Below are 49,487 nucleotides of genomic sequence, written 5' to 3'. Positions count from 1 at the left end.
TCGCTCGACTTGCATGTATTAGGCACGCCGCCAGCGTTCATCCTGAGCCAGGATCAAACTCTCCAATAAAGTTAGTTTGTCTAGCATCTAAAATAAAAATTGACGTTTCACGTTGTTTGTTTCGTTCAGTTTTCAAAGAACTACTTAGTCGCTCATTTGCGACTTCCTTATGTTAACATCTTCATTTTTCAATGTCAACTAAGTTTTTTAATTTCTTTTTTGTCGTTTTCTGCGTTTCCGCATCAGCGACGGTTATTAATATATCATGCAGTATATACAGGGTCAATACTTTTTATAAAAAAATTTCACATCCCGTTAAAAACTTAAAAACCGCTGTAAAAATCATTATAGCATCCATTCATTCTTGGCTTTCCTCCTATTCATTTCATATCTTACCTCTTTATCAATTTACACGAGAGTGAAAATTCTAAATTTTATGTTATATTATTAGTATAGGAGCGTGGTGAGAATGAGCATTAAGTATTCAAACAAAATCAATAAAATCCGGACCTTTGCATTAAGTTTAGTATTTATCGGCCTCTTCATTGCATACTTAGGTGTCTTTTTCCGCGAAAACATTATTATTATGACAACGTTTATGATGGTTGGCTTTTTAGCTGTTATCGCTAGCACTGTCGTTTACTTTTGGATTGGTATGTTATCTACTAAGACTATCCAAATTATTTGTCCAAGCTGTGATAAGCCAACCAAAATGCTCGGCCGTGTCGATGCATGTATGCACTGCAATCAACCTTTAACACTAGATCGAGATCTAGAAGGAAAAGAATTTGATGAAAAGTATAATAAGAAGAGTTATAAATCATAAGTATCAAGGGAAATACGAATTTGCAAAACTACAAACGTTTCAACTCATTAAAAAGTTGATTTCTTAAAAAATCAACTTTTTAATTGTTTTATTAAATTTATTACACCTATTTTTTCGAAATAACAGTAAACATCCCTGTCATATTAGGCGAATAATCTTTAAAATCATATTTTTCGTAGAATGATGTTTTACCTTGCGACGCAAACAAACCAATGAATGCTTTATCTGGAGTATTCCCATTTAAGTATTCTACTAAAGTATTCATTATTTTCTTTCCAATACCATTCTTTTGATAATCTGGATGAACCACTATATCTTGAATATAGAAATAGATAGCCCCATCACCAACAATTCTCCCCATGCCGATGATTTGATTATTATCCTTGACTGTTATACAGTAAATCGAATTTTGAAGTGATATTTCCGCCACCTCAAAGTTCATATAGTTAGTCCATCCCACAGAATCACATAAATATTTATATTCTTCCAATGTTGGAATGTTATTTTTAATCTCATATTTCTTCAAAATGTCCCCTCCAAGAATTCATTTCCACCAATACAAAGTAAATTCGACAAACTTTTATCTAACCCTTCTTACTAACTTAGCACTGTAAATCCCGATTAACCTCACGCTAATCCTTATATAAGAAAGAAAGAGGCTGACGTATAGCCGTCAGCCTCTTTCTTTCTTATATATTACGCCTTATGACACTCTGGACAAACGCCATAAATTTCTAAGCGATGACTATTGATAACGAAGCCTGTCGTTTTCGCAGCTTCCTCTTCCAGCTTTTCCAAGCCTCCATAAGGAAAATCAACAATCTTACCACATTTTTCGCAAATCACATGATAATGTTGACTTGTAACATAATCAAATCTACTTGAAGCGTCTCCATAAGTTAATTCCTTTACAAGTCCAACCTCTTTAAACACACGTAAGTTATTATAGACAGTTGCAACACTCATATTTGGAAACTTACCTTCTAATGCTTTATAAATATCATCCGCTGTTGGGTGCGTCATTGATTCCACAAGGTACTCTAAAATAGCATGACGCTGTGGAGTAATGCGTACACCCGTATTTTTCAGCATTTCTAGCGCTTCTTTTAATTCTTCTTTGACCACCGTCATGCACCCCGATTCTATACGGATTATTATTTTATAATTCTTATAAAGAGTGTACTCCTTTTCTTATAAATCGTCAATATTTCTACTATAAGTATGTAGTTTATTTTTATATTCAGGACTTGTTTTTATGTATCTTTCCCTTTTTTCTTCATATATTCCATAGAAAAAAGTGCGACATAATCGCACTTGGAATACTATCATCTGAGGAGGTATGCCCTACACTTCCACTTTATGTAAGGCAGTAAAATATGTATAGACACTTGCCTTGTTTCTGCATATTTTATCTCCAATGTAGATTTATTTTATATAAGAAAGAACATCCTCAATATGTCCTTTCACTTTCACTTTACGCCACTCTTTTACAAGTTCACCGTCTTTATTAATAAGGAATGTAGAACGCTCGATTCCCATATACTCTTTCCCAAAGTTCTTTTTTAACTTCCAAACATCGTATAACTCTGCTACTTTATGATCTTCATCTACTAAAAGTGTAAATGGCAATTCATGTTTCTCAATGAATTTCAAATGTCTATTCGCTGAATCAGGACTTACTCCAAGAATAACCGTATCCTTCTCTTGAAATACTCCATACGCATCACGAAAATCACATGCTTCAGTTGTACATCCTGGCGTCATATCTTTCGGATAAAAATAGAGAACTACATTTTTACCGCGGAAATCAGCTAGGCGAACTTCTTCTCCGTTACTTCCCTCTAATGTGAATTCTGGTGCCATTTCTCCTACTGTAATCATAGTTATCACTCCTACTCTTTTCCTTTACTATAACAAATGCTTCCTTATTTTTCATTGTCTATTACAGACCTCATCACAAAAGCAAAAGGGAGTGTATATCCAATTAGCGCTTCTGCGATTGCAATCCATCGCCCAATTCCAATCGGAGATATGTCACCATATCCAACAGACAATAAAGTAACTGCGCTAAAATATAAACAAACTTCGACGAGTTGAAAAGAATGAGCGTTCAAACTTTCTCCGTCCTCTTTCAAAACTGCAAAACCCATTTCCTCTAATACAACGTAACTTAATCCAAATGCGATTAGTACTGTTGTATAGATTAAAAATAATGTGGCCAAATTATAGAGCGAAAAAAAACGCGTTGAATCCGAATAGGAACTCCATAATAATTGGACACTTTTCAAAATAGCGATTGCTGCAATTAATAGAATAAATCCCCATAACATGTCCTCCACCTCATTTTATATGTATGAGGTGGAGAACTGATTTATCCCTTAGCAACGAACAAGCTTCTATAATTAATTACCCGCGCCACGATACCTTTTTACCCCTTGGTTCCAGAGGGTGATTGCAATCGTAAAACAGATAACACCAACAATTGGCGTCGCAAATGCATAACTATTCCATTCTGTTTTTCTTAAAAAGTATGCCGCTGGATATACTCCAACAAACGCAAACGGTAAAACAAACGTTAAAATGAAACGAATTACACGATTATAAATATTAACAGGATAGCGCCCGTAATTACCTATGTTATACATAAGAGGCATAATTGAACTTTTCGCATCCGACCAAAAACCAAGGCTCGCCAGCGTAACAAATATCCCTCCATATACAAGTGCTCCTCCTCCTACCATCAATATAAATAAGAAGAAATCATACCAGTAAAAAGATAATTGTAACTCCACAGCTGCATATCCCATTACAACAATCCCTGTAATAGCTCCAATTAAAGATTCAAGTTCCATTCTTTCTAATATAATTTGAAATAGGCTATGGATCGGCCGCGTTAATACACGATCCATCTCCCCTTTAATAATGTATCGATCATTAAAATCCCATATATTAAAGAAAGCTGAAAAGATGGCAAATGGTACTAAAAAGAAACCATAAATAAAGATTACTTCTTCTCGACTCCATCCCTTCAATGCTTGTGTATGCCCAAATACAACGAGAATAAATATTAAATTAACTGCTTGAAGCGATAAATCAGAAAGTAAACCAACGATAAAATCGCCTCGATACTCCAATTTTGTTTTTATATATTGACTTGCATATTGTAAAAATAAGTTTATATATAGCATCTCATCATCCCCCTTGTACAATTAGACGTTTTCTCGCCGTTCTCCACATGAGTACAATTGGAATAATAAGTACAATCGCCCAAATCACTTGAAATACTAAAGCCTCATACAACTTACTCCCCTGTATACCTTCAGAAAAAATCATACTTGGAATATAACTAATAGCCTGAAACGGTAAAAACATCATTGCTTTTTGGGCCCATAGCGGATAAAAACTAATTGGTAATAATAGACCTGAAAATAAATCAATAACAACGCGTTTTGCATACATAATCCCACTATTATTAAATAGGAAAAACGTAAGCATTCCCGTCATTAAATTAATTTGTGTATTAATAATAAAACTAAATATTAAAGATAAGAAGAAATATAACCAAGTTTGAAAATTTGTTGTAATTTGCAACGAAAATAATAACGTAACGATAACCATGCCTGGAATGGAAAAGAAGGCAAAACGGAATATTCCCTCGCCAAGACCTTGCATAACTTTCATTCCCAAATAGTTATACGGACGAATTAATTCTACAGCCACACGTCCTTCTTGAATCTCCATCGCAATTTCCCTATCTATATTATTAAAATAGAAGGCACGTGCCATCCACGCGATTGCGATATACGTGGTCATTTGCGAAATAGATAAACTTTCAATATTCTCTTTTCCGCTATAAATTGCTTGCCATAAAAAATAGTAAGCACCGATATTAATCGTATAAATTAAAATCCCGCTATAGTAATTTGTACGATACGCAAGCATCATTAAAAAGCGAATTCGAATCATTTCAATATACTTACCCATGCGTAATACCCTCTTCATAAATGTTACGAATAATTTCCTCTGTAGACACTTCGTTAATTTTTAAATCTTTAATTTGAAAGGCTTGTACTACTTTAGAAATAAGCATTGAAATAATAACTTCTTCATTCGGAATTTTTGCAACCCATGCATTTTCCTCTTTTGCTTTCGACCAAACGACATGATTATCTGGCATAACCATTGATAAAGCCTGATAGGAAACTGGTGCAACAAACTGAAAGTGAATTTCCTTCTCCGCTCCCCACTGCGTACGAAGATTATTTAAAGAACCGTCATACATAATATTTCCTTCATCCAGCATGATAACGCGCTCACATAAAGCTTCAATATCAGTAATATCGTGTGTTGTTAATAAAATTGTTGTTTTATAACGTTCATTCATTTCTTTTAAAAATTCACGTATTTTCAATTTCACAAGTACATCTAACCCAATTGTTGGCTCATCTAAAAATAATAACGGTGGATTATGAATTAAGGCTGCCGCTAATTCACAACGCATCCTTTGACCAAGAGATAATTTTCGAACTGGTTTATCTAATAAGGGCCCTATATCTAACGTTTCAATTACGTGCTCCATATGCTCCTTATACTGAGCGTCTGATACACCATACACTTTCTTTAATAAACGAAACGATTCTTGTACTGCAATATCCCACCAAAGTTGCGAACGCTGTCCAAAAACAACACCAATTGTTCTTACAAATTCTTCTCTTTGTTTATGTGGGTTCATTCCATTTACTGTGATTTGCCCTGATGTCGGAGTTAAAATCCCCGTAAGCATTTTAATTGTTGTTGATTTACCAGCACCGTTCTCACCGATATAACCAACCATTTCACCTTGCTTTACAGTAAAAGATACATCATTTACTGCTGGTACTATTTTATAATTACGATTTAATAAATCGCGAAATGCACCCTTTAAGCCCGGACGACTTGAATAGGCTGTAAACTCTTTACGTAACCCTTGTACCTCAATTACCGATTTCATAATCGGACCCCCCTCCTAAATGTCACAACGAATAGTTTACCCAACTGCCTTCGCTATCACAAACAATACGTCTTTTCGAAAAACATGTTAGAATAATACATAGATTTTTGTAAGGAGATGAATTGTAGTGAATTTCACAAAGTCAGAAGCATTACATAAAGAAGCTTTAGAGCATATCGTTGGCGGTGTTAACAGTCCTTCTCGTTCTTTTAAAGCAGTTGGCGGCGGCGCTCCTGTTGCTATGGAACGTGGGAAAGGCGCTTATTTCTGGGATGTAGACGGAAATAAATATATCGATTATTTAGCAGCATACGGTCCTATTATTACTGGACATGCTCATCCGCATATAACAAAAGCAATTACAACAGCTGCTGAAAATGGGGTACTTTATGGAACACCAACAGCGCTAGAGGTAAAATTCGCAAAAATGTTAAAAGAAGCAATGCCTGCATTAGATAAAGTCCGTTTCGTAAACTCTGGTACAGAAGCAGTGATGACAACGATTCGTGTTGCTCGTGCTTATACAGGTCGCACAAAAATCATGAAATTTGCTGGTTGTTACCACGGTCATTCTGATTTAGTACTTGTGGCAGCTGGATCTGGCCCTTCTACTTTAGGAACTCCTGACTCAGCTGGCGTACCACAAAGTATTGCACAAGAAGTTATTACCGTTCCATTTAACAATGTAGAAACTTTGAAAGAAGCTTTAGATAAATGGGGTCATGAAGTAGCAGCTATCCTTGTAGAACCGATCGTTGGAAACTTCGGTATTGTAGAGCCTAAACCTGGATTCCTTGAAAAAGTGAATGAACTTGTTCACGAAGCTGGCGCACTAGTAATTTATGATGAAGTTATTACTGCTTTCCGCTTTATGTACGGCGGTGCTCAAGACTTACTTGGTGTTACACCTGACTTAACAGCGCTTGGTAAAGTTATTGGCGGTGGCTTACCAATCGGTGCTTACGGTGGTAAGAAAGAAATTATGGAACAAGTTGCTCCGCTTGGACCTGCATACCAAGCTGGTACAATGGCAGGAAACCCTGCTTCTATGGCATCAGGTATCGCTTGTCTAGAAGTACTTCAACAAGAAGGGCTTTATGAGAAATTAGATGAACTTGGTGCAATGCTTGAAAAAGGAATTTTAGAGCAAGCAGCGAAACATAATATCGACATTACATTAAATCGTCTAAAAGGGGCTTTAACTGTATACTTCACAACTAATACAATTGAAGATTACGATGCCGCACAAGATACAGACGGTGAAATGTTCGGTAAATTCTTCAAGCTTATGCTTCAAGAAGGAGTTAACTTAGCACCTTCTAAATACGAGGCATGGTTCTTAACTACAGAACATACAAAAGAAGATATTGAATATACAATTGAAGCTGTCGGCAGAGCATTTGCTGCCCTAGCAGACAATAAATAATCCCGTCATTAAAAGGAAAATAGAAAGCTCACCTTTCTTTTTTCCTTTTTTCTATTTCATAAATTACGTATTAATAGTATAATTATTCATAATTATCTGTTTTATATTCTTTTACAGCATTACTATCTCTGTGTACAAGGTGATTTGCGCCTTAAATAGTAAGATTATTCTAACTTTTACAAGAGGGGGGATTGACGGATGCTCAATAAAAAAAATACATGGACACCGTCTTTATTTCGAGATTATAGAAATGCAGAACATGATGCGTGTGGAATCGTTTCCGTTATGGAGAAACGAAAAATTGCTACAAAAGAAAACATTGACCTTTGCATACAATCACTCGTCAAAATGAATCATAGGGCTGGTTTCATTAATGGCGAGGGCGATGGCATCGGCATTCACATTGATATACCAAAAACACTTTGGAATGAAAAACTAAAAAGTAGCGGATATAATCCAACGATTGTGGATCATCCCCACTTTATCGTTGGACATTTTTTTCTAAATAAAAAAGAAAACATTACTGCCTTAAAAGATTATATTCGTACGCAATTAAACAACAAAAACTTTACTATTATTTTCGAAAGTGACGATGCAACAAACTCAGATGCGCTCGGTCCACTTGGTAAACAAGAAGAACCTTTATTTTGGCAAGTTGCCCTTATCGCAGAAAACGAAATTATAGATATTGAGCAAACATTATTTTCTGTCACAATAAAAATAGAGGAAAACGAAGCAATTCATGTTGCTTCATTAAGTCATGATCATGTTGTATATAAAGTTCTAGGTGCTGGTGATACGCTTGTTGCCTACTATAATGATTTACAACATCCGCTTATCGCTTCAACTATGACATTAGGACATAACCGCTACTCTACTAATACATTATCTAATTTTTTTCGTGTACAACCATTTAGCATTCTCGGACATAATGGTGAAATTAACACAATTGCGAAATTACGCGATCAAGCTGAAATGATTGATGTACCACTTACTGCAGGAGGCAGTGACTCTCAAGATTTAAACCGCACCTTAGAAACCCTACTTGTTCAATACGGCTACAGCTTATTTGAAGCAATGGAAATTCTATTCCCACCAATTATTAATGAAATTAAACTTTATGAAACACCTTTACAAGATTTATATACGTATATACGTGAAGCATGGGGACATTTTGCACAAGGACCAGCTGGCATCATTTCCCGTTTTAAAGATGAAGCTGTTTTCAGCGTTGATTCCCTTGGATTACGCCCAGTATGGAAAGTAGAGACAGAGAGCTCTTATATTTTCTCTTCTGAACCTGGAGTTGTATCACCAACTAAATATGTAGCAGAACCAAAACCACTCGCTCCTGGAGAAAAAGTCGGATTAAAATGGAATGAACAAGATGAACTTGTTCTTTATGAATATGACAAATATCAAATCCAAGTATATAACCGTTTTAAAAAGCGAATTGATACTACCAATTACCATTTAAATTTATCTATCCCTGAAACGAAAAAAATCCAAGGGCTATGTGATTCTGTTCAAGTTGAAACGAAAGAATACGTCGCTTTCGGATGGGACCGAGAACATATTCAACTTCTTGAACAGATGGCAACAAAAGGCGTTGAGCCAATACGCTCACTTGGGCATGACTCACCACTTGCCGCACTCGATACTGATAGACGAAATATCGCTGACTTTATTAAAGAAAGTGTAGCTGTTGTTACAAACCCTGCAATTGACCGTGACCGTGAAATTGAACACTTCTCTACACGTACTGTACTTGGAGAGCGTCCAAGTTTATTAAGCGGCGCAAAACGGCCATTTGTAGTTGAAATGCTTTCACCAATTATTTTAGAAGGCAGCGTGGCACAACCTATTGCAGAGGAATTACACACAATTACGTACGAACAACTCATAGAGCTATTTAAGACTCATAACTCTATCGCCACAATCTCTGCTACATTCAGCTCGTCAGAAACTCTGCAATGCGCATTAAGCCGCATTAGTTCTGAAGCGATAGCTGCTGTTAACAATGGCGCTTCCCTACTAGTATTAGATGACGCAAAAGCCCATCTAAATGAACGATTGTGGATTGATCCACATTTAGTTACCGCTAAAGTACATCAAGCATTAAGTGAAAATAAATTACGCCGCAATTGTTCTCTCGTTATACGTTCTGGTGCTCTTCGCTCCTTACATGACATTGTCACGCTATATGGATTAGGAGCAGATGGTATTAATCCATATTTATTATTCGCGACTGTAAATGATGGAACAAAAACACCAATTACGAATCTATATACTGCACTTAATAAAGGATTAGAAAAAGTCATTTCAACAATTGGAATTCATGAGTTACGTGGTTACGGACGTCTCTATTCATCTATTGGATTACATGAAGAAATCGCAAATATATTACAGATTACAAATTTCTTCGGTTCAAATGATTTAGCCTTTTCACTTGAATCACTTGTTGAAGATGCAAAAATACGAGCAGAGGATTATAACAATCCTAAAATTAGAATGCGAAAATCATTTCATATATTCCCGCGAATTTGGAAAGCAATCGGCGATGTTGCAAAAGGAAATTCTTATGATGATTACCGTGACAAGTTAAGTGAACTAGAAGAGAATAATCCAATCGCAATCAGACACCTTGTTCAAACGAAACAAACAAAACATGTCGTTCCAACTGAAGAAGTATCTATCGGCATCAAAAATCATAATTTACCATTTATTATTAGTTCTATGTCATTTGGTTCTCAAAACGAAATTGCCTTTCGCGCATATGCAGAAGCAGCCGATCAGCTAAATATGATTAGCTTGAACGGTGAAGGCGGCGAAATTAAAGATATGATTGGAAAATATCCACATACACGTGGACAACAAGTAGCATCTGGGCGATTTGGAGTAAATGCCGAACTACTAAACTCATCAAACTTAATTGAAATCAAAATCGGTCAAGGCGCAAAGCCTGGGGAAGGTGGGCATTTACCTGGTTCAAAAGTGACAGCCAAAATCGCTGAAGCACGTAATGCGACAATTGGCTCAGATTTAATTTCGCCTTCTAATAACCATGATATTTATTCAATTGAAGATTTAGCTCAAATGATTACAGAAATTAAAACAGCTAATCAACTTGCCAAAGTAGCCGTGAAAGTCCCTGTTGTTCCTAATATCGGAACAATTGCTGTCGGTATCGCTAAAGCTGGCGCTGATTTTATTAACATTAGCGGATTCGATGGCGGAACAGGCGCTGCACGTATTCACGCATTGCAGCATGTAGGTCTCCCTGTAGAAATTGGTGTTAAAGCCGCTCACAATGCTTTATTAGAAGCAAGCATGAGACATAAAGTAGAGATTTGGGCAGATGGTGGTATTCGAAGTGTAAATGATGCCTTGAAAATCATGCTCCTCGGAGCAAACCGTATTGGATTTGGCACACTATCAATGATTGCAATCGGCTGTACTACTTGCCGTGGGTGCCATCTAGATACTTGCCATGTTGGAATTGCGACACAAATCGAGTCTGAAGCACAAGCAAAAGAACACGGGTTACGCCGCTTCGTCCCACGCGAATTAGAAAGCGCAGTTGCTGGCCTGCTAAATTTATTCACCTCTTTCGGTGTAGAACTAAAACGATTAACAGGACAGCTTGGTTATACAAATTTACAAGCAATTGTTGGGCGTTCTGATTTATTAGAGCAAGTTCGAGGCGAAAATTTATTAAACTTACGTAATTTACTACAAATAATAGAACATCCATCTGTTACAACAACAGAAGGCGTATCGGAAAAACAATTTAAGACAGTTCATTCCGCTGACTCAAAAGAATTGGTAGGCGTTGGTGTAGAGCAACGCGTTATGGGTGGTCTAGAATCATGTTATCGCGTTCGCAGTAAACTATATGAAGCTACTCAACTTGAACCACTTACATTAAAGTATACGAATGGTTCTATTCCCGGAAATGGGTTAGGTGCTTACAATAGTGAAAATTTATTTATACACGTAAATGGCGGCGCACAAGATGGCATTGGTAAAACTTCCTTTGGTGGTGGGATTTATATAACGAAATCAAAAGGGAAAGACGGAGTATATTATAACGGTTCTGTCGGAAAAGGATTTGGATATGGTGCACAAAAAGGGGCACTATACGTACAAGGGAACGCTGATGCTCGCGCTGGCATTCGCCTTTCTGGGGCAGACATGATAATTGGAGGTAGAATAACAAAACCACTCCGTGAAAAAGAGCAAGGAAATATAGGTGCATACTCCAATATTAAAGGTTTTGCTTTTGAATATATGACAAACGGGCGAGCGCTTGTTTTAGGTGACCCTGGTCCATGGATTTGCGCTGGCATGACTGGCGGTGTTGTTTATTTGCGTCGTGATTCAAACTTAGGCTTAACAGAACAGGCCTTAAAAAGAAGAATCGCAAAAGGCGCAAATGTTACATTACAACCAATTAGTAAAAATGGTTTGAAAGATGTAACTGAATTATTGCTAGACTATATTCGTGTACTAAACGAGCACGAGCAATATGAGGAAGTTGCTTTGTTAACACCATTATTAGATGATATACAGAACAAGTTTTTTGAGATTATCCCGAAAAAAGAACAGGCAGATCCATCTATCTCAACAGAGTAAAATGAGTAATTTTCATTATTAAGAAAAAATTGACGAAGTACGCTTCTCATAGTAATCTATAGTAACAATTTGAGACCTGCTGAAATTCAGCAGGTTTTTTTACTAAAAACTGATGTTTAAAAGGAATTAGGAAAAATTATAAAGTGAAACTTTAATTAGCCTACACCAATCGGACGTTTACCGGCATCCAGCTTCTGAATTTTGAGGCGCGAATCTTACTACTCACAATTAGCGGGATAAAATGAACACTAATTTCTTTTAACGTCACTAAAATATCACTTGCTAACATATTGTAATGAATGTATAGTATCATGTTGTACATTCATTATGACAAGAGAAAGGATCTTATTAAGGGTATGAAACTTGGTGCTCGCATTTTAAAAACGGGTATTGCCATCACGTTAGCTTTATTTGCTTGTATTTTACTTCAATTACCGAGTCCGGTATTTGCGGGAATTTCAGCTATCTTTGCTGTTCAACCGTCTGTATACCGTTCTTATTTAACAGCACTTGAACAAATTCAAGCAAATGTAATTGGTGCGATATTTGCTATCGCATTTGCTACTGCTTTTGGACATAATCCTTTTATTATTGGATTAACATGTATATTAGTAATTGCTCTTACATTACAATTACGATTAGAAAACACAATATCAATTGCTTTAGTAACAGTTATCGCCATTATGGAGTATCAAGGCGAAGATTTCTTTAGTTTTGCCTTACTTCGATTTGCGACGATTATGATTGGTATTATTGCGGCTTCACTTGTAAATTTAGTATTTATGCCGCCAAAATATGAAACAAAACTTTATCATCGTATCGTTGATAATACAGAAGAAATTGTAAAATGGATTCGAATGAATAGCAGGCAGGCTTCTGATTTTACAACGCTAAAAACTGATATTGATCGTATGAAAGAAAAAATGATCAAACTAAACCATTACTATTTGCTGTATAAAGAAGAAAGAAGCTACACGAAAAAAGTAAAGTTCGCAAAAATTCGTAAGCTCGTTTTATTCAGACAAATGTTAGCGACAACAAGCCGTGCTTTAAGTACGTTAAAATCATTACACCGTACTGAAAATGAACTGCGCTATATGCCGGAAGAATTTCAGGAATCTATCCAAAACGAACTTGACTCATTAACGCATTATCATGAACAAGTTTTATTAAAATTTATTGGTAAAGCAAAAAAACAACAATCAGTCGAAATGCTTGATGAAGTTGAAACAGGTAAACAAGAATTAATTGATATCTTTATGGAATATCAAAATAAAGACGATGAAGAAGCATATAAAACATGGTTACATCTCTTCCCTCTTATTTCTTCCATCATTAACTATAGTGAAGAAGTAGAGCATTTAGATTTGCTTGTAGATAGCTTCTACACATACCATAAACCAGAAAAAGAACTCCAAATCGATGATAAAAAAGAAGACGAATAAAAAAACAGCTCCTTTTATGCTAAAGGAGCTGTTTCTGTTATATGTTGAAGTTGATATAAATTGTAATAAAATCCTCTTTTTTGCATTAACTCTTCATGAGAACCAGTCTCTTTAATCTCACCGTCTTCAATGTAAATAATCGTATCAACATGCGTAATCGTCGCTAATCGATGTGCAATTATAATCGTTGTCCGGTCAGCAGCTAACGTCTGAAGCGCCTCTTGAATATACCTTTCATTTTCTAAATCTAATGCTGAAGTTGCTTCATCTAATATAAGTACCGAAGGATTCTTTAGAAACACTCGTGCAATTGCCACGCGTTGTCTTTGCCCGCCCGATAGCTTCACACCACGTTCTCCAACGACAGTATTATAACCATCTGGTAAGTCTATAATAAAATCATGAATTTGCGCAGCTTTAGCAGCTGCAATCACCTCTTTCTCTGTAGCCTTCGGATTTCCATATAAAATATTAGCTCCAATTGTATCGCTAAACAATAAATTATCTTGCAGTACAATTCCAATATGACTACGCAAATTTCTCATATTATACTTTCTTACATCTATGCCATCTACATAAACCGTGCCTTCAGAAACATCATAGAAACGCGGGATCAAACTAGCAAGAGATGACTTTCCTCCCCCACTTGCTCCTACAAGCGCTACTTTCTCTCCAGGCTGCATAGTTAATGACAAGTTGTGTAATATCTCTTTTTCATCTACATTATAACGAAAAGAAACATTGTCAAATACAATTTCTCCATTTAATTTTTTCGTTTGTACCGCATTTGGCACATTAACAATATCGTATTTTTCATCTAACAGTTCAAACACACGGTCCATCGATGCAAAAGATTGTGTTAATGTTGTAGATGAATTAACAAGGCGGCGAAGCGGACTATATAAACTATCCATATATCCAACAAAAGCTACCATCGTTCCTAGCGTTAACTGTCCTTGAATTACTTCATATGCTGCAAAACCAATCACAAGTAACGGACCTAAATCGGTTAACGTATTTACTGCCGAAAATGTTCTTGCCGTCCAACTTGTATGGGTTAATGCTTTCGTTAAAAATTCATTATTTCTTTTTTCAAACTGCTTCCCCTCATACTCTTCTAACGCAAAGCTACGTGTCACTTGCATTCCTTGAATACGTTCATGCAAATACCCTTGCATCGTCGCTAACGCTTGTGAACGCTCTTTCGTCAATTTCCGAAGACGCCCGAAAAAATATTTCACTGCAATTACATAAATAGGTAAAATCAATAACGCAACAAATGTTAATTTTATATTCATAGAAAACATAACAATGATAGCAATAGCAATTGTTGCAGTATCTAACCAGACGTTCATCAAACCAGTAATTACAAAATCTTTCGTTTGTTCTACATCATGGATGACACGCGAAATAATCTCCCCTGTTTTTGTATTGGAGTAATAACGTAAACTTAACTTTTGTAAGTGACCGAAAATATGCTTCCGCAAATCATACAGTATTGTATTTGCGATACGTTGGGCGAAATATTGACGATAATATTCAATCGGTGGTCTTAATACCGCAAAAATAAAGAAAGCAATTCCAATCGCTGTTATTAATTGAGATGTTTTATCTTGAAGTGAGCCAGCGCCTTGAATTACATCATCGATAATATACTTTAATAACCACGGCATAATAAGTGGGATACCGAACTTAACTAGTCCGATAATAATTGTAATAGCAATAAGCCACCGATATGGTTTAACAAATTGTAAATATCTTTTTATGCCTTGCACATAATCCCCCCTCTAATAGGACAAACCTGCCGGGAAGCCCCCTGCAGGTTTGTTTTAATTTCTGTACATTAAATATCGTTCATACCACATATCTACGAAATCTGGTGCAAATGGACCTTTTCTTTGATGAATCCACTGTGTTAAATGTGCTACATTTCGTTTTAAAATTGTATCAATAACAGGTGGATACTGCATAATTTCACTATGTTTTTCATACTCATCTTCATCTAGAAGCGTATATGTCATATCTGGATATACTTTAATATCTAAATCATAATCAATATACTTTAATGCTTCAGGATCATACGCAAAAGGTGAGCTTAAATTACAATAATAATATACGCCATCTTCCCTAAGCATCCCAATCACATTAAACCAATAGTTGGCATGAAAATAGCAAATTGCTGGTTCACGAGTAATCCATGTTCGGCCATCCGATTCTGTAACTACTGTACGATCATTCGCTCCGATTACAAGACTCTGTGTCCCTTTTAAAATTGTTGTTTCTTCCCACATTCTATGAATGGAGCCATTATGTTTATAACTATGTATTTGTACTTTTTCTCCTTCTTTGGGAAATCCCATATATGCTCCCTTCTTTCAACTGCAAATGCCCTTTGAACGGCATTCACTTTTTTTCTATTATAACTTTTTTGTCGAAATTTTAAAACTAAAGGGATAAGACTCTATTTTTCAAACTGAATATGTAGGAGGTTTATCGTTGAATACTATGCCCCCACCGCTTCTTAGGAGATAAAAGGATTGTACTGTATTATTTATAAGCGAGGACATGTAATAGAAAAAGCCCTTCTCTATTTCCATACAAAGAAGGACTTTTCACCTAAAGATAACAATATATCTTATCCTAAATTTGAAATCATTTTTTCAGTTGCAAAAGATTGAATTACACTATTCGTTTGCTCTTCAAATTTCTCATGTAACATCTTCAACGCTACTTCTGTTCTATATATTTCCTGGCGGATAAAATGCAGTTCTTTTTTATCGCACGTATCTTTTTCATTCATTTCAATTTGTTGATACTTCTCTAGATGTGCTTGTAACTTTAACAATTCATCCATCGTTTCTAATTGCTCCCCTACCAACTTATCAAAATCGTTCATTACTTACCCCCTTTTGGACTTATTCATCAGTTATTATTCCTAATTACATAATTCTAATTGTTAACTTCCTTCTCCTTTGACTACATTTGTTGACTTATTAGAAGTTATGTCGTTCGCTTTCTTTTCATTACAACGATCCACGCAAAAAGAAAACACTTCTCCCGAATTAGAGAAGTGTTTTTCTTTCATTACTGATTTGAGCTAGAAGATTGTGATTGTTTTGCAGCTGACTTAGCATTTTGTTTTTTCACAGCATGCACGTCTGTTTCAGTTGCAAATTCTGTACCATAACTAGCGTTTGCACTTTGTGCACCAGAAGCTTGTGCTTTCTTTGCTTCTGATTGTGCGTTTGCTTGTTTTACTGCTTGTACATTTGTTTCAGTTGCAAATTCTGTACCATAACTAGCATTTGTACTTTGAATGCTAGCACCAGAAGTTGCCTTGTTATAACCTTGTTGTTTTTTACTCATCTTTCTCACCTCCACAATCAATAATGTAACCAATTCACTTAGAAGCTATCCGTAATTTTCTTTTGAATAATTTCCGCATATATCTTTTGTTACTTATTCAAACTATAAGAAATGGAGGTGGAAATATGTATATAGGACGCGATATGACTGAACTAACGATGATTTCAAAAAATGAATGGAAAGAAGATGAATTAGCTTATTTTCATCACTCACTACAACAGGTTCTGCCTTATTTAAATGTAGAAGGGCAGAGTATTTACAAAGAAATTGTAGTAGAAATTGAATCAAGAGGCGGCTTACAAGAAGGTGAAGCTAGTTGGACTCATGGGACAAAAATTTCTTACGATTAAAAAAGTGTTCCCTAGATTGGGAACACTTTTTTATTTATTGCATTGTAATTTTCTCCACACAATTTTCATAAATAGTACGGTGTGATTTTGAGAAAGGTAATTGCTCAAATACCTCTTTCGATACAAATTTTAATGTATCTGTATCAACAATATTACCGGTTACTTTTCCGTAAAATACAAATATATCCCAAGTACGATGTGTAAACGTATGTTGTACATTCATTGCGTATTCATCAATAGAAACCTCGAGCTCAAATTTTTCTTTCATATAATCTATAAGCTGTTCCTTCTGATTGCGAATACCTTCTCCAAGTTCAGCATTAGGAAACTCCCACATGTTAGCTAACAAACCTGTACTTGGACGTTTATTAATAACGTAACGACCGTCTTCAGTTTGAAGTACGCCTGCAACAATAGGTACCATTTTAGGAGCTTTCGCTTTACTTTTTACTGGTAATTCTTTTTGAACACCTTCAGCATATCCTCTGCAATGCTCACGCACAGGACAAAGTAAGCACGATGGATTTTTAGGAATACAAATCAATGCACCTAATTCCATCAATCCTTGATTAAAATAAGATGGGTTTTCTACTGAAATAATTTCACGCACAATCTCTTCAAAAACTTTTCGAGTCTTTGGTTTTGCAATATCATCCCATACTGATAAAATACGAGATAATACACGCATAACATTTCCATCAACTGCCGGCTCTGGTATACCATATGCGATACTTAAAATAGCACCTTTTGTATATGGTCCTACTCCTTTTAACTTTTCAATTTTCTTTACATCACTTGGTACAACCCCACCGTATACTTCTTTTACCTCTTTTACTGCCGCATGTAAATTACGTGCTCTAGAATAATATCCTAAACCTTCCCATGCTTTTAATACTTCTTCATCATCTGCGTTCGCTAACGCTTCAAGTGTAGGAAACTTCCCCATAAAATTTGCGTAATATGGTTTTACAGCTTCTACTCTTGTTTGCTGCAACATAATTTCAGAAACCCAAACACGGTATGGATCTTTATTCTTTCTCCACGGTAAGTCACGCTGTTCTTCTTCAAACCAACCAATTAAATCATTTTGAAACTGCTCTATATTAAAATTGTTTAGTATTTCAAGTGTCAAACTTGATCCCCCTCATTTTTTTGCATATAAGTACTATTATAAAGATTTTAGGAAAAAATTTAAGTAAGATGACATAGGAAATAGAAGGCAAAGGACTTGAGGTATCGAATAAAAAGAGTTACATTAATAAAAAACGGAGGTGGATTTCTATGGACACAGCCACTCACCTTGTTATGGGTGTCACTTTAGGTAGCTTAGCAACATTAGATCCAGCCATAGCACAAAGTGATATTGGCCCCCAAGCTGTTATGCTTGCTACAATTGCTGGTTCCAACATTCCTGACATTGACACAGTTCTAAAATTGCGTAATAACGCTAAATATATAAGAAATCATCGTGGGATTACTCATTCTATTCCCGCGGTAATTCTTTGGTCATTCCTTATAAGTGGCATCTCTTTCGCCTTCTTTTCAGAAGCTCCATATCTTCATCTACTACTTTGGTCATTTATTGCCGTCTTTCTTCACGTCTTTGTAGATATTTTCAACGCCTATGGTACACAAGCATTACGACCTTTCACAAAAAAATGGGTCGCACTTGGCATAATTAATACATTCGATACCGTAATTTTCTTTATCCATATACTTGCAATTGCTTGCATGCTCGTCGGTTCTCATAAGGGATATACAGCTTTAGCGGCATATATATTAATGATTGTTTACTATATCGGACGGATTATGATGCACAGAAATATAAGAAGCGTTGTACACAAACGTTTCAAAAATGTCGAAAAGATTATCATTTCTCCTTCTTACCGATTTTATCATTACCATTTAGCAGTCGTTACGGCTGATTATTACTACGTTGCGAGATGGCACCGTGGTAACATCATGATATATGACAAGTTCGATCGGGTACCGTTCCCAGACAACAATATTATGCGAGCAGCTAAACAAGATGAAAACATCTCAGCCTTCCTATCTTTCTCTCCTGTATATCGCTGGGATATTTTTGATCATGACCATTATTATGAAGTACGATTCATTGATTTACGATATCGACGTAAAGATTATTATCCATTTGTTGCAATCGTTCAGCTCGACCACAATTTAAATATTATTAATTCCTATACAGGATGGATCTTTAGTGAAGAAAAGCTTCGAAAAAAACTGGAATTACTTCCACATTAAAAAAAGCGACTTAAGTCGCTTTTTTTAATGTTTCAAATGATCTTCTTGATTAATTAAATGACTATACTTCGGATTATTTGTCCGCATTTCATGAAGGCGTACACCATGATTATTAATCCATGATCGTACCACTTGTTCCGTCATTTCATCGCCTTGATAACGACCTGATTTTGCATAAGTTGTTTGAAAATCTTCCCATAGTAACTCAACCCACGCACGAGCTTGTGCGTAAGAAAGCTTGTCATTCTTGTCTAATAATTCTTTCGTTAATGTTTCATAAATATCATTCATATTATAATCTCCTTTTACCTATTTATCCCTTCATTTCTAAAGGATAGTTTCTTCAATTTTGCACATTCTATAATTGATACTTCTTAAAAAGGTATCAACCGATAATGAGGAGGGCGTTCGCAATGGGTAAACAAGCCGAATTTTGGTCTGAGTCAAAAAACAACAGCAAAATCGACGGTCAACCGAAAGCGAAATCACGCTTCGCTTCGAAACGACCTAACGGCACAATTAACACGCACCCACAAGAACGTATGCGTGCTGCAAATCAGCAGGAAGAGTAGTACAAATTAAATTAACTTCCTACACGAGGTGATAAAGATGAGCTACCGTGATCGCTTAGATAGTCGTTCTGAATTATTTAACCATACGTGGACTCGTCCAAAACATGCGAAAGCGCAAGTTAACGGACAGACGCAACAAACCCAGTCTCTCATTATATTGGCAAATGAATGTAAAAAACGCCAATTTTAGAATCTCCTATCTCCTTTAACGCCTACCAAAGATGAAAACCAGAGAGATATGTGCTCTCTGGTTTTTATTTTTCTTGCAATAAGGAAATTGGTATGCCAATCTCTTCATTATCATTTTGCTTATATCCCCAAGCAAATACCCCATTGAAATACGTAATTTTAAATAATACACCAGGTTCTTCTACTAATTCATATGTTTCACCAATATGGAACTTGTTTATATCCGTCATATAAGCACGAGCCATTGCCATTTTTCTCATTAATACATCAAATTCATTGACAATCCCAAGCTGCTCAGCTTTTACTGCTTGCTCCTTCAAAGCGCCAATTTCTTCCCTTAGCTCATGCGGTGTCATTTCACTGTAGCGTTTTGGCATATTCATCTTATTCTCCTCATTCCTCTTCGCGTTTCATTTGCAAAAATATCTCGATTTCATCAATAGAGAATCCTTTTCGATATAACGCTTGTTTCATCTTGTTTTCAAATGTCCATCCATCATGCTTCTTATATTTCTCATAATATTTATTCCCATGATAGTGTAACGCTTCTTGTTGCTTTTCGTCATCTTTTTCGTCTTTCAATTCTTCCAAACAAATTTGAATTACTTCTCTAGAATATCCTTTTCGAACAAGCATCTCATCTAACTTTAGTTTCATTTGTAAAAAAGAATGTTTTTGATAAGATTTTTTCTTCTTCTCTATGAGAAACAAGGCATTCTCAATTTGCTTTTCCTTCGGATATTCTTGTAAACTATGTGTAATAATTAAATCCTGAACACCTTTATTTAATAACTCTCTTTTAATAACAGTTGGACCTTTTCGATTCACATTACTTTGCGTTCGCGTATATAAAACAGCATACTCTTTATCATTAATATATCGGTCATGTAATAATTTCGAAACGACTTCAGAGATGATGGCCTGTCCCACTTCTTTTTTTCGTAAAAAATCTTCTATTTCTTGTTTTGTTCTCATTTGATAGGATAAATAGGAGATTGCTTGTAAATATGCTTTTTGTACTTCTTCATTGTACAAAATATTCCCTAACTCGATTTCATCAATTTCTAAGCCCTTTTGTAATCCATGTTTTATTAAGATTACTTGATCCACACTAAATCCGTACTCTTCGCCTTGACCTTTATCAATATAAATATTAAATCGTTCTTTCGATCGTTTTTGTACTTCTATTTTTGTAATGACAGCCATACTCTCACCTCTCTATTATTTTAACATAGTCGAGGAACATTTTTTCTTTTCAAGAATATATATAATGAGGAGGAAATACTTGTGAAAATCGCAATTTCTGGTGGTACAGGCTTTATCGGTAAATCCCTTTCTACTTTTTTTATTCAAAAAGGATATACTGTTTACATTCTCACACGAAAAAAAACTACTGAAACTTCCGACCCTAACCTTCAGTATGTTCAATGGACACCAGATTTACAAACCTTCCCCCTCTCTTCTATTGATGTAGTTATTAATCTAGCCGGAGAGTCTATTAATAGTAGATGGACAAAGCAACAAAAGAAAGCCATTTTAAACAGTAGAATTCAAACAACAAAAGGACTCATTAAACAATTGCAGGGACTCCATACAAAGCCACACACATTTATTAACGCAAGTGCTATTGGATACTACGGAACATCTGAAATAGAGTCTTTTACAGAACAGCATGAGACTCCTGGAAATGACTTTTTAGCAAATACAGTATATTCATGGGAACAAGAAGCATCTAAAGCACGTTCTCTCGGAATACGAACAATCTACGCAAGATTTGGAGTCGTATTAGGTGCAAATGGAGGAGCTCTTCCAAAAATGCTACTTCCCTATCAATTCTATATCGGCGGCACCATTGGTTCTGGGAAACAATGGTTATCATGGATTCATATAGACGATGTCGTTCGTATGATGGATTTCATCATACACAAAAAAGAAATTGATGGTCCTCTTAATATGACAGCACCAACACCCATAAGAATGAAGGAATTTGGAGAAAACATTGCAACTATAATGAACAAGCCTCATTGGTTGCCTGTACCTTCATTTATCATTCAAACTTTATTAGGTGAAATGAGCATACTTGTACTAGAAGGGCAACGTGTATTACCCATTAAGGCAATTGAACATGGATACCAATACACATTTCCGGCAATAGACCATGCATTACAAAATATACTTTCGCATACAATGTAGTACTTCTAAAACACAATTTTACATGGGCTCTTTCAAAACTTTCATTTTCTAGGATCCGAAGCATTACCATACAAATAACCTTTCAGTTACTTTCCCTTAACTTCCATTAGCATTATAAAGTAACAGAAATGAGGTACCTATGAAAATATTGCTCAAACAAGCCATTGTATACCCTATTACATCTCAAAAGTTTCAAGGCGATGTACTCGTTACAGGAGAGCGAATTACCGAGGTCAAACCTTTTATTCAACCTACTCAAGATATGACCGTTATAGATGCACGAGCACTCCATCTCTTACCTGGCTTTATTGATGTCCATACTCACCTTGGTCTCTATGATGAAGGCACTGGTTGGGCTGGAAATGATGCCAATGAAACATCTGAAGTTTCAACACCACATATTCGTTCTTTAGATGGAATCCACCCTTTGGATATCGCCTTTCAAGACGCTGTACAAAACGGAATTACAACCGTTCACGTTATGCCTGGCAGTCAAAATATTATCGGGGGGACTACTTGTGTAATAAAAACAGCTGGAACTTGTATTGATCATATGATTATTCAAGAACCTGCTGGTTTAAAGATTGCCTTTGGAGAAAATCCTAAAAAAGTCCATAGTAATGGAACAAAAGAATCCATTACACGTATGGGGATTATGGGGTTACTTCGGGAATCATTCTATGAAGCACAACACTACGGGCACGAAGCTGATTTTCGAATGCTTCCTATTTTAAAAGCATTACGTCGTGAAATACCCGTACGTATCCACGCTCACCGAGCAGATGATATTAGTTCTGCGCTACGCTTTGCAACGGAATTCAACCTCGATCTACGTATTGAACATTGTACAGAAGGACACTTTCTTGTTGAAGAGCTTTCGAAACATAATTTGAAGGTTTCAGTTGGTCCCACTCTGACACGTCGTTCTAAAATCGAACTAAAAAACAAGACATGGGATACTTACCATATATTATCTAAAAATGGTGTGGAAGTTTCTATAACAACAGATCATCCTTATACACCCATTCAATATTTAAATATTTGTGCCGCTGTCGCAGTAAGAGAAGGATTAGACGAGAAAACAGCACTAGAAGGAATCACCATATTCCCAGCGCGAAATTTGCGTTTAGAGGATAGAATTGGAAGCATCGAGGTTGGAAAAGACGCCGATCTCGTGTTATGGACTCATCATCCTTTCCATTATTTAGCCAAGCCTGTACTAACTATGATTGATGGAAAAATAATTTACAAAAAAAATAAAAAAAACTAGTTTATTTTTTTGACTAGATAAAGTATTATACGATTATAAACTGAATGAAACCATAATCAATTTGTGTCGTGATTATCATTTTCAAATTGATGAATGGGGAAGGCAAATGGTGCGCCACCAGCGTTAGAAACTGGTTCTAGTGGGTTCGATTCCCACCCCGAAATTTTTTAAAGATTGATATAAAAATTTCGAGGGTGGGGTGTTTTTTCGTCATGCTACCCTCGTGTGAGGAGGAGTTAGTATGTTGAAAAAACGCGACTTACACGACAGCCACGTTCTATACGAGTTAATGGTGGATCCAGCTGTCTTCCCTTTTGTGCGTCAAAAGGCTTATTCTTATGAAGAATATTTATTCTTAACAAAACAAACGATTGAAGCTGAAGAGCGTGGTGAATTAATTTCACGCACAATTTTAGATGAATGGGGTAACCCTATCGGAACAATTACTTTATTTGATGTGCAAGAAAAAGCTGGATTTCTCGGGACATGGCTTGGCAAACCATATCATGGAAAAGGCTATAATAAATTGGCAAAAGATTCATTTTTTAGTGAACTTTTCTATGAATTAGATATTGAAACAATTTTCATGCGTATTCGTAAAATAAATATTCGTTCTATTAAAGCTGCAGAAAAACTGCAATATGTGAATCTAGCAAACGAAACAAGAAAAGCCGTATATGATGAAATTAACGCAAACGAAGAAGTATATAACTTATATGAAATTCCAAAAGATCAATACACACTTGCTACAATGCGAGATACAACCTTCCAAGATGCTCATCAATTAAAAGAAGCATAATCTAAATTTTCTGAAATGATAATCAATCATTAACATTTTCCATATGCGTATATCCCCTCATGTCTTTGGAAACGATAAATAGTAACTTTAAGACACGAGGTGATTTGTAATGGATAAAAAGAAACGTGATAAAGCAAAAAACACATTATCTAGTACACAAGAAGTTCTCTATCAACGCGAATTTCAAAAAGCAGATCGTGCAGCAGGATATCGCTCGAAAAGCATTTAAAGTGAAAATGAATAATTAGAAGTTTCCCCCCTAATTATTCATTTTCATTACATAATTTTCTCGATTGATAGAAGTAAGCAAAAAAGCCCCTTATACATAATGGGCTTTTTTTGCTGTGGACAACTTTATCCACAAAACCAACAGAATTGTTAGTAATTTTCAAAAACATTTAATATTTTTCTATATTAAAGCATATATCAGCTGTTTTAATTGTGGATATTTTTCTAAAAATTGTGGACAATGTGGATATAGTTGTTAATATTCCGACTTTACTGTTTAATGAAAGCGCAATCCTTTTGTGGATAACTGGCTGAATTTTCTTTGAAAATAATAAAGAACCCTCTTTACATATACAAAGAGGGTTTCATATTAAGTAAAAGATTGTGCAAGAGCAGGTGATTTAATAGGTATATGACGCGGTTCTGCATGATTTTCTGCCAAAATTGCATCTACAATATGACCAGCTGGCTCTGGAAGATAGATGCTTTTCATTGCTTCTTTCATTTGAAGAAGCTTCACATCATCTTGTAATAATGCCTCTGTTTTTGCAAAAACCTCACTATCATCGCGAATGACAACTGCTGCTCCCTTTCTTTCAAAGTACATCGCATTTTCATTTTCTTGTCCTGGAACAGGCTTATATAAAATGACAGGTACTTGCAACGCTGCTGCTTCACTTAATGTTATTCCGCCTGGCTTCGTAATCATACAAGAAGTAACACGGAATAATTCATCAATATTTTCAACATACCCAAACACTTTTAATACATCGGAATTTTGCTTCTGTAAACTTAATAAATCCTGTTTTAAAGCTTCATTTTTCCCACAAACGACAACTACTTGTAAATTAGGCACTGACATAAATGATTGGCATAGTTCTTTTACATTTCCTAATACCCCATGAGCACCTGCTACAATTAGTAAAATCTTTTTATTCTTACATAACTGATATTTAGTATATATGATTTCTGGATTTACCTTTAACTCAAAACTACTCCGAATTGGAATTCCTGTTTCAACAATTTGTTCCGCAGGTACACCGATATCAACCATCAATTCTTTCACATGATCCGTTGCAACAAAATAACGATCTACTTCTCGATGAATCCATATTTTGTGCACGCAAAAATCCGTTAATACGTTATAGACAGGAATTGAAATACCTGTTTGTTTCTTCAATTCTGGTACAGCGATAATTGGAAATGTATTAATTACAATATCTGGTTTCTCCACCTGTAATAGTGTTTTCAAACGTTTTCTTCCAAAGTTCGCATACCAAGATGCTATTTTCTTATCATAAATTTTTTCTACCCCGTAATAAAACAAACGATATAATTCTTTTCCTATTGTATAACTTTTTAAATATAGATATTTTGTAATGTCAGTTATAAATGGATGTGATTCTCCAAACAAGTCGCATACAATAACATCTTCAATTCCTTTTTGGCGAAATGTTTGTTCTAATGTTTTTGCTACTTGCACATGACCATTACCGTAATGTGCAGTTAATATTAAAACCTTGGGGTTTTTTATCAAACAAATCCACTCCTAGCTTTTTGTTTCTCCATATTGCATATACGACAATAGGAAAAACATTTTCCTTAAAAATTACATAAACAGATTCTAATAATTCCCTTTCAGCTATGTACCTGTCGTGGATATGCAAAGCATATAAGATTGACCCCTTAATCCTATCTGTGCTCATATCTTTACATTATACTTTCCTATAAGAGCTTTCGCAATAACTTACAAATGTTCTCTATTCCATGATACTCACTCTTTTACTTCTTAATTCTTTTTACTATTTTGATTTCCCTTTACAATTATGTAAATTTCTCCATTTATTCCGTACAAAATTATGGATATTCTACTTTCAGTATACTCTTTTATCAATATATACTCTAGATTTTATTGTAAAGAAAGCAAAAAGCCTAATCCAATATTTGGATTAGACCGCTTGTAAAATATATTTAGCATGTTCTACATTTTTCTCAGTAGGTGGTTCTACATTTGCGAGTGGATACTTGTGTCCAAGCGCCTCCCATTTATATACACCAAGCTTATGATATGGTAACACTTCAACTTTTTGAACATTAGACAGACTTTGAATAAAGCTAGATAGTTTTTGTAGATCCTCTTCATTATCCGTAACACCAGGAACTAATACGTGTCGTACCCAAATCGGTTTATTCTTATCCGATAAATAACGAGCAAATTGTAAAATATGTTCATTTGATTTCCCTGTTAATTTACGATGCTTTTTGGAATCGATATGTTTCAGATCCAATAAAACTAAATCTGTATAATCCATTAAAATATCTAGCTTATTTTGGAATTCTGGTTCCTCAGAATAACAACCACCAGAAGAGTCGATTGTTGTATGGATACCAGCCGCTTTACACTTTTTAAACAACTCAATTAAAAAGTCTAGCTGTAATAATGGCTCTCCACCGCTAACTGTTATACCGCCTCCGGAAGCTTCAATAAATGGAAGGTAACATGTCACATCCTGCATCACTTCTTCAACTGTTATTTCTTTACCTTTACCGATTTCCCACGTATCAGCATTATGACAATATTGACAACGTAATAAACACCCTTGTGTAAATATGACATAACGAATCCCCGGGCCATCAACAGTACCACAAGACTCTACAGAATGTATTCTTCCTTTTACCATGTTACTTCCTCCTTTATTGAAACAGCCTCCCTTCGCTATATATTAAGAGCGAAGGGAAACCTTTTTCATTTACATGCTTTCATGCATTGTACGGTTAATTACATCAATTTGTTGTTCACGAGTTAATTTAATAAAGTTTACAGCATAACCAGATACACGAATTGTTAATTGTGGATACTTCTCAGGATGTTCCATTGCATCCATTAATGTTTCACGGTTAAATACGTTAATATTTAAGTGGTGCCCTTCTTTTACTGCATAGCCATCAAGCATTGATACTAAGTTACGTACTTGTACATCATCTTCTTTACCAAGTGCTTTCGGAATAATAGAGAATGTATTAGAAATACCATCTTGTGCATCTTCATATGGTAATTTAGCCACAGATAATAATGAAGCTAATGCACCTTTTGTATCGCGTCCATGCATTGGGTTCGCACCTGGTGCAAATGGTTCTCCAGTACGGCGGCCATCTGGAGTATTACCAGTTTTCTTACCGTAAACAACGTTAGATGTGATTGTTAAGATTGACATTGTATGAACAGAGTTTCTGTATGTTTTATGTTTACGAAGTTTATTCATAAATGTTTTTACAAGATTTACAGCAATCTCATCTACACGATCATCATTGTTACCGTATTTAGGGAAATCTCCTTCAATCTCGAAGTCAACTGCAATACCATTTTCATCACGAATTGGTTTTACTTTTGCGTACTTAATTGCACTTAATGAATCTGCTACTACAGATAGACCAGCGATACCTGTTGCCATTGTACGAAGAACGTTTGTATCATGAAGTGCCATTTCAATACGTTCATAGCTATATTTATCATGCATGTAATGGATAACATTTAATGTGTTTAAATATAGACCCGCTAACCATTCCATTGTCATATCAAACTTATGCATAACTTCTTCATAATTTAATACTTCAGAAGTAATTGGTGCGTACTCAGGACCAACTTGTGCTTTTGACTTTTCATCTTTACCACCGTTAATCGCATATAATAATGCTTTCGCTAAGTTTGCACGAGCTCCGAAGAACTGCATTTGTTTACCGATTCTCATTGCAGATACGCAACATGCAATACCGTAATCATCGCCGTATTCAGGACGCATAATGTCATCATTTTCATATTGAATTGCTGATGTTTTAATAGACATTTTCGCACAGTAGTTTTTAAAGTTCTCTGGTAATTGTTTAGACCAAAGAACAGTTAAGTTTGGTTCTGGAGCTGGTCCTAAATTATCTAATGTATGCAAGAAACGGAATGAGTTCTTTGTTACTAATGGACGACCATCTAATGCCATACCACCGATAGATTCAGTTACCCAAGTTGGGTCACCAGAGAATAATTCATTATAATCAGGTGTTCTTGCGAATTTCACAAGACGTAATTTCATAATGAAGTGATCTACAATTTCTTGTACTTCTTCTTCTGTTAAAGTACCATTTGCTAAATCTCTTTCAATGTAAATATCTAAGAATGTAGAAGTACGTCCAAGACTCATTGCAGCTCCGTTTTGCTCTTTAATCGCTGCAAGGTATGCGAAGTATAACCATTGGAATGCTTCTTGTGCATTTGTTGCTGGCTTAGAAATATCGAAGCCATGAGAAGCAGCCATTTCTTTTAACTCTTGAAGTGCACGCATTTGCTCAGATAACTCTTCGCGTAAACGCATTGTATCTTCGCTCATTACACCACCAGTTAAATTCAAATCAGCTTTTTTCGCTTCAATTAAATGATCAATACCATATAACGCTACTCGGCGATAGTCACCGATAATACGTCCACGTCCGTATGCATCTGGAAGACCAGTAATAACACCTGATTTACGTGCATTTCTCATTTCTGGTGTGTATGCATCAAATACACCTTGGTTATGAGTTTTTCTCCACTCTCTAAAAATACGACTAAGTTCTTTATCCATTTCGTATCCATAAGATTCACAAGCTTGTTCTGCCATACGAATACCACCATATGGTTGTAAAGAACGTTTAAATGGTTTATCAGTTTGGAAACCGACTACTTTTTCAATATCTTTATTTAAGTATCCTGGGTCATGTGATGTAATAGAAGAAACAATTTTTGTATCCATATCAAGAACGCCACCGTTTTCACGTTCTTTCGTTGTTAAATCCATTACTTGATCCCAAAGTTGTTTCGTTGCTTCAGTTGCTTCTGCTAAGAAAGATTCGTCCCCTTCGAAAACGTTTACATTATTTAAAATGAAATCGCGAACATCAATCTCTGCTTTCCATTTTTCACCTTTAAAGTTTTCCCATGCGTTTTTAACATTTTCTAATACTTGAGTCATCCTAATCTCCTCCATTTTTGATTAGTACAGGACTAAGATTTTTTATATAACAGCTTACACACTTAGAATACTACTTTTTTACGAAAGTGAACGAAATAGTTGTGACATGTTTGTGAAATGTTGAGCAAACTACTATATATATAGTGTTAACTTCATTTAAAAGTCTTTAAAATTAACCCTTTCCTTAATTGTATTTTTTTGGTATCCTTATATACGAGTCCTATTTTGTAATATAAGAACAATACCCATTGTAGAGCTGTAATACTCTTATCTCCTAATCTGTTATAGTTTTTATAACAGAACAAAAAAGTGTACACATGTTGTACACTTTTTTTGTTACTTCTATAAAACATCTCTTTTTCTATTGCCATCATAGAATCCGCCACGATTGTCTGTTAATGCAATTATTTGATCTAGTCCTTCTATATGATCACCTATAATTCGAAGTACAGCTGGTGGATGACCTATTTTAGCAAAATGTTCACTGGGACGAATACGGTTCATCTTATCGACCTCAACACGACTTACACATGCAACTTCAAATCCTGAAAGAATAGCTTTCACTTGGGCTACACACGGCGCCAGTAAAGATCTATACCCAATTTCTTTCAAACACTTACGGCTAAACGCATTCGGTACAGCGATAAGAGAGCCTACGCCTAGATCTTTTCTATCACAAGCTAAATTTAATGCATATTTAAATGCAGTTACAAGATGAAGCGGTACTCTTAAATCTAAATAATGATTTAGATCATTTAATGCAACATCTGTTCCATCTGCAATAGCTTTCGCAAAAGGATATAGCTCACTCGCTGGAATAACAAAATCGCCATCTATAAATAACACAATTTCTCCTTTTGCAAAATACGTTCCAAGTGAGCGCCCCACATCATTTCCGAGTGCTTCTTTATATACAATTGTCGTTGCCCCTTTGTCTTTTGCAATTTTTTTCGTTTTATCTGACGAACCATTTACGACAACGATAATTTCGAAGGGTTCAATTTTGCGAAGCTCTTCTATAACGTTTCCAATTGTTTTCTCTTCATCTTGTACGGGAATAACAACCGATAGTTGCTTTCCTTTATAGAAATCAGATGTAACACCCCACCCTTGATAAAACTCTTCAAAACTTAAAGTATGATAGACACTATCCCTTTTCCTATTTCCATCATAATATCCTCCGCGCTCATCACTGCTTAATATCCGTTCTGCTACTGCTTCTATATGATCACCTATCATTCTTTTTTCAGATTGGGAAAGATTTGTCCCATATGCAGCATGCTGGAATGGACGAAATTTATTCGGCGTAATAACGTCAATAGCACAATGACGACTAATTCTCCATTTACTTTGAACTAGGCGTAAATGAGCCACAATAGGATTAACAAAACATTCATATCCGATGCTTTGAACGACTTCTTTCGTCAGCGCATGAGGTACATCTAATAAAGAATTCATTTTTAATTCTTCACGCTCTAACATTGCATTTAATATTTGGCGCCATACTGTAATAGAAGTGGTTTTTTGCCTTTTTAAAAATAATGCATCCAAATTATTTAAAACTACATCTGCCTGATCGTATAAAATCGGATTAAGGAATAATTTTAATTTTGAAGTTGGAATAGCAAAATCACCATCTATAAATAGTAATACATCACCTATCGCATGTTTTGCGCCGACTGCACGTCCAACATCGTTCCCTAGTAGCTCTGTATGCTTGATTACTTTACACCCTAAACGATCTGCAACATCTTCTGTTCCATCATTACAACCGTTTGCTACTACAATGATTTCTACTGGATTTAATGGTCTTACCGATTGAATAACGTCTGAAATCGTATCGACCTCATTACATGCAGGAATAATAACAGATAATGACTTAGCCATTGTTTTGTTCACGAAACCACTTAATTGTTTCCTTCAATCCGTTTTCCCACGTTACTTTCGCCTGAAATTGAACAAGCTCTTTTAATTTTGTTACATCTGGTCTTCTATTTGGAATTTCTTCAAAACCATGAGGATATACTTCTTCAAAAGGCACTTGGACAATCTTCGAAGAAGAATTCGTTAATTTTTTAATTACTTCTGCTACTTCTTTTATGCTCTTTTCATTCTCAGAACCTATATTAATAATCTCACCATTTACCTTCTCATCCATTGCCCGAATCGTTGCCTCTACCGCATCACTTACATACGTAAAACAACGTGTCTGCTTTCCATCTCCATATACGAGAATGTCTTCTCCTTGCAGTGCCGCGCGGATAAATCGCGGGATTACTCCTGCATATGGACCATCTTTCGCTCTTGGACCATAAATATTAAAGTATCGAACAATCGTTACTGGTAAACCTTCTAATGCGTACCCTAAACATAATGTCTCTTCCAACGTTTTACAAACTGCATAACTCCAACGAATTTTAGAAGTTGCCCCGTACAATCGATCTCCCTCTTCAGAGAAAGGCGGCTTGGCCTTACCATATACTTCTGAAGTAGAAGCAAAAACTACTTTCTTCTTTCCTTTTAACGCTGCTTGTAAAACATTTCTTGTCCCATCAAAATTCGTTTCTATGAGCTCTATACTTTTTTCCATTGTTGTTTTCACACCTAAAATTGCTGCTAAATGAAACACGACATCATGCTGATCTACTAATTCATAAATAGAATTTTTATCTAAAACACTTATTGGAATAACACGGATTTCTTTCATTAACTCTTTATGGTACTTATTTTTACCTTTATAAAAGTTATCCACAACAGTGACCTCATAACCTCTTCTCATCAACTCTTCAGCTAAATGCGACCCGATAAATCCGGCCCCACCTGTAATTAAACATTTCTTACTCATTTACTCACCTTCTTTACAATCCCGCGTGTATCTATTACTCGATCCATTCCTTTAAAAAGCTTCCAATCAATATTAGAATGATCCGTTAAAATTAAAATACAATCCGCTTTTTTAACTTTTTCTTCATCTAAAGAAACAGATTGGTACACCTTATCTCCAATTTCTGCGGAAGAAATATAAGGATCATGATATTCTATCTCGTATCCTTGATTTCTTAATAATTGAATAATCGGTAACGCTGGTGATTCTCTCAAATCATTTACATCTTTTTTATACGCAATCCCTACAATTAACACCGTTGCAGGTAATTGCACCACACTTTTTACTTTCCGGACCATTTTCTCTGGCATTTCTTCATTAATTATATGTGCAGCCTCAATTAATTGACTAATTGCCCCATTCTTTTTTATTCTCCATTGAAAATATAAAGGGTCTACGGGAATACAGTGTCCCCCTATCCCTGGCCCTGGCCAATACGGAGTAAACCCAAATGGTTTTGTAGATGCCGCTTCAATGGCCTCATAAAAATCAATGCCTAAACTTTCACATAGTGTGTTTAGTTCATTTACTAAAGAAATGTTAACTAAGCGCTGAATATTTTCAAATAGCTTGCACATCTCTGCTACTTTCGGAGAGCTAACAGGTACAACTTCGTCAAAAATGGTACTATATAAATCCTGTACCTTTTGTTTACACTTTTCTGTTTGTCCACTAATAACTTTTGGAATAGCTTGAACTGAATATTGACTATTTGCTGGATCAATTCTCTCAGGGGAATATCCGATATAGAAATCTTCCCCTACCTTTTTACCATTTTGAGAAATAATAGGTAGGATGACTTCTTCAAGTGTGCCTGGATATGTGGAGCTTTCAAAAATGAAGGTTTGTCCTTTTTGAAGGTTTTGTTGTATATAATGCGAAGCTGAAATGAGGGCACTTAAGTCTGGTTCTCTTTGTTCATTAATTGGAGTCGGGACAGTGACAATAACATAATCACTATTTTGAAAATCAGCAATGCCTTGATCCGGTGTATTTACTGTTAATTTTTTTTTCGTCAATAAACTTTGTAACTCTTTAGAAGAAACATCCGGAATATAACTTTCTCCTTTTATAATTGAGTCTATTTTTCTAATATCTTTATCTAATCCAAGTACTGTATGCCCTCTTTCTGCAAAATGTACCGCTAAAGGAAGGCCAACATACCCTAGCCCAATAATAGCTACTTTACTACTATTCATTTGTATTCTCTTCTTCCCTTCTCAATTGTTGAATTACATCTCTATCTCTATCTCCATCTGTAAAACCACCACGTTCGTCCGTACATTGTAATAAATACGCAACCGCTTCAAGTTGATCACCGAAAATACGATCAAATGCTGAAATACGCCCATTTACAAATTCGTGTTGCTCTGGACGTACGCGATTTGTTTTTATAACATCTACTAACTCTACTGTTGTAATAGAGAATCCTTCTAAAATAGCTTTCACTTGTGCTAATGGCGGAATGATAAGGGAATCATATCCTATTTTCTCTATTACCTTCTTATGAATGGCATGTGGTACAGCAGTTAGTGAGTTATTCCATAAATCTGGTCGTTTCGCTATCAAATTCACAAAGTATTTTCCCATACTAATTGGATCTGCTGGATGAAACATATCTAATAAGCATTGTAAATCATTTAACACCACGTCATTTCCATCTTCAACAGCATGTAAAAATAGAGTGAGTTTTTTTGCTGGAATAACAAGATCACTATCAACGAATAAACAAATATCTGCCGTAGCATGCATGGCACCTATTGCTCGTGCTACATTATGTCCAAGCGCCTTCGTAAATTCAACAACAATAACATTCTCTAGCTTTGCCTGTTTAACAGTCTCAACATCTGCTCCATTCGCGACAACTATAATTTCATCTACACCTGCTTCTTTCACTTCTTTTATAACAGACCTTATGGTTATTTTCTCTTCTGATACTGGGATAATGGCACTATATTTCGCTTTATTCTTTTGTAATAAAACTGGTTTATACTTTCCTACAAACTCTCTATCTCTATTGTTCTCTGAAAAACCACCGCGTTTACCATATGTTTCGATTACGTATTGTAAAGCTCGCAAATGATCACCCATAATACGACTAGTCGCTTTCGGATAAGGAGAGCCAGGTGATGTACCAGTATGCACAGGTCGAACTTTATTTGTGTAGATGACATCAACTGAAGCCATATCAGAAATATCTACTCCTCTAGACATCGCCATCGCTTGAAATAATGCTGGATCTGCTAAATTCCACCACCCCAGTTTTTCAATCACTTTACGACTTATCGCATGTGGTATTGCAATTAAAGATCCTACAACAAACTCTTTCTTGTTCAAATAACGATTTAACATATATTTTCCAACCGTCGTATAATGCGGTCTCATCTTCAAGTAAACGGACCATGTTAAATTATTTAAAACAATCTCATGCCCTTGTCGTATTCCTTTAATAAAATTGTATAATTCTTCACTTTTCATGACGATATCACCATCTAAAAACAAAACAATCTCACCTTTTGCTTCTCTAGCACCAATTGCCCGTCCCACATCATTACCAAGAGAATCTCTATAATAAATCACACGGCAATTATGCTGTAATGCTATTTCCTTCGTCCCATCTGTAGATCCATTATCTACTATGATAACTTCATATGGTTCGAGTTTTCTTACCTCTACTAAAACTTTTGATAAAGTACTTGCTTCATTATGCACTGGAATAACAACTGACACTCTCATACTTGTATCACTCTTACCCTTCCAAGCGAACATAAGCAATAATAGGAATACGCACAACTACATCTTCTGGTGGTCCATAAGAAGGAGAAGTACGAACAATTACTGCCCCATCCGTCACAGATAAAAGAACGCCTGCAATGATTTCTACAGCTGTCACAACTTGCACTAGTTCGCCAACATGGTTACGTAATTCATCAGTAAATAACATATATAAGTCTCCTTTCTTACGCTTCTTTAATTGATATAATACTTATAAATGGTAATAAAACCTCTGTTCCTATTCCTTCTTGCAATGTTAAGAAGTCATCACCAACTGCTACAATAACACCTGTTAATTGTCCAACTGTCACCGTAATTTCTACGTTTTTACCTAAATACTGCTTTGCAATTTCTTTAAAAGGTGATGTATTGCATTCTTTTAAAATGTTACAAATAATAGATTGAAATCTACTTGATTCAATAACTTCTTCCGTAGCTTGCTTAGAGTTTCTTTGAATAAATCTCGCGAAGTTTTGTGAAAATAAAAGTCTTTCCACAGCAGGCAATAACTTATTATCTAAAAAATAATCTAATTGTCTATTAAACAATCTTGATAATTTATGCCAATATTTTCTGAACAGACACATACACTTCTCCTCCTATTATTTTTAGATTATAAAATTTTACATCCATACATCTTAATGTATACAAAATGGATATTTTTGTGATAGGTAAGACATACATTTTCTAAAAGAAATATTTGTTTCAGAGCATAAAAAAAACTATCCAAAAGGATAGTTTCTTACACTTCAATATTCCGCAATATCGAATAAATGTCATTATTCACTTTACCAAATGATTTAATATTATTTTGAATGTTAGATAATAAAACAACATATACACTACCATTTTTACTAAATCCGTTTAAGCAATTCCAACCTGGCATTACACCATGATTCGAATAGCTTCCTGGGTCTACGTACCATCCAAACCCGTAATCCTTTTTTCCACCCGTAAACATTTGATCGTAACTCTCTTTTGAAATTAATTTTCCAGAGTATAACGCCTCATTAAATAAATATAAATCATGTGCACTCGTATATATATCACCACAACCATAAAGTTGTGACATGCTTGGAATATTAGGTGTTGTCATATTATTATTTACTATTTTATAACCCGTTGATGGGAATCTTGTTTGTTCTAACGCTGTGCCAAAGCCAGAATGTTTCATACCCGCAGTAGCAAAAATATGTTGTTTAATATATTCTTCGAGTGACTGCCCACTTACCTTCTCTGCAATATAAGCAAGTATAGAGTAGTTCGAATCAGAATACTTCCACTTCTCTCCCGGACCACCAATACGCTTTTGATTTCCTATCCGCTTTATCAGTTCTTCATGAGAAATATCTTCTTTTCCCTGCTCATATTCGGGAATCCCTGATGTATGTGTTAATAGATGTTTTAGCTGAATATTATTACCTTGTGGAAAATCTGGAATATACTTCGCAACAGTATCTTCTACTTGTAATTTATTTTGATCTTTCAATTGCATAATAGCAGTTGCTACAAACGCCTTTGAAATAGAACCAATATAAAAAGTCGTCTCTGAATTATTCGGTACTTGCTGCTCTTTATTTGCCATACCGTACCCTTTATTCAGAAGAACTTTTCCGTTCTTCACAATAACAGCTGTCCCGCTAAATCCTGCGTTTTGTAAATACTGGTCCAATTGAGCGTTTTCATTAATTTCTTGAGGTGGTCCTTCAGCAGGTTTCTCCGCTGCTTGCGCTTGCTTCATTTGTTCTTCCTGCTCTTTTTGTTTTTGCTTCTGTGCTTCTTGTTTCTTTTTTTCTTCTTTCTTTTTTAACTCTTCTTGTTTCTTCATTTCTGCTGCCGCTTTTAAAGTTTCTTCTTTCTTATTATGCGCAACAATTTTTGTATACATGAAATATACAAGTGATAATAGTAAGACGAGAATGATTGTTCTTTTTATGTATACAATCGGCCGATGTGCTTTCCCATTCGCATTATTTTTTTCCTGATCCATAATTGCTTTTTTCCCCTTACTCACCAATAATTTAATTCCTCTACTAAAGATTCGTTTTAGTAGATTATGGATAATCCATTCTATATCATCCCTACTTTATCACGCACTGCACATATTACCAACCTATATGTACAAAAAAGAAAAAGAAAATTTACAAAAGTAAGATTCCCGTTAAATTATTAACAAAAAAAAGAGGATATCCTCTAAAAAATTGATGTTATCAATCTTTTGGGACATCCTCTTATCTCATTATTTATACGTGTTTTTTCATATCATCGGCAACAGATTCAACATTTGTACCTACGATAACTTGTACACTAGTATTACTTAATTTCATAACACCTTTTGCACCAGCACGTTTTAATGCTGCTTCATTTACTTGACCAGCATCTTTTACTTGTAAGCGTAGACGTGTTGCACAGTTATCAATAACTGTTAAGTTTTCTTTTCCGCCTAAAGCTGCTACGTAAGTTTCACCAATTGAACCTGCAACTGGTGCATCACCATCTTCAACTAACTCATCGTCATCTTCACGACCAGGAGTTTTTAAATCGAACTTCTTAATTAAGAAGTAGAATACTATGAAATAAATTGCTGCGTAAATTAAACCGATACCTGCTAGTAAGACTGGTTTTGTTGCAATACCGAAGTTTAAAGCATAATCGATTGCACCGGCACTAAATGAGAAACCATCATGAATGCCAAGTGATGTTGTAATGAATAAAGAAAGACCTGTTAGTACAGCATGAATACCATATAATACTGGTGATAAGAACATGAATGAGAATTCAATAGGCTCTGTAATACCAGTTAAGAATGAAGTTAATGCTAGACCAGCTAACATACCAGTAACTGCTTTACGCTTTTCTGGTTTAGCAGCTGCAATCATTGCGAAACATGCTGCTGGTAAACCGAACATCATAACTGGGAAGAAACCAGTCATAAACATACCTGCTGTTTTGTCACCTGCAAGGAAACGAGCAATATCACCATTAACAACATTACCTGCTGCATTTGTAAAGTCCCCAAATACAAACCAGAAGTATGTGTTCATTACGTGGTGTAAACCAATTGGGATTAATAAACGGTTTAATAAACCAAATAATCCTGAACCAATTGCACCTAAATTAACAATTCCATGAGCTAATGCATCAATACCATTTTGAATTGTTGGCCAAATTTGTGCAAATAGAATTCCTAATATCAGCATCACAACTGATGTAACAATTGGAACGAAACGTTTTCCAGCAAAGAAACCTAACCATTCTGGAAGTTTAATCTTATGGAATTTATTATAAAGAAGTCCTGCTATAACACCAACAATAATACCACCTAAAACTTTCATATCTACTTTAGTCGATAATTCAGCAGCCTTAGATACTTGTGTCATTGTATCCGCAAGCTTAGATGGATCTACATTTGCGCTATTACCTATTAAATCTTGGACTTTACCTAATTTACCTTGTAATTCAGCAGTTGAATACCCTTTGCTAAGTGCATCAATACTATTTTTCATAACAAGATAACCAATTGCACCTGCAAGACCTGCTGCACCACTACCATCCACTGAAAGACCGATTGCAATACCAATTGCAAAAATAAGTGCTAAGTTATCAAAAACTGCTGCGCCGGCCTGTGCCATAACAGGAATATCAAATACATCTGGTTGCCCTAAACGAAGCAATAATCCTGCTGCTGGTAGTACTGCGATCGGAAGCATTAAAGCTTTACCAATACGTTGTAAAAACTGCAACATTTTAATTCCCCCTAATTTAATTTATGAAATCGTTATCATTATAAGTACGCTTTAGAAAACGCTTTCTATTACATAACCATAATAACATATAGTTGTATAGATGTGTAGTTTTTATTTCCGAACTTTTTATGGATAAATCTCCCATTTCCAAACTGTTATATAAAAGGAAAATTCTCCTTTTTAAAATACAGAATACTCGAAACGAAAGACCTATTATAGCACATTGAACTTTCGTTTTATCATTCCACTTTTTCATGTTATTATTTATTTCCGAGCATATCGGGAAAAGTAAACTTAGTTAATTCAAAATAGGAGCGTTGGTACTATGCAGTGCATTGAAACAAACAACTTACAACAGTTGTTAGAACAAGTAAAACCATATACAAAAAAAGGAAAACTTGCTACTTATATCCCCGAACTAGGAAATGCAAATCCAGACGATTTAGGGATTGCCATTTTCCATAAAGAAACAGAATATATCCATGCAGGCAACTCACAAACACTATTTACTCTTCAAAGTATTTCCAAAGTAATTACACTTGCCCTTGCCCTTTTAGACCGTGGTGAAGAATATGTCTTTTCTAAAGTTGGAATGGAACCAACGGGTGACCCATTTAATTCTATTATTAAGTTAGAAACGACAAGTCCGTCCAAACCCCTTAATCCAATGATAAATGCAGGAGCATTAGCTATTACAAGCATGTTAGCAGGAAAAGATAACGAGGAAAAAATGGAACGTATTCTTCATTTTGTACGTGAAATAACAGATAATCCTACTATTAATTATTCCTCTAAAGTTGCCGATTCAGAACTAGAGACAGCTTACCTAAACCGTTCACTTTGTTATTATATGAAACAAAACGGAATTATCGATTGTGATATTGAAGAACTTATGGATTTATATACTCGTCAATGCGCAGTTGAAGTAAACTGCATCGATTTAGCACGTATCGGCTTAATTTTTGCAATGGATGGATATGATCCATATAAAAAGAAACAAATCATCCCTAAACATATTACAAAAATTTGCAAAACATTTATGGTCACATGTGGTATGTATAACGAATCTGGTGAATTTGCAATTCGTGTTGGTATTCCTGCAAAAAGTGGTGTAGCCGGTGGTATTTTTGGCTGCGTAAAAGGAGACATGGGAATCGGTATTTTCGGACCAGCTTTAGATGCAAACGGAAATAGTATTGCTGGTTTTAAAATTCTTGAACTTCTTTCTGCTCAAGAAGGTTGGAGTATTTTTTAATCGCGAGTTATCCTGCTATACTAGCAGGATTTTTTATTTCGCCAAAACCTCCCTTTTGTCAGTTATCAATACTCTTACAAAAACAGTGCTGAAAGTTTCTCTATATCATGCATATTTGTTCCCCCCTCCTGAATAATATAGTACAACCTAGCGCTATATGTGGAGGTGTGAAAGATGAAACTAATATTTCAAATGGGAAAACAACCTGTTCTTGAAAAAACAATCCTTCTTTTTATATTGAGTATTGTAGAAAGCTTGAAGTTAAAAGTTGTTTCACTCGACGAAGCTCACCGATACATATTCAATTTAGAAGTACTTGAATTATTAATGGATCGGAACATCGATGATCAAGTACTTGAACTTATTCATTTCGGGATGGGACTTGAAGACATTTATCATGTGCTTCCTGAAGAACTTGAGCATACGATTGAGGAATTAAAGTGGCTTTGCATTCAAGTATTAAGTGAGTACAGTATGCATGAAGAATCCGAACAATTAATTGAAGATATACGGTAAAAAAGCACCTATGTAGGTGCTTTTAATGTTTTTTTAAACTATTTTTATACGCCTCAATATTTACTGGTAGCTCTTCCTCTTCCAAAGTATGTTCATTTACATCTTTATGAATGAACGCACCTTTAGGTGGTTGATGATCATGCCCTTTTTTCTTATGATCAAATGCTTTCCCGCGTCCCATACAAATCCCCCTTTCTTAAAAGAAATCCGTATTAGTATGGAGAAAAGTACGTCGATATATGCAATCTCTTGCTGTATTTCCAAGGAAATACTCGAACCTTGTTTTCTACTCTCCTTACAACAACTGATCAATCCCAATAAGAATTAATAACACTCCTGCGATAACTGTCGCCCATTTCCCTAGGTATTCTGCTAAAAATCGTTTCCCTACATACGCAAAACTACTAATACAAATAAAACTAAACACCCCTGAAATAGTTGCTGTAAGCCAAAGGTTCAGGTTTGTTACTCCAGCATCAAATCCACCTGCAATATTATTAATAGACAACGCAATCCCTAATACAATTGCTTCTGAAAAACTAATTGTTTTAGAACCATCAAAATCTGCTTTTTCTGGATCACGTAAAATTCCCATAAGTACATTACCATCTTTAGAGCCTACGGTATTTCTTTGCCCCAAGAAAGGCTGGCACAAAATAAACACCCCGATTATCCCTAAAACGATTGCTCCAATCAGGTTTGCTGTAAACTCTGAAATAAATAACGCAATCCAGTTCCCAAAAAATCCAGCTAATAAAGTAAATAAAAACCCAAAAAATGCGATGATAAAATTGTTGAACCACGAAATTCTAATTTTACGAATGCCATATGCAATCCCAACACCTGCATTATCTAAATTAGAAGCAATCCCGATTAAAAAAATTGAAAATAGACCTGCCGTACTCATAAATAGCCACCCCTTTTCCTCACTTTTCCATGCATCTTATGAAAATGTTGAGCAACTGTGCCTGTCTGTTTCATATACATGTAATAAATGCTCAACATTTTTTCAACAATAAAAAGGAGTGCCTTCGCTATGCCTAAAGAAAATCCAAATGAGCGGCTTAGTAGATTAATAAAAAAACTTTTAAAAGAACGTGCCTTATCTATGCGCCAACTCGGAATGCTTACAAATATTGATCCCGCAACAATCTCAAGAATTATGAATGGTAAACAACCGCCAAAACAAAAACACCTACAAAAATTCGCAGAATGTCTGCAAGTTCCACCCCAATTGTTATTTGATGAAATGTATCCTGATTCTCCTCACATTAATAAAGAAAAGACGGATATGTACACATCTCTTGATACCATTCAGCAAACTCTGCAATCCTCTAACTTATTCGATTTCGATTACACTACAACTCGCGTAAAACAAGAACTCGAAAATTACGAACGCTATGCCCAGACAACAGAAGGCGAAAAACGTATTCATGACAGTTTTGCAAGCAAATTAGAGCAAATTGATAGTGCTGGTCCTTTTATTGAACAATTAACAGATATGTATCAACAATTTTGTAATGAAACCATTTCAAAAGAAGAACGTGCAGTTCTTGGGAGCGCATTACTTTATTTCATATTATCGACAGATATTATTCCCGACTATCTCTTTCCAATTGGCTATTTAGATGATGCGATTGCCGTTGAATTAGCGAAAGAGAAATTAATTGAAATGAAACGAAAGACATAGAAAAATAAAGAACTATTTCAGTTGTTTATATTCAACACTGAAATAGTTCAATAAAAAATCGTACAAGTATACATACTCGTACGATTTTACTGTACAAATCTATTTTTCCGTGTGGCACCATTCATATATAAATGCTGTTATTACTTTTGTAAATTCAATTAACTGCTCTACTTCTACTTTCTCATTTATTGAATGAGCTTCCTCTAATGTGCCTGGTCCGTAAATAACAGCCGGAATATGAAATTCACTAAACCAACCACCATCCGTTACCGTTGCAGACATATCTAAAATTGCGTTTTTAGAAAGAATTGATTCATGTACTGAGCTAAGCGTTTTTACAGCTGTATGTTCACTATCTATTTCTAAAGAAGGGAAAATTTCGCCACGATCCACAATCATTGATTCTCCGCCCCACTTAAATTGTGGTGGATTTTCACTTAGCCATGGATCGGCAGCTGCTACTTTACCGATATACTCTTCAATTTCTTTTATTATTTGTTCATGTGTTTCATTCGGATAAAAGTGCACTGTTATCCATAACCGGCACTCATCCGCAATAAAAGCTGCATGTCTTCCACCCTCAATAACAGCTGGATTAATTGTTGTTGTTCCAGACGGATAGCCTTCATATGTTTTCATAACTGCCCAATGACGCTCTAATTCTTGCAAACTTTGCACAATTTTCATCATTTTTTCAATTGCACTCGCTCCAAATAAACGTCCTCCAGCATGAATCATTTGCCTACGCGTTGCATCATGAAACGTTTGAGGGCTTTTCACAGTAATCCAGCCAGTAATTACGCCGCCCTGTCCTTGCATATGTAAATTACTCGTATCCACTACGACTGCAAAATCAGCATCATAACCTCTTTTGCAGCATTGAAGTGTACCAGCTTCTCCAACTTCTTCTCCAATTACGGATTGAAAGATTAAATCTCCAGGTAATTCAATACCAGCTTCTTGTAATAGCTGAATAGCAAATAGCGCTCCAGCTAGTCCCCCTTTCATATCAGCTGCACCACGTCCAACTAACCAACCATCTTTTATAAATGGCTCAAACGGATTTGTTTCCCACGCCTCATCTGCCGATACTTCAGCTACATCCATATGTCCATTAATAATAAGACTTTTATATGAGTCACTTTTTGCCCCTTTTTTCACACCAACAACGTTCGGATCATTAGGATATACATCCCATTTATCAACACTAAAATTTTGTTCTCTTAGAAACTCTGCAACAAATTGTTGTGCCTCATTTGTATTTCTCGCCGGCGGTGCTGGTGTTTCAAAACGAATTAAATTCTTTGTAAGCTCTAGTAACTCATCTTTTCGTAAATCAATCTGCTCTAATAGCTGTGAAACTTTTTCATTCATCGCTAATTCCCCTTTACATACGTAGTATGTTTCCAACTTTATTTTCACAAAAAAAGAGACTGTTTACAAATCTTACAGTCTCCAAATTAATTCATATTAGAAGCTCTCTACTTCCGTCGTATTTGTCTTTTCAATATGTTCTACTTTACGTGCCTTATTTCTTGTCGCACGGTAAAACAGTAAACAAACAATCATAAATGGAATTCCGCAATACAATGCCATTCTTTGCTCTGGAATAAAGGCCATACCAATAATTACTGTTACATTTAATACTAGTGCAAGCAGTGGTACGAATGGATACAGAGGTGTTTTAAATTTCAATTCTTTCACATCCCCGCCCTGCTTTATGTATGACCTCCTAGCTAATAAGTTAGATAGAGCAATAGATGCCCAAACTAATATCGCCCCGAACCCGGCAATAGAAAGTAGCCATAAATAAACTGTATCTTCCGCATAAATACCTGATAGTAATGAAAGGCAACCTACAATTGTACTTACAATCAATGCATAAATAGGAACACCGTTTTTAGATAACTTACCAAAAATCGGACTAATCATTCCTTGATTAGACATAGACCATAGCATACGAGAAGTTGCATATAACCCTGAATTCGCAACGGATAGCACTGCTGTAATGATAACAAAATTTATAATATCTGCTGCATAAGGAATACCAATTTTATCAAATACAACTACAAATGGACTTTCAATTACTCCCGCTTGTTGCCAAGGGAATAGTCCAGCAAGAATAAAAATAGATAGTACAAAGAAAACAAGTATACGCCAAACTGTATTGTTAATTGCCTTCGGGATTGTTTTCTCTGGATTTTCACTCTCACCTGCTGCAATACCAACTAATTCTGTTCCTTGGAAAGAGAAATTAACTGCAATCATCGTAATTAAAATGGCTGATAATCCATTGGGGAACAATCCACCATAATCAGTAAAACTAGAGAACATCGGTGCTGGTTCATTTCCTTTCATATCTAGAAAACCAAACATTGCTGCCCCACCTAAAATAATAAATGCAATAATCGTAATTACTTTAATACTTGCAAACCAAAATTCAACTTCCGCAAAACTTCTTGAAGATAACGCATTAATAGCAAAGAGGAGTACCGCAAACACTACGCACCAAATCCATGAAGGTACATCAGGAAACCATCGTTTCATTAAAATACTAACTGCAATTAGTTCAATCCCTATCGTAGCTGACCAGTTTAACCATGACATCCATCCAACTACATAACCTGCTGCAGGAGAAATATGCTTTGTCGCATACGTTTGATAAGATCCTGCGTCAGGCATTGCAACAGCTAACTCTCCAAGACAGAGCATCGTTAAATACATAACAAATCCTCCAACAAGATATGCTACAATCGCTCCTCCAGGCCCAGCTTCATGAATTGTATACCCAGATCCTAAAAAAAGACCGGTACCAATAACGCCTCCAAGTGCAATCATAAATATGTGCCTGCTTTTCAATTCTCTTTTTAATCCTTGATTTTGATTCATCATATAAATCCCCCCTTTTCACTTTGTAAACCCATTTAATGTAAGCGTTTTTAAAATTATTCACCGTAAAAATAATGATTTAAAAGAGCAAAAATACACGTCACTTACATTAATCACTGCCTGTTACTAAAAGGTCATCCCTTACTGTTATTAATAACTTTTGATCAGCAATAGCTTGTCCTTCTACTACTTCTAATGATTCAATATAACCACTGATCCCTATCTTAATTTCTACTTTCTGTTTATCTATTGTTTCAATTAATGCTAATTTCTCCCACTCATATACGTAAGAACTTTCCGTAACAAATAACTTCTCTACTTTCCCGTAACAAGGACTATACACGCATTCTATAACCGTCTTCACTTTATACACTCCTCCTTCTTATTAGTTGGTACTGAAACGTTGCATATCCCTCCTTTAGATATATCAATTATTATTTATGCAAAATGCGTACCAATCTCCAATTCCTATTTAAAATGAAGGTTTCTCAAAAAAAAAACTTCATAACCGCAAAATTTTTCTATCATTTCAGAGATTTTAAAAGGAAAATAGCAAAAAATTTTTGCGATTTTATAATAATTTTAATAAAATTATAAAAAGTCAGTCTTCATAGGGTGGAATGAGGAGAAGATAATCTATGCGTACAGAAGAAATTAATTTAAAACAGATCATTGAAATGAATATGCTATATGAAACTTTACTCAATGAACTCGACATCGGAATTCATATTATTAATGAGGAAAGTAAGACGATTATCTATAACCGTAAAATGATGGAAATTGAATCAATGGAGCGCTCAGATGTGCTATATAAAAGTCCTTTAGAAGTATTCGCATTTGAGGAAAATAAAAATAGTACTCTTATAGAGGCATTAAAATTTGGAAAAACAAAGAAAAATATAAAACAAACATATTTTAACAATAAAGGACAAGAAATTACAACGATTAACGATACTTTCCCTATAATAGAAAATGGAAAAATTAAAGGCGCTATTGAAATATCAAAAGAAATTAGTAACTTAAAGCAAACGATAAAAATAGGTCCTTCTCGAAAACAAAGCACTAAATTTACCTTTGATCACATAATTGGTGATTCTGAAGCCATTCAATCAATCATTACAGAAGGAAAAAGAGTAATTCGTACATCTTCCTCCATACTTCTAGTAGGAGAAACAGGCACTGGTAAAGAACTATTTGCACAAAGCATCCATAATGAAAGTCAGCGTTCAACAAAACCCTTTATTTCACAAAACTGTGCCGCTATACCTGATACCTTAATGGAAAGCCTACTATTTGGCACAAATCGAGGTGCCTTTACAGGAGCAATAGATAAATCAGGCTTATTCGAAGAAGCAAACGGAGGAACTTTTTTATTAGATGAAATCAATTCATTAAACCCAATACTTCAAGCTAAGTTGCTGCGGGCTATACAAGAAAAAACAATACGAAGAATCGGAGGTACACACGAAAAAGAAATTGATGTTCGCATTATAGCAACTATCAATGAAGATCCCTTTGAAGCCATCGCACATAATCGATTAAGAGAAGACTTATATTACCGATTAAGCGTCGTTACTTTATGTCTTCCGCCTTTACGTGAAAGAAAAGAAGATATTCCAGCTCTTGTTCAGCACTTTATTGAAAAATATAATACTCAATTCGGGCTCAACGTAACCGATGTAGATGTAAATGTAAGAGAATTTTTCTATGCATACGATTGGCCTGGAAACGTACGGGAGTTGGAACATATAATTGAAGGTTCCATGAACTTGATAGAAGATGAAACCATCATTACAGCGTTTCATCTTCCTACTCACTTTCGCGAACGAATAAAAACAGAATTCAATATGCAACATGCACTAACTACTCACAATACTGATGCACCTAAAACTTTAAAACACACAATAGAAAAAATGGAAAAGAACTACATTAATCAAATTCTTAAAGAGAATCATGGCAACATCTCACAAGCTGCAAAATTTTTAGGATTAAGTAGGCAAAACTTACAATATCGAATTAAAAAACTGCATTTACACATATGAAATAAACATGTCTCCAAGTGTAAAAATGACTTGGTAAAATATGTTATAATAAACATATAACATGCTAGAAAGGGGCTATATATATGAGTAATGATAAAAAATTAAAGTTATTACAATACTTATACTTTTCCCTGCCATGCTCTGTATGATGTTATTCATTAATGCCGATGTAAGCAGCTCTCCTTATGCAAAGCTATTAGGAACAATTTTTGGCTCCTTTGCAGCTATTATGCTTGCTGCTTTTTGGAATTTGAAGATACGTATAAAAAACGAAAAATCTTCTTAATACTAAAAAAATCGAGCTACTTAGCCCGATTTTTTTATTTGCCATTAAAACTCAACATTCTCTAAATACAACCCACTTGCCTCAGCAAGACAATTAATTTGATTGCGCTGCTTTTCCTCTAAAATGTTTGGAATTGCTTCAGCATCTAATTGTCCTAATCCAACTTCAATTAATGCCCCGACAATTTTTCTTACCATATTATGAAGGAAGCCGTTACCACTTACTCTAATTTGTACAAACCCTGCCTCTTCCATCACATCAAGTGTATATACTTCTCGAACCATAGATTTTTTCTTTGATTTCGCATTTGAAAAAGCAGTAAAGTCATGTGAACCAACTAAATGTTTTGCAGCTGCTTTCATGCTTTTCACATTTAATTTTTTATTCACATGCATGCTGTATTTACGCATAAATGGATTTGTATGCTCTTCATTCCAAATTTTATACAGATATGTTTTTGCTTTAGAATTGTAACGAGCATGGAAACGATCATGTACTTCTTCCACATTCGTAATGCTAATATCGTTAGGTAAATATTGATTTAAATATTTTTTCACTTTATGTTCCACTAACTTCTCATCACTTTGAAAGTTAGCAACTTGATTCAAAGCATGTACACCAGCGTCTGTTCTACTACAACCGATAATTTCAATTTCTTTTCCGACCATTTCAGATATGACGCTTTCGATTTTTCCTTGAATTGTATTATCGTTATTACCGAGACGTTGCCATCCTTTAAAACGTGCGCCGTCGTACTGAATCGTTAATTTATAATTATGCATCGTATTCTCCTTGTCTTATTGACCTAAAAATATAATCCCTCATACAGCTTTTCCATATGAGGGAACTATAACATATTGTTACTTCATTCTAAAAGGAATAAAGTAATCTATTTACTAATTACGATTCGTTCGAATCCAGGAATCTCCTAAGTATGTTCTAATTTTTAACCAACCAAATGATGTTGTAGATTCTTCAACTACAAATACCGTTTGTGGTGCAAAAGTGCCGATTGCTCTACCGAAAGGTTGATCAAATGCTGTAAACACATTTGGGACATGGTAATAAGACCCTTGTGGCGCAATCCATTTTTCTCCAACCTCAGCCTTAATTTTCTTCCAACCATTTTCTCCTTGTTGAAGTACTCTTACAGATTGGGCTGAGAATTTCACACCATGATGCATGTACTTAGGTTCATTGTATGCATAAAAATCACGATTAATATGTTCCACGTGTGGATAACGAACAATCCACTTTGGCCCTAAATACGTATTAATTAAAGACCAACCGTTTTCTTTTGTCTGCAAAATATTAACCGTTTGTGGAGCGAACCAAGCATCTGGATTTTTAGCTTCAGGGCTACTGTATGCTGCAAAATTCTGCTTCATTATTTGTGGCATTCCATTTACACTTGTCCACTTCTGCCCCAAATATGTATCAATCAAAATTTCACCTCTTAGTGTACCATCACGTGCAATAACAGTTTGAGGACTAAATACGTACTTCGCACTGTCCATATTAATCCAATCAAAAGCTTCAAAAGTTCGATTAATTTCTACTTTAGCGCCCTCTGGTGCGATAAATCCACCACTTATCTTCCACCATCCACTAGGATGTTGATTTGTAACATAAACCCTTTCTCCTGGCTGCAGTTCTTTTTTCACAGGCGAATTAAAACTACGACTTTCATATACTTTTAATGTTTTTGTTGTTTCATATGATTCCGCATGTGCAGAAGTTGCAAATAAAGAAACCATCCCAAAAACAAATAATGCCAACCATTTTTTCATAAATCTTCTCCCTTTTAGCTTATTTTCTATAGCAAATTTGCTATGTTACATCCATATTGTAAT

The 49,487-nt window shown here is 35.3% G+C and carries 50 protein-coding genes, 1 rRNA gene and 2 pseudogenes (1 of these 53 cut by a window edge); 17 read left to right on the top strand and 36 right to left on the bottom strand.

The annotated features are described in order from the left end of the window. Positions 1-69, bottom strand: a 16S ribosomal RNA gene (locus ACTL4X_RS02725); it reaches 1,483 nt to the left of the window's first position. A gap of 400 nt (positions 70-469) precedes the next feature. Here ACTL4X_RS02725 and ACTL4X_RS02720 point away from each other — a divergent pair. Then, on the top strand, positions 470-826 hold the full coding sequence (locus tag ACTL4X_RS02720; protein WP_000025058.1) for a YgzB family protein: 357 nt from the start codon (positions 470-472) through the stop codon (positions 824-826). A 106-nt stretch (positions 827-932) separates the two neighbouring features. On the opposite strand, the gene ACTL4X_RS02715 is transcribed toward ACTL4X_RS02720, so the two are convergent. The 7 genes from ACTL4X_RS02715 to ACTL4X_RS02685 form a co-directional block, all read right to left on the bottom strand. Beyond that, a complete protein-coding gene (locus tag ACTL4X_RS02715; RefSeq protein ID WP_000759735.1) occupies positions 933-1,352 on the bottom strand; it encodes a GNAT family N-acetyltransferase in 420 nt (139 codons plus the stop codon). A 170-nt stretch (positions 1,353-1,522) separates the two neighbouring features. Beyond that, the gene (perR, locus tag ACTL4X_RS02710) at positions 1,523-1,951 is read right to left on the bottom strand and encodes a peroxide-responsive transcriptional repressor PerR (protein WP_000237829.1); all 429 of its coding nucleotides are present in this window, start codon (positions 1,949-1,951) and stop codon (positions 1,523-1,525) included. A gap of 300 nt (positions 1,952-2,251) precedes the next feature. After that, positions 2,252-2,707 carry a thioredoxin-dependent thiol peroxidase gene (gene bcp, locus ACTL4X_RS02705; RefSeq protein ID WP_000633710.1) on the bottom strand — a complete coding sequence of 152 codons (456 nt, stop codon included), beginning with the start codon at positions 2,705-2,707 and terminating at the stop codon, positions 2,252-2,254. Positions 2,708-2,751: 44 nt separating this feature from the next. Continuing rightward, complete coding sequence (locus tag ACTL4X_RS02700; protein ID WP_000964343.1) at positions 2,752-3,156, bottom strand: potassium channel family protein; 405 nt, start codon at positions 3,154-3,156, stop codon at positions 2,752-2,754. 72 nt (positions 3,157-3,228) lie between these two features. After that, positions 3,229-4,014, bottom strand: a complete 786-nt coding sequence (locus ACTL4X_RS02695; RefSeq protein ID WP_000965773.1) for an ABC transporter permease — start codon at positions 4,012-4,014, stop codon at positions 3,229-3,231. A gap of 4 nt (positions 4,015-4,018) precedes the next feature. Next, positions 4,019-4,810 (bottom strand): ABC transporter permease, encoded by a 792-nt coding sequence (locus ACTL4X_RS02690; protein WP_000521519.1) that lies wholly within the window; start codon positions 4,808-4,810, stop codon positions 4,019-4,021. Then, the gene (locus ACTL4X_RS02685) at positions 4,803-5,816 is read right to left on the bottom strand and encodes an ABC transporter ATP-binding protein (RefSeq protein WP_000843655.1); all 1,014 of its coding nucleotides are present in this window, start codon (positions 5,814-5,816) and stop codon (positions 4,803-4,805) included. The genes ACTL4X_RS02690 and ACTL4X_RS02685 overlap by 8 nt, the downstream gene beginning before the upstream one ends. A gap of 127 nt (positions 5,817-5,943) precedes the next feature. Between ACTL4X_RS02685 and hemL the strand changes: the two genes are divergently transcribed. The 3 genes from hemL to ACTL4X_RS02670 all read left to right on the top strand — a co-directional run bounded on the left by hemL (position 5,944) and on the right by ACTL4X_RS02670 (position 13,322). Further along, positions 5,944-7,242 (top strand): glutamate-1-semialdehyde-2,1-aminomutase, encoded by a 1,299-nt coding sequence (hemL, locus tag ACTL4X_RS02680; RefSeq protein WP_001011863.1) that lies wholly within the window; start codon positions 5,944-5,946, stop codon positions 7,240-7,242. A gap of 198 nt (positions 7,243-7,440) precedes the next feature. After that, positions 7,441-11,877 (top strand): glutamate synthase-related protein, encoded by a 4,437-nt coding sequence (locus ACTL4X_RS02675; protein ID WP_086692296.1) that lies wholly within the window; start codon positions 7,441-7,443, stop codon positions 11,875-11,877. A 356-nt stretch (positions 11,878-12,233) separates the two neighbouring features. After that, a complete protein-coding gene (locus tag ACTL4X_RS02670; RefSeq protein ID WP_000765787.1) occupies positions 12,234-13,322 on the top strand; it encodes an aromatic acid exporter family protein in 1,089 nt (362 codons plus the stop codon). Between the two features lie 14 nt (positions 13,323-13,336). Here ACTL4X_RS02670 and ACTL4X_RS02665 read toward each other — a convergent pair whose 3' ends face one another. The 4 genes from ACTL4X_RS02665 to ACTL4X_RS02650 form a co-directional block, all read right to left on the bottom strand. After that, complete coding sequence (locus ACTL4X_RS02665) at positions 13,337-15,097, bottom strand: ABC transporter ATP-binding protein (RefSeq protein ID WP_001161599.1); 1,761 nt, start codon at positions 15,095-15,097, stop codon at positions 13,337-13,339. 54 nt (positions 15,098-15,151) lie between these two features. Continuing rightward, positions 15,152-15,682 (bottom strand): nucleoside tri-diphosphate phosphatase, encoded by a 531-nt coding sequence (ntdP, locus tag ACTL4X_RS02660; protein WP_000506622.1) that lies wholly within the window; start codon positions 15,680-15,682, stop codon positions 15,152-15,154. Between the two features lie 275 nt (positions 15,683-15,957). Continuing rightward, positions 15,958-16,218, bottom strand: a complete 261-nt coding sequence (locus tag ACTL4X_RS02655) for a YgaB family protein (protein ID WP_000997575.1) — start codon at positions 16,216-16,218, stop codon at positions 15,958-15,960. A gap of 188 nt (positions 16,219-16,406) precedes the next feature. Next, positions 16,407-16,688, bottom strand: coding sequence for a gamma-type small acid-soluble spore protein (locus tag ACTL4X_RS02650; RefSeq protein WP_000039035.1), 282 nt, complete (start codon positions 16,686-16,688; stop codon positions 16,407-16,409). 125 nt (positions 16,689-16,813) lie between these two features. Here ACTL4X_RS02650 and ACTL4X_RS02645 point away from each other — a divergent pair, with 125 nt between their 5' ends. Continuing rightward, positions 16,814-17,038, top strand: a complete 225-nt coding sequence (locus ACTL4X_RS02645; RefSeq protein ID WP_000275436.1) for a hypothetical protein — start codon at positions 16,814-16,816, stop codon at positions 17,036-17,038. A gap of 34 nt (positions 17,039-17,072) precedes the next feature. On the opposite strand, the gene mutY is transcribed toward ACTL4X_RS02645, so the two are convergent. Further along, entirely contained in the window at positions 17,073-18,170 is a 1,098-nt protein-coding gene (gene mutY / locus ACTL4X_RS02640; RefSeq protein ID WP_000171397.1) for an A/G-specific adenine glycosylase, read from the bottom strand. Positions 18,171-18,319: 149 nt separating this feature from the next. Here mutY and ACTL4X_RS02635 point away from each other — a divergent pair, with 149 nt between their 5' ends. Beyond that, on the top strand, positions 18,320-19,300 hold the full coding sequence (locus ACTL4X_RS02635; protein WP_441394979.1) for a metal-dependent hydrolase: 981 nt from the start codon (positions 18,320-18,322) through the stop codon (positions 19,298-19,300). Positions 19,301-19,324: 24 nt separating this feature from the next. Here the strand turns inward: ACTL4X_RS02635 and ACTL4X_RS02630 are convergent, their stop codons facing one another. Then, positions 19,325-19,591 (bottom strand): YfhJ family protein, encoded by a 267-nt coding sequence (locus tag ACTL4X_RS02630; RefSeq protein ID WP_000998166.1) that lies wholly within the window; start codon positions 19,589-19,591, stop codon positions 19,325-19,327. Positions 19,592-19,713: 122 nt separating this feature from the next. Here ACTL4X_RS02630 and ACTL4X_RS02625 point away from each other — a divergent pair, with 122 nt between their 5' ends. Beyond that, positions 19,714-19,872 (top strand): small, acid-soluble spore protein K, encoded by a 159-nt coding sequence (locus tag ACTL4X_RS02625; RefSeq protein WP_000517891.1) that lies wholly within the window; start codon positions 19,714-19,716, stop codon positions 19,870-19,872. A gap of 37 nt (positions 19,873-19,909) precedes the next feature. After that, complete coding sequence (locus ACTL4X_RS02620) at positions 19,910-20,062, top strand: YpzG family protein (protein WP_000122093.1); 153 nt, start codon at positions 19,910-19,912, stop codon at positions 20,060-20,062. 64 nt (positions 20,063-20,126) lie between these two features. On the opposite strand, the gene ACTL4X_RS02615 is transcribed toward ACTL4X_RS02620, so the two are convergent. Both ACTL4X_RS02615 and recX read right to left on the bottom strand, forming a co-directional pair. Further along, the gene (locus ACTL4X_RS02615) at positions 20,127-20,444 is read right to left on the bottom strand and encodes a YfhH family protein (RefSeq protein WP_001057020.1); all 318 of its coding nucleotides are present in this window, start codon (positions 20,442-20,444) and stop codon (positions 20,127-20,129) included. Positions 20,445-20,454: 10 nt separating this feature from the next. Continuing rightward, on the bottom strand, positions 20,455-21,267 hold the full coding sequence (gene recX, locus ACTL4X_RS02610) for a recombination regulator RecX (protein ID WP_000268502.1): 813 nt from the start codon (positions 21,265-21,267) through the stop codon (positions 20,455-20,457). A gap of 81 nt (positions 21,268-21,348) precedes the next feature. Here recX and ACTL4X_RS02605 point away from each other — a divergent pair, with 81 nt between their 5' ends. The 4 genes from ACTL4X_RS02605 (at position 21,349) to ACTL4X_RS02590 (ending at position 24,552) form a co-directional block, all read left to right on the top strand. Further along, positions 21,349-22,254 carry a TIGR01777 family oxidoreductase gene (locus tag ACTL4X_RS02605; RefSeq protein WP_000684382.1) on the top strand — a complete coding sequence of 302 codons (906 nt, stop codon included), beginning with the start codon at positions 21,349-21,351 and terminating at the stop codon, positions 22,252-22,254. 139 nt (positions 22,255-22,393) lie between these two features. Further along, complete coding sequence (locus tag ACTL4X_RS02600) at positions 22,394-23,524, top strand: amidohydrolase (RefSeq protein WP_000698319.1); 1,131 nt, start codon at positions 22,394-22,396, stop codon at positions 23,522-23,524. Positions 23,525-23,765: 241 nt separating this feature from the next. After that, the gene (locus ACTL4X_RS02595; protein WP_000914737.1) at positions 23,766-24,323 is read left to right on the top strand and encodes a GNAT family N-acetyltransferase; all 558 of its coding nucleotides are present in this window, start codon (positions 23,766-23,768) and stop codon (positions 24,321-24,323) included. Positions 24,324-24,432: 109 nt separating this feature from the next. Continuing rightward, positions 24,433-24,552 (top strand): YfhE family protein, encoded by a 120-nt coding sequence (locus ACTL4X_RS02590; RefSeq protein WP_000358482.1) that lies wholly within the window; start codon positions 24,433-24,435, stop codon positions 24,550-24,552. A 369-nt stretch (positions 24,553-24,921) separates the two neighbouring features. On the opposite strand, the gene ACTL4X_RS02585 is transcribed toward ACTL4X_RS02590, so the two are convergent. From ACTL4X_RS02585 to ACTL4X_RS02525, 13 genes and pseudogenes are all read right to left on the bottom strand, one after another. Beyond that, positions 24,922-26,088 carry a diglucosyl diacylglycerol synthase gene (locus ACTL4X_RS02585; protein WP_000594693.1) on the bottom strand — a complete coding sequence of 389 codons (1,167 nt, stop codon included), beginning with the start codon at positions 26,086-26,088 and terminating at the stop codon, positions 24,922-24,924. Between the two features lie 412 nt (positions 26,089-26,500). After that, complete coding sequence (gene pflA / locus ACTL4X_RS02580) at positions 26,501-27,232, bottom strand: pyruvate formate-lyase-activating protein (RefSeq protein ID WP_000238459.1); 732 nt, start codon at positions 27,230-27,232, stop codon at positions 26,501-26,503. A 69-nt stretch (positions 27,233-27,301) separates the two neighbouring features. Then, entirely contained in the window at positions 27,302-29,551 is a 2,250-nt protein-coding gene (gene pflB / locus ACTL4X_RS02575; RefSeq protein WP_000195471.1) for a formate C-acetyltransferase, read from the bottom strand. 152 nt (positions 29,552-29,703) lie between these two features. Beyond that, positions 29,704-29,925: a hypothetical protein gene (locus ACTL4X_RS02570; RefSeq protein ID WP_002094217.1), complete on the bottom strand. Its 222-nt coding sequence runs from the start codon at positions 29,923-29,925 to the stop codon at positions 29,704-29,706. Next, the gene (locus ACTL4X_RS02565; RefSeq protein ID WP_013141734.1) at positions 29,894-31,438 is read right to left on the bottom strand and encodes a glycosyltransferase family 2 protein; all 1,545 of its coding nucleotides are present in this window, start codon (positions 31,436-31,438) and stop codon (positions 29,894-29,896) included. The genes ACTL4X_RS02570 and ACTL4X_RS02565 overlap by 32 nt, the downstream gene beginning before the upstream one ends. Then, on the bottom strand, positions 31,431-32,396 hold the full coding sequence (locus ACTL4X_RS02560; protein ID WP_000037020.1) for an NAD-dependent epimerase/dehydratase family protein: 966 nt from the start codon (positions 32,394-32,396) through the stop codon (positions 31,431-31,433). The genes ACTL4X_RS02565 and ACTL4X_RS02560 overlap by 8 nt, the downstream gene beginning before the upstream one ends. Next, the gene (locus tag ACTL4X_RS02555) at positions 32,393-33,634 is read right to left on the bottom strand and encodes a nucleotide sugar dehydrogenase (RefSeq protein ID WP_001088925.1); all 1,242 of its coding nucleotides are present in this window, start codon (positions 33,632-33,634) and stop codon (positions 32,393-32,395) included. Before ACTL4X_RS02555 ends, ACTL4X_RS02560 begins: the two co-directional genes overlap by 4 nt. Further along, positions 33,627-35,171, bottom strand: a complete 1,545-nt coding sequence (locus ACTL4X_RS02550) for a glycosyltransferase family 2 protein (RefSeq protein ID WP_001266466.1) — start codon at positions 35,169-35,171, stop codon at positions 33,627-33,629. Before ACTL4X_RS02550 ends, ACTL4X_RS02555 begins: the two co-directional genes overlap by 8 nt. Positions 35,172-35,184: 13 nt before the next feature. Continuing rightward, a complete protein-coding gene (locus tag ACTL4X_RS02545) occupies positions 35,185-35,379 on the bottom strand; it encodes a hypothetical protein (protein ID WP_000899469.1) in 195 nt (64 codons plus the stop codon). Between the two features lie 16 nt (positions 35,380-35,395). Continuing rightward, complete coding sequence (locus ACTL4X_RS02540) at positions 35,396-35,797, bottom strand: hypothetical protein (protein WP_000335530.1); 402 nt, start codon at positions 35,795-35,797, stop codon at positions 35,396-35,398. 155 nt (positions 35,798-35,952) lie between these two features. Then, positions 35,953-37,200, bottom strand: a complete 1,248-nt coding sequence (locus ACTL4X_RS02535) for a serine hydrolase domain-containing protein (RefSeq protein ID WP_000371811.1) — start codon at positions 37,198-37,200, stop codon at positions 35,953-35,955. A gap of 253 nt (positions 37,201-37,453) precedes the next feature. Next, entirely contained in the window at positions 37,454-38,956 is a 1,503-nt protein-coding gene (nagE, locus tag ACTL4X_RS02530) for an N-acetylglucosamine-specific PTS transporter subunit IIBC (RefSeq protein ID WP_000938900.1), read from the bottom strand. Positions 38,957-39,082: 126 nt separating this feature from the next. After that, positions 39,083-39,212, bottom strand: a pseudogene (locus ACTL4X_RS02525) (transcriptional regulator). A gap of 69 nt (positions 39,213-39,281) precedes the next feature. Here ACTL4X_RS02525 and glsA point away from each other — a divergent pair. Together glsA and ACTL4X_RS02515 are read left to right on the top strand one after the other, a co-directional pair. After that, the gene (gene glsA, locus ACTL4X_RS02520; RefSeq protein WP_001149850.1) at positions 39,282-40,211 is read left to right on the top strand and encodes a glutaminase A; all 930 of its coding nucleotides are present in this window, start codon (positions 39,282-39,284) and stop codon (positions 40,209-40,211) included. A gap of 174 nt (positions 40,212-40,385) precedes the next feature. Continuing rightward, entirely contained in the window at positions 40,386-40,727 is a 342-nt protein-coding gene (locus ACTL4X_RS02515; RefSeq protein ID WP_000766604.1) for a DUF3969 family protein, read from the top strand. 22 nt (positions 40,728-40,749) lie between these two features. On the opposite strand, the gene ACTL4X_RS02510 is transcribed toward ACTL4X_RS02515, so the two are convergent. Together ACTL4X_RS02510 and ytaF are read right to left on the bottom strand one after the other, a co-directional pair. Then, on the bottom strand, positions 40,750-40,908 hold the full coding sequence (locus ACTL4X_RS02510; protein WP_000532409.1) for a hypothetical protein: 159 nt from the start codon (positions 40,906-40,908) through the stop codon (positions 40,750-40,752). 114 nt (positions 40,909-41,022) lie between these two features. After that, positions 41,023-41,634 (bottom strand): sporulation membrane protein YtaF, encoded by a 612-nt coding sequence (gene ytaF / locus ACTL4X_RS02505; protein ID WP_000100726.1) that lies wholly within the window; start codon positions 41,632-41,634, stop codon positions 41,023-41,025. A gap of 129 nt (positions 41,635-41,763) precedes the next feature. Between ytaF and ACTL4X_RS02500 the strand changes: the two genes are divergently transcribed. Continuing rightward, entirely contained in the window at positions 41,764-42,417 is a 654-nt protein-coding gene (locus ACTL4X_RS02500; RefSeq protein ID WP_025687072.1) for a helix-turn-helix domain-containing protein, read from the top strand. A gap of 99 nt (positions 42,418-42,516) precedes the next feature. Here ACTL4X_RS02500 and ACTL4X_RS02495 read toward each other — a convergent pair whose 3' ends face one another. The 3 genes from ACTL4X_RS02495 to ACTL4X_RS02485 form a co-directional block, all read right to left on the bottom strand. Beyond that, positions 42,517-43,839, bottom strand: a complete 1,323-nt coding sequence (locus tag ACTL4X_RS02495) for an acetylornithine deacetylase (RefSeq protein WP_141551361.1) — start codon at positions 43,837-43,839, stop codon at positions 42,517-42,519. 48 nt (positions 43,840-43,887) lie between these two features. After that, on the bottom strand, positions 43,888-45,309 hold the full coding sequence (locus ACTL4X_RS02490) for an amino acid permease (protein ID WP_000981867.1): 1,422 nt from the start codon (positions 45,307-45,309) through the stop codon (positions 43,888-43,890). Positions 45,310-45,415: 106 nt separating this feature from the next. Next, on the bottom strand, positions 45,416-45,670 hold the full coding sequence (locus ACTL4X_RS02485; RefSeq protein ID WP_000859480.1) for a biotin/lipoyl-containing protein: 255 nt from the start codon (positions 45,668-45,670) through the stop codon (positions 45,416-45,418). A gap of 274 nt (positions 45,671-45,944) precedes the next feature. Here ACTL4X_RS02485 and ACTL4X_RS02480 point away from each other — a divergent pair, with 274 nt between their 5' ends. Together ACTL4X_RS02480 and ACTL4X_RS02475 are read left to right on the top strand one after the other, a co-directional pair. Next, positions 45,945-47,348, top strand: a complete 1,404-nt coding sequence (locus tag ACTL4X_RS02480; RefSeq protein ID WP_086692290.1) for a sigma-54 interaction domain-containing protein — start codon at positions 45,945-45,947, stop codon at positions 47,346-47,348. 83 nt (positions 47,349-47,431) lie between these two features. Beyond that, positions 47,432-47,634 (top strand): annotated as a pseudogene (locus ACTL4X_RS02475) (hypothetical protein). 44 nt (positions 47,635-47,678) lie between these two features. Here ACTL4X_RS02475 and truA read toward each other — a convergent pair. Both truA and ACTL4X_RS02465 read right to left on the bottom strand, forming a co-directional pair. After that, positions 47,679-48,416 (bottom strand): tRNA pseudouridine(38-40) synthase TruA, encoded by a 738-nt coding sequence (truA, locus tag ACTL4X_RS02470; RefSeq protein WP_000553118.1) that lies wholly within the window; start codon positions 48,414-48,416, stop codon positions 47,679-47,681. 114 nt (positions 48,417-48,530) lie between these two features. After that, positions 48,531-49,424, bottom strand: a complete 894-nt coding sequence (locus ACTL4X_RS02465; protein ID WP_000758930.1) for an S-layer protein — start codon at positions 49,422-49,424, stop codon at positions 48,531-48,533. Positions 49,425-49,487: the final 63 nt, after the last annotated feature.

This window comes from Bacillus sp. RE35 (genome assembly GCF_052146655.1).
Taxonomy (GTDB): Bacteria; Bacillota; Bacilli; order Bacillales; family Bacillaceae_G; genus Bacillus_A; species Bacillus_A cereus.
This window is presented reverse-complemented; position numbering and strand designations above follow the sequence as displayed.

Coding starts and splice junctions, on each gene's coding strand:
- ACTL4X_RS02720 (WP_000025058.1), top strand. CDS start 470: ATGAGCATTAAGTATTCAAACAAAATCAATAAAATCCGGACCTTTGCA.
- bcp (WP_000633710.1), bottom strand. CDS start 2,707: ATGATTACAGTAGGAGAAATGGCACCAGAATTCACATTAGAGGGAAGT.
- ACTL4X_RS02700 (WP_000964343.1), bottom strand. CDS start 3,156: ATGTTATGGGGATTTATTCTATTAATTGCAGCAATCGCTATTTTGAAA.
- ACTL4X_RS02695 (WP_000965773.1), bottom strand. CDS start 4,014: ATGCTATATATAAACTTATTTTTACAATATGCAAGTCAATATATAAAA.
- ACTL4X_RS02690 (WP_000521519.1), bottom strand. CDS start 4,810: ATGGGTAAGTATATTGAAATGATTCGAATTCGCTTTTTAATGATGCTT.
- ACTL4X_RS02685 (WP_000843655.1), bottom strand. CDS start 5,816: ATGAAATCGGTAATTGAGGTACAAGGGTTACGTAAAGAGTTTACAGCC.
- ACTL4X_RS02675 (WP_086692296.1), top strand. CDS start 7,441: ATGCTCAATAAAAAAAATACATGGACACCGTCTTTATTTCGAGATTAT.
- ACTL4X_RS02670 (WP_000765787.1), top strand. CDS start 12,234: ATGAAACTTGGTGCTCGCATTTTAAAAACGGGTATTGCCATCACGTTA.
- ntdP (WP_000506622.1), bottom strand. CDS start 15,682: ATGGGATTTCCCAAAGAAGGAGAAAAAGTACAAATACATAGTTATAAA.
- ACTL4X_RS02655 (WP_000997575.1), bottom strand. CDS start 16,218: ATGAACGATTTTGATAAGTTGGTAGGGGAGCAATTAGAAACGATGGAT.
- ACTL4X_RS02650 (WP_000039035.1), bottom strand. CDS start 16,688: ATGAGTAAAAAACAACAAGGTTATAACAAGGCAACTTCTGGTGCTAGC.
- ACTL4X_RS02645 (WP_000275436.1), top strand. CDS start 16,814: ATGTATATAGGACGCGATATGACTGAACTAACGATGATTTCAAAAAAT.
- ACTL4X_RS02635 (WP_441394979.1), top strand. CDS start 18,320: ATGGACACAGCCACTCACCTTGTTATGGGTGTCACTTTAGGTAGCTTA.
- ACTL4X_RS02630 (WP_000998166.1), bottom strand. CDS start 19,591: ATGAATGATATTTATGAAACATTAACGAAAGAATTATTAGACAAGAAT.
- ACTL4X_RS02625 (WP_000517891.1), top strand. CDS start 19,714: ATGGGTAAACAAGCCGAATTTTGGTCTGAGTCAAAAAACAACAGCAAA.
- ACTL4X_RS02620 (WP_000122093.1), top strand. CDS start 19,910: ATGAGCTACCGTGATCGCTTAGATAGTCGTTCTGAATTATTTAACCAT.
- ACTL4X_RS02615 (WP_001057020.1), bottom strand. CDS start 20,444: ATGAATATGCCAAAACGCTACAGTGAAATGACACCGCATGAGCTAAGG.
- recX (WP_000268502.1), bottom strand. CDS start 21,267: ATGGCTGTCATTACAAAAATAGAAGTACAAAAACGATCGAAAGAACGA.
- ACTL4X_RS02600 (WP_000698319.1), top strand. CDS start 22,394: ATGAAAATATTGCTCAAACAAGCCATTGTATACCCTATTACATCTCAA.
- ACTL4X_RS02595 (WP_000914737.1), top strand. CDS start 23,766: ATGTTGAAAAAACGCGACTTACACGACAGCCACGTTCTATACGAGTTA.
- ACTL4X_RS02590 (WP_000358482.1), top strand. CDS start 24,433: ATGGATAAAAAGAAACGTGATAAAGCAAAAAACACATTATCTAGTACA.
- pflA (WP_000238459.1), bottom strand. CDS start 27,232: ATGGTAAAAGGAAGAATACATTCTGTAGAGTCTTGTGGTACTGTTGAT.
- pflB (WP_000195471.1), bottom strand. CDS start 29,551: ATGACTCAAGTATTAGAAAATGTTAAAAACGCATGGGAAAACTTTAAA.
- ACTL4X_RS02570 (WP_002094217.1), bottom strand. CDS start 29,925: ATGATGGCAATAGAAAAAGAGATGTTTTATAGAAGTAACAAAAAAAGT.
- ACTL4X_RS02565 (WP_013141734.1), bottom strand. CDS start 31,438: ATGGCTAAGTCATTATCTGTTATTATTCCTGCATGTAATGAGGTCGAT.
- ACTL4X_RS02560 (WP_000037020.1), bottom strand. CDS start 32,396: ATGAGTAAGAAATGTTTAATTACAGGTGGGGCCGGATTTATCGGGTCG.
- ACTL4X_RS02555 (WP_001088925.1), bottom strand. CDS start 33,634: ATGAATAGTAGTAAAGTAGCTATTATTGGGCTAGGGTATGTTGGCCTT.
- ACTL4X_RS02550 (WP_001266466.1), bottom strand. CDS start 35,171: ATGAGAGTGTCAGTTGTTATTCCAGTGCATAATGAAGCAAGTACTTTA.
- ACTL4X_RS02545 (WP_000899469.1), bottom strand. CDS start 35,379: ATGTTATTTACTGATGAATTACGTAACCATGTTGGCGAACTAGTGCAA.
- ACTL4X_RS02540 (WP_000335530.1), bottom strand. CDS start 35,797: ATGTGTCTGTTCAGAAAATATTGGCATAAATTATCAAGATTGTTTAAT.
- ACTL4X_RS02535 (WP_000371811.1), bottom strand. CDS start 37,200: ATGGATCAGGAAAAAAATAATGCGAATGGGAAAGCACATCGGCCGATT.
- nagE (WP_000938900.1), bottom strand. CDS start 38,956: ATGTTGCAGTTTTTACAACGTATTGGTAAAGCTTTAATGCTTCCGATC.
- glsA (WP_001149850.1), top strand. CDS start 39,282: ATGCAGTGCATTGAAACAAACAACTTACAACAGTTGTTAGAACAAGTA.
- ACTL4X_RS02515 (WP_000766604.1), top strand. CDS start 40,386: ATGAAACTAATATTTCAAATGGGAAAACAACCTGTTCTTGAAAAAACA.
- ACTL4X_RS02510 (WP_000532409.1), bottom strand. CDS start 40,908: ATGGGACGCGGGAAAGCATTTGATCATAAGAAAAAAGGGCATGATCAT.
- ytaF (WP_000100726.1), bottom strand. CDS start 41,634: ATGAGTACGGCAGGTCTATTTTCAATTTTTTTAATCGGGATTGCTTCT.
- ACTL4X_RS02500 (WP_025687072.1), top strand. CDS start 41,764: ATGCCTAAAGAAAATCCAAATGAGCGGCTTAGTAGATTAATAAAAAAA.
- ACTL4X_RS02490 (WP_000981867.1), bottom strand. CDS start 45,309: ATGATGAATCAAAATCAAGGATTAAAAAGAGAATTGAAAAGCAGGCAC.
- ACTL4X_RS02480 (WP_086692290.1), top strand. CDS start 45,945: ATGCGTACAGAAGAAATTAATTTAAAACAGATCATTGAAATGAATATG.
- truA (WP_000553118.1), bottom strand. CDS start 48,416: ATGCATAATTATAAATTAACGATTCAGTACGACGGCGCACGTTTTAAA.
- ACTL4X_RS02465 (WP_000758930.1), bottom strand. CDS start 49,424: ATGAAAAAATGGTTGGCATTATTTGTTTTTGGGATGGTTTCTTTATTT.